Annotated in this window: 60 protein-coding genes (1 of these 60 running past the window's edge); 39 read left to right on the top strand and 21 right to left on the bottom strand. The window is 44.4% G+C overall.

Annotated elements, in window-relative coordinates:
* A protein-coding gene (gene ppc, locus DRW07_RS09345) for a phosphoenolpyruvate carboxylase (RefSeq protein ID WP_124027650.1) crosses the window boundary here: on the bottom strand, positions 1-263 show its beginning. Its footprint begins 2365 nt before the window's first position; 263 of the gene's 2628 nt are visible here — the first part of the coding sequence; the start codon lies at positions 261-263; its stop codon lies off the left edge, out of view.
* 205 nt (positions 264-468) lie between these two features.
* On the opposite strand from ppc, the gene DRW07_RS09340 reads away from it, so the two are divergent.
* The 16 genes from DRW07_RS09340 (at position 469) to DRW07_RS09265 (ending at position 15296) form a co-directional block, all read left to right on the top strand.
* On the top strand, positions 469-1089 hold the full coding sequence (locus tag DRW07_RS09340; protein WP_124027649.1) for a BamJ family beta-barrel-assembly machinery protein: 621 nt from the start codon (positions 469-471) through the stop codon (positions 1087-1089).
* 108 nt (positions 1090-1197) lie between these two features.
* Positions 1198-1635: a TRAP transporter small permease subunit gene (locus DRW07_RS09335; RefSeq protein ID WP_165870459.1), complete on the top strand. Its 438-nt coding sequence runs from the start codon at positions 1198-1200 to the stop codon at positions 1633-1635.
* Positions 1635-2990, top strand: a complete 1356-nt coding sequence (locus DRW07_RS09330; RefSeq protein ID WP_124027647.1) for a TRAP transporter large permease — start codon at positions 1635-1637, stop codon at positions 2988-2990. The genes DRW07_RS09335 and DRW07_RS09330 overlap by 1 nt, the downstream gene beginning before the upstream one ends.
* Positions 2991-3019: 29 nt before the next feature.
* A complete protein-coding gene (locus tag DRW07_RS09325; protein ID WP_124027646.1) occupies positions 3020-4120 on the top strand; it encodes a TRAP transporter substrate-binding protein in 1101 nt (366 codons plus the stop codon).
* A gap of 120 nt (positions 4121-4240) precedes the next feature.
* A complete protein-coding gene (fabV, locus tag DRW07_RS09320) occupies positions 4241-5416 on the top strand; it encodes an enoyl-ACP reductase FabV (protein ID WP_124027645.1) in 1176 nt (391 codons plus the stop codon).
* 261 nt (positions 5417-5677) lie between these two features.
* The gene (locus DRW07_RS09315) at positions 5678-7018 is read left to right on the top strand and encodes a Na(+)-translocating NADH-quinone reductase subunit A (RefSeq protein WP_124027644.1); all 1341 of its coding nucleotides are present in this window, start codon (positions 5678-5680) and stop codon (positions 7016-7018) included.
* A gap of 4 nt (positions 7019-7022) precedes the next feature.
* Positions 7023-8231, top strand: coding sequence for an NADH:ubiquinone reductase (Na(+)-transporting) subunit B (locus DRW07_RS09310; RefSeq protein WP_124027643.1), 1209 nt, complete (start codon positions 7023-7025; stop codon positions 8229-8231).
* Positions 8221-8982, top strand: a complete 762-nt coding sequence (locus tag DRW07_RS09305; RefSeq protein WP_124027642.1) for a Na(+)-translocating NADH-quinone reductase subunit C — start codon at positions 8221-8223, stop codon at positions 8980-8982. The genes DRW07_RS09310 and DRW07_RS09305 overlap by 11 nt, the downstream gene beginning before the upstream one ends.
* 9 nt (positions 8983-8991) lie before the next feature.
* Positions 8992-9624, top strand: a complete 633-nt coding sequence (locus tag DRW07_RS09300; RefSeq protein ID WP_124027641.1) for an NADH:ubiquinone reductase (Na(+)-transporting) subunit D — start codon at positions 8992-8994, stop codon at positions 9622-9624.
* A 6-nt stretch (positions 9625-9630) separates the two neighbouring features.
* Positions 9631-10242, top strand: a complete 612-nt coding sequence (gene nqrE / locus DRW07_RS09295) for an NADH:ubiquinone reductase (Na(+)-transporting) subunit E (RefSeq protein ID WP_124027640.1) — start codon at positions 9631-9633, stop codon at positions 10240-10242.
* Positions 10243-10263: 21 nt separating this feature from the next.
* Entirely contained in the window at positions 10264-11496 is a 1233-nt protein-coding gene (nqrF, locus tag DRW07_RS09290) for an NADH:ubiquinone reductase (Na(+)-transporting) subunit F (protein ID WP_124027639.1), read from the top strand.
* A gap of 57 nt (positions 11497-11553) precedes the next feature.
* Positions 11554-12564: an FAD:protein FMN transferase gene (locus DRW07_RS09285; RefSeq protein ID WP_240630559.1), complete on the top strand. Its 1011-nt coding sequence runs from the start codon at positions 11554-11556 to the stop codon at positions 12562-12564.
* An 11-nt stretch (positions 12565-12575) separates the two neighbouring features.
* Positions 12576-12809, top strand: coding sequence for a (Na+)-NQR maturation NqrM (gene nqrM / locus DRW07_RS09280; protein ID WP_124027638.1), 234 nt, complete (start codon positions 12576-12578; stop codon positions 12807-12809).
* 202 nt (positions 12810-13011) lie between these two features.
* Positions 13012-14127, top strand: a complete 1116-nt coding sequence (dinB, locus tag DRW07_RS09275; RefSeq protein WP_124028167.1) for a DNA polymerase IV — start codon at positions 13012-13014, stop codon at positions 14125-14127.
* Positions 14120-14347 carry a DUF1653 domain-containing protein gene (locus DRW07_RS09270; RefSeq protein ID WP_124027637.1) on the top strand — a complete coding sequence of 76 codons (228 nt, stop codon included), beginning with the start codon at positions 14120-14122 and terminating at the stop codon, positions 14345-14347. The genes dinB and DRW07_RS09270 overlap by 8 nt, the downstream gene beginning before the upstream one ends.
* Positions 14348-14429: 82 nt before the next feature.
* Positions 14430-15296: an MBL fold metallo-hydrolase gene (locus DRW07_RS09265; protein ID WP_240630558.1), complete on the top strand. Its 867-nt coding sequence runs from the start codon at positions 14430-14432 to the stop codon at positions 15294-15296.
* Between the two features lie 21 nt (positions 15297-15317).
* On the opposite strand, the gene DRW07_RS09260 is transcribed toward DRW07_RS09265, so the two are convergent.
* Positions 15318-16316, bottom strand: coding sequence for a serine/threonine dehydratase (locus DRW07_RS09260; protein WP_124027636.1), 999 nt, complete (start codon positions 16314-16316; stop codon positions 15318-15320).
* Between the two features lie 161 nt (positions 16317-16477).
* On the opposite strand from DRW07_RS09260, the gene DRW07_RS09255 reads away from it, so the two are divergent.
* The 3 genes from DRW07_RS09255 to DRW07_RS09245 are packed head-to-tail and all read left to right on the top strand — an operon-like array spanning position 16478 to position 18383.
* A complete protein-coding gene (locus DRW07_RS09255) occupies positions 16478-17104 on the top strand; it encodes an NAD(P)H-binding protein (protein WP_124027635.1) in 627 nt (208 codons plus the stop codon).
* A gap of 1 nt (position 17105) precedes the next feature.
* Positions 17106-17822: a tRNA1(Val) (adenine(37)-N6)-methyltransferase gene (locus DRW07_RS09250; RefSeq protein WP_124027634.1), complete on the top strand. Its 717-nt coding sequence runs from the start codon at positions 17106-17108 to the stop codon at positions 17820-17822.
* A gap of 45 nt (positions 17823-17867) precedes the next feature.
* Positions 17868-18383: a YgjV family protein gene (locus DRW07_RS09245; RefSeq protein ID WP_124027633.1), complete on the top strand. Its 516-nt coding sequence runs from the start codon at positions 17868-17870 to the stop codon at positions 18381-18383.
* A 31-nt stretch (positions 18384-18414) separates the two neighbouring features.
* On the opposite strand, the gene DRW07_RS09240 is transcribed toward DRW07_RS09245, so the two are convergent.
* The 4 genes from DRW07_RS09240 to DRW07_RS09225 all read right to left on the bottom strand — a co-directional run bounded on the left by DRW07_RS09240 (position 18415) and on the right by DRW07_RS09225 (position 22115).
* A complete protein-coding gene (locus tag DRW07_RS09240) occupies positions 18415-18816 on the bottom strand; it encodes an ExbD/TolR family protein (protein ID WP_124027632.1) in 402 nt (133 codons plus the stop codon).
* 81 nt (positions 18817-18897) lie between these two features.
* Positions 18898-19689, bottom strand: coding sequence for a CLCA_X family protein (locus DRW07_RS09235; RefSeq protein WP_124027631.1), 792 nt, complete (start codon positions 19687-19689; stop codon positions 18898-18900).
* Position 19690: 1 nt separating this feature from the next.
* On the bottom strand, positions 19691-20224 hold the full coding sequence (gene fldB / locus DRW07_RS09230) for a flavodoxin FldB (protein ID WP_124027630.1): 534 nt from the start codon (positions 20222-20224) through the stop codon (positions 19691-19693).
* Between the two features lie 13 nt (positions 20225-20237).
* Positions 20238-22115 carry a metallophosphoesterase family protein gene (locus DRW07_RS09225; protein ID WP_124027629.1) on the bottom strand — a complete coding sequence of 626 codons (1878 nt, stop codon included), beginning with the start codon at positions 22113-22115 and terminating at the stop codon, positions 20238-20240.
* A gap of 108 nt (positions 22116-22223) precedes the next feature.
* On the opposite strand from DRW07_RS09225, the gene DRW07_RS09220 reads away from it, so the two are divergent.
* Complete coding sequence (locus DRW07_RS09220) at positions 22224-23372, top strand: hypothetical protein (protein ID WP_124027628.1); 1149 nt, start codon at positions 22224-22226, stop codon at positions 23370-23372.
* Positions 23373-23404: 32 nt separating this feature from the next.
* Here DRW07_RS09220 and msrA read toward each other — a convergent pair whose 3' ends face one another.
* On the bottom strand, positions 23405-23944 hold the full coding sequence (msrA, locus tag DRW07_RS09215) for a peptide-methionine (S)-S-oxide reductase MsrA (protein WP_124027627.1): 540 nt from the start codon (positions 23942-23944) through the stop codon (positions 23405-23407).
* Positions 23945-24040: 96 nt separating this feature from the next.
* Between msrA and DRW07_RS09210 the strand changes: the two genes are divergently transcribed.
* The 3 genes from DRW07_RS09210 to DRW07_RS09200 all read left to right on the top strand — a co-directional run bounded on the left by DRW07_RS09210 (position 24041) and on the right by DRW07_RS09200 (position 26721).
* Positions 24041-24466, top strand: a complete 426-nt coding sequence (locus tag DRW07_RS09210; protein ID WP_124027626.1) for a thiol-disulfide oxidoreductase DCC family protein — start codon at positions 24041-24043, stop codon at positions 24464-24466.
* The gene (locus DRW07_RS09205; protein ID WP_124027625.1) at positions 24463-25185 is read left to right on the top strand and encodes an SDR family NAD(P)-dependent oxidoreductase; all 723 of its coding nucleotides are present in this window, start codon (positions 24463-24465) and stop codon (positions 25183-25185) included. The genes DRW07_RS09210 and DRW07_RS09205 overlap by 4 nt, the downstream gene beginning before the upstream one ends.
* A gap of 114 nt (positions 25186-25299) precedes the next feature.
* Entirely contained in the window at positions 25300-26721 is a 1422-nt protein-coding gene (locus tag DRW07_RS09200) for a sodium-dependent transporter (protein WP_124027624.1), read from the top strand.
* Here DRW07_RS09200 and DRW07_RS09195 read toward each other — a convergent pair.
* Positions 26710-27543, bottom strand: a complete 834-nt coding sequence (locus DRW07_RS09195; protein ID WP_124027623.1) for an NAD-dependent epimerase/dehydratase family protein — start codon at positions 27541-27543, stop codon at positions 26710-26712. The two genes, DRW07_RS09200 and DRW07_RS09195, sit on opposite strands and share 12 nt — an antisense overlap.
* The gene (locus DRW07_RS09190) at positions 27533-28333 is read right to left on the bottom strand and encodes a DUF2884 family protein (protein ID WP_124027622.1); all 801 of its coding nucleotides are present in this window, start codon (positions 28331-28333) and stop codon (positions 27533-27535) included. The genes DRW07_RS09195 and DRW07_RS09190 overlap by 11 nt, the downstream gene beginning before the upstream one ends.
* Before the next feature lie 256 nt (positions 28334-28589).
* Here DRW07_RS09190 and DRW07_RS09185 point away from each other — a divergent pair, with 256 nt between their 5' ends.
* Positions 28590-28781, top strand: coding sequence for a hypothetical protein (locus tag DRW07_RS09185; RefSeq protein WP_124027621.1), 192 nt, complete (start codon positions 28590-28592; stop codon positions 28779-28781).
* Here DRW07_RS09185 and DRW07_RS09180 read toward each other — a convergent pair.
* The 3 genes from DRW07_RS09180 to DRW07_RS09170 are packed head-to-tail and all read right to left on the bottom strand — an operon-like array spanning position 28759 to position 31818.
* Positions 28759-30054 (bottom strand): mechanosensitive ion channel family protein, encoded by a 1296-nt coding sequence (locus DRW07_RS09180; RefSeq protein ID WP_205665387.1) that lies wholly within the window; start codon positions 30052-30054, stop codon positions 28759-28761. The genes DRW07_RS09185 and DRW07_RS09180 overlap by 23 nt on opposite strands.
* Entirely contained in the window at positions 30023-30910 is an 888-nt protein-coding gene (locus tag DRW07_RS09175; RefSeq protein ID WP_124027620.1) for an acyltransferase, read from the bottom strand. Before DRW07_RS09175 ends, DRW07_RS09180 begins: the two co-directional genes overlap by 32 nt.
* Positions 30901-31818 (bottom strand): acyltransferase, encoded by a 918-nt coding sequence (locus DRW07_RS09170; protein ID WP_124027619.1) that lies wholly within the window; start codon positions 31816-31818, stop codon positions 30901-30903. The genes DRW07_RS09175 and DRW07_RS09170 overlap by 10 nt, the downstream gene beginning before the upstream one ends.
* A 212-nt stretch (positions 31819-32030) precedes the next feature.
* Here DRW07_RS09170 and dusA point away from each other — a divergent pair, with 212 nt between their 5' ends.
* The 9 genes from dusA (at position 32031) to DRW07_RS09130 (ending at position 40033) form a co-directional block, all read left to right on the top strand.
* On the top strand, positions 32031-32996 hold the full coding sequence (dusA, locus tag DRW07_RS09165) for a tRNA dihydrouridine(20/20a) synthase DusA (protein WP_240630598.1): 966 nt from the start codon (positions 32031-32033) through the stop codon (positions 32994-32996).
* 185 nt (positions 32997-33181) lie between these two features.
* Positions 33182-33442 (top strand): hypothetical protein, encoded by a 261-nt coding sequence (locus DRW07_RS09160; protein WP_124027617.1) that lies wholly within the window; start codon positions 33182-33184, stop codon positions 33440-33442.
* Complete coding sequence (locus DRW07_RS18320) at positions 33442-33615, top strand: hypothetical protein (protein ID WP_165870458.1); 174 nt, start codon at positions 33442-33444, stop codon at positions 33613-33615. Before DRW07_RS09160 ends, DRW07_RS18320 begins: the two co-directional genes overlap by 1 nt.
* Positions 33616-33635: 20 nt before the next feature.
* On the top strand, positions 33636-33839 hold the full coding sequence (locus DRW07_RS09155) for a PspC domain-containing protein (RefSeq protein WP_124027616.1): 204 nt from the start codon (positions 33636-33638) through the stop codon (positions 33837-33839).
* A 64-nt stretch (positions 33840-33903) separates the two neighbouring features.
* Positions 33904-34893, top strand: coding sequence for a DUF2333 family protein (locus DRW07_RS09150; RefSeq protein WP_124027615.1), 990 nt, complete (start codon positions 33904-33906; stop codon positions 34891-34893).
* Between the two features lie 6 nt (positions 34894-34899).
* A complete protein-coding gene (locus tag DRW07_RS09145) occupies positions 34900-35664 on the top strand; it encodes a TIGR04219 family outer membrane beta-barrel protein (protein ID WP_124027614.1) in 765 nt (254 codons plus the stop codon).
* Between the two features lie 112 nt (positions 35665-35776).
* The gene (locus tag DRW07_RS09140) at positions 35777-37573 is read left to right on the top strand and encodes an assimilatory sulfite reductase (NADPH) flavoprotein subunit (protein WP_124027613.1); all 1797 of its coding nucleotides are present in this window, start codon (positions 35777-35779) and stop codon (positions 37571-37573) included.
* Positions 37573-39285 carry an assimilatory sulfite reductase (NADPH) hemoprotein subunit gene (cysI, locus tag DRW07_RS09135; RefSeq protein ID WP_124027612.1) on the top strand — a complete coding sequence of 571 codons (1713 nt, stop codon included), beginning with the start codon at positions 37573-37575 and terminating at the stop codon, positions 39283-39285. Before DRW07_RS09140 ends, cysI begins: the two co-directional genes overlap by 1 nt.
* Positions 39278-40033, top strand: a complete 756-nt coding sequence (locus tag DRW07_RS09130) for a phosphoadenylyl-sulfate reductase (protein ID WP_124027611.1) — start codon at positions 39278-39280, stop codon at positions 40031-40033. Before cysI ends, DRW07_RS09130 begins: the two co-directional genes overlap by 8 nt.
* A 15-nt stretch (positions 40034-40048) precedes the next feature.
* Here the strand turns inward: DRW07_RS09130 and DRW07_RS09125 are convergent, their stop codons facing one another.
* Positions 40049-40945, bottom strand: a complete 897-nt coding sequence (locus tag DRW07_RS09125) for a TIGR03899 family protein (RefSeq protein WP_124027610.1) — start codon at positions 40943-40945, stop codon at positions 40049-40051.
* Between the two features lie 119 nt (positions 40946-41064).
* Here DRW07_RS09125 and DRW07_RS09120 point away from each other — a divergent pair, with 119 nt between their 5' ends.
* Entirely contained in the window at positions 41065-43290 is a 2226-nt protein-coding gene (locus tag DRW07_RS09120) for a bifunctional diguanylate cyclase/phosphodiesterase (protein WP_124027609.1), read from the top strand.
* On the opposite strand, the gene DRW07_RS09115 is transcribed toward DRW07_RS09120, so the two are convergent.
* A complete protein-coding gene (locus DRW07_RS09115; protein ID WP_124027608.1) occupies positions 43228-43848 on the bottom strand; it encodes a uracil-DNA glycosylase family protein in 621 nt (206 codons plus the stop codon). The genes DRW07_RS09120 and DRW07_RS09115 overlap by 63 nt on opposite strands.
* A 120-nt stretch (positions 43849-43968) precedes the next feature.
* Between DRW07_RS09115 and DRW07_RS09110 the strand changes: the two genes are divergently transcribed.
* Positions 43969-44289, top strand: coding sequence for a pyridine nucleotide transhydrogenase (locus DRW07_RS09110; protein ID WP_124027607.1), 321 nt, complete (start codon positions 43969-43971; stop codon positions 44287-44289).
* Between the two features lie 26 nt (positions 44290-44315).
* Here DRW07_RS09110 and DRW07_RS09105 read toward each other — a convergent pair whose 3' ends face one another.
* The gene (locus DRW07_RS09105; protein ID WP_124027606.1) at positions 44316-45443 is read right to left on the bottom strand and encodes an acyl-CoA desaturase; all 1128 of its coding nucleotides are present in this window, start codon (positions 45441-45443) and stop codon (positions 44316-44318) included.
* Positions 45444-45548: 105 nt separating this feature from the next.
* Here DRW07_RS09105 and fabR point away from each other — a divergent pair, with 105 nt between their 5' ends.
* Positions 45549-46145: an HTH-type transcriptional repressor FabR gene (gene fabR, locus DRW07_RS09100; RefSeq protein ID WP_124027605.1), complete on the top strand. Its 597-nt coding sequence runs from the start codon at positions 45549-45551 to the stop codon at positions 46143-46145.
* Between the two features lie 153 nt (positions 46146-46298).
* Here the strand turns inward: fabR and DRW07_RS09095 are convergent, their stop codons facing one another.
* Positions 46299-46553 (bottom strand): hypothetical protein, encoded by a 255-nt coding sequence (locus tag DRW07_RS09095; protein WP_124027604.1) that lies wholly within the window; start codon positions 46551-46553, stop codon positions 46299-46301.
* Between the two features lie 315 nt (positions 46554-46868).
* Between DRW07_RS09095 and DRW07_RS09090 the strand changes: the two genes are divergently transcribed.
* Positions 46869-48059 (top strand): hypothetical protein, encoded by a 1191-nt coding sequence (locus tag DRW07_RS09090; RefSeq protein ID WP_124027603.1) that lies wholly within the window; start codon positions 46869-46871, stop codon positions 48057-48059.
* 29 nt (positions 48060-48088) lie between these two features.
* Here DRW07_RS09090 and DRW07_RS09085 read toward each other — a convergent pair whose 3' ends face one another.
* On the bottom strand, positions 48089-50149 hold the full coding sequence (locus DRW07_RS09085) for a winged helix-turn-helix domain-containing protein (protein ID WP_124027602.1): 2061 nt from the start codon (positions 50147-50149) through the stop codon (positions 48089-48091).
* A 144-nt stretch (positions 50150-50293) separates the two neighbouring features.
* On the opposite strand from DRW07_RS09085, the gene DRW07_RS09080 reads away from it, so the two are divergent.
* Complete coding sequence (locus tag DRW07_RS09080) at positions 50294-52606, top strand: CocE/NonD family hydrolase (RefSeq protein ID WP_124027601.1); 2313 nt, start codon at positions 50294-50296, stop codon at positions 52604-52606.
* 131 nt (positions 52607-52737) lie between these two features.
* Here the strand turns inward: DRW07_RS09080 and DRW07_RS09075 are convergent, their stop codons facing one another.
* From DRW07_RS09075 to trmA, 3 genes are all read right to left on the bottom strand, one after another.
* Positions 52738-53499 carry a tetratricopeptide repeat protein gene (locus DRW07_RS09075; protein ID WP_124027600.1) on the bottom strand — a complete coding sequence of 254 codons (762 nt, stop codon included), beginning with the start codon at positions 53497-53499 and terminating at the stop codon, positions 52738-52740.
* A gap of 22 nt (positions 53500-53521) precedes the next feature.
* A complete protein-coding gene (locus DRW07_RS18315) occupies positions 53522-53950 on the bottom strand; it encodes a DUF4177 domain-containing protein (RefSeq protein WP_165870457.1) in 429 nt (142 codons plus the stop codon).
* A 317-nt stretch (positions 53951-54267) separates the two neighbouring features.
* On the bottom strand, positions 54268-55353 hold the full coding sequence (gene trmA, locus DRW07_RS09065; protein WP_124027599.1) for a tRNA (uridine(54)-C5)-methyltransferase TrmA: 1086 nt from the start codon (positions 55351-55353) through the stop codon (positions 54268-54270).
* Between the two features lie 119 nt (positions 55354-55472).
* Between trmA and DRW07_RS09060 the strand changes: the two genes are divergently transcribed.
* Positions 55473-56723: a DUF5610 domain-containing protein gene (locus DRW07_RS09060; protein WP_124027598.1), complete on the top strand. Its 1251-nt coding sequence runs from the start codon at positions 55473-55475 to the stop codon at positions 56721-56723.
* A gap of 1 nt (position 56724) precedes the next feature.
* Here the strand turns inward: DRW07_RS09060 and DRW07_RS09055 are convergent, their stop codons facing one another.
* Entirely contained in the window at positions 56725-57174 is a 450-nt protein-coding gene (locus DRW07_RS09055; RefSeq protein ID WP_124027597.1) for an RNA recognition motif domain-containing protein, read from the bottom strand.
* Between the last annotated feature and the right edge of the window lie 497 nt (positions 57175-57671).

The raw sequence follows: 57671 nt of genomic DNA, 5'->3' as shown, positions 1-57671 counted from the left end.
TGCTCAGCAATATTCCCCAGGTTTAAAAATTGGGCAAATGCACGTCCCACAGTTAATAACTCATTGTCCTCGAGTTCGCTAAACAGGCTTTGCAAGGCTTTGCTTGAATCCGCATCACCTTGAAAGGATTGCCGACCGGTTTTACGAATGGTTTCAATTCGTTCCAGCCAGGCGTCGCCTAATTCATTTTTTATTGTTTCGCCTAGCGTCCGGCCTAAATAACGTACGGTATCTTTTAATTCACCATCAAACTGGTAGGGCATAACGCTTCCTCTTTTGAAACTGATTTTGTCATTTTCTTTCAATATTGATGGCTTTTGCAAGTCCAATTAAGGTTGAAATGTTGCAAAATTACAATATTGTGCATTCTCCTCACCCGTTCAATTTCGCATACTACGCCCAACAGGTCCAAATAATGTGCTAACATCGCGCCTTTATTTAATACTCAATTTTAAAACGGGAGTTCAGGTGTCTGACAAGTTTTCTACAGTAGAAACACAAGCAAGCTACGGTATCGGTTACCAAATGGGTGAGCAGCTTAGATCTAATCCTTTCGAGGGTTTAGCCCTTGATGCAGTTGCTGAGGGGTTGAAAGATGCGTTTAATGGCGAAGCGTCTCAGGTAGACAACAACGCGCTCAGAGAGGCGTTCCAGACTATTCATGCGCGTATGCAGGAAGCCAAAACTGCCCAGTTTAAAGGTGACATTGAGGCTGGCGCGGCGTTTCTTAAAGAAAATGGTGCCCGTGACGAAGTCACTACCACAGATAGTGGGCTTCAGTATGAGATAATTACTGAAGGTGACGGCAATAGGCCCGGTCCTACCAGTACAGTTCGGACACATTATCATGGCACATTGATGAGTGGTGATGTATTTGACAGTTCGTACCAGCGCGGTGAGCCAGCAGAGTTCCCTGTGAATGGTGTGATTAAAGGCTGGACAGAGGCGTTACAACTTATGCCTGTAGGTTCAAAATGGCGCCTATATGTTCCGCATGAACTCGCCTATGGTGAGCAAGGTGCGGGTGGTGCAATCAAGCCTTATTCAACACTAATCTTTGACGTCGAGTTGCTTGATATTGTAGCGTAGGCGAAATTTTCAATAACAAGTGCATTTATGGTTGTTGCTACTACTGCAACCATTTGTGAGAAAGTCTGCTCAGTATCTGCAAAAATTGTGTGCTGGGCAGTGCTCACAATGGCTTTGACGACCTTTGTTGTCGTTGTTCTTCGCTATGGATTTAATCTTGGTTGGGTAGCCTTACAAGAGTCCATCCAATATCAACACGCGTTTGTATTTATGCTATTTGCTGCCCATGCATTGGGTCAAGATGAGCATGTCAGAGTGGACATTTTCTACCGGCACTGGTCAGGCAAACAGCAAGCCTGGGTTAATATCTTCGGCACTATCGCATTTCTATTCCCCGTGTGTATGTCTATCGTTTTTTACAGCTGGAGTTATGTCCTGGAGTCTTGGCGTTTACTGGAGGGGTCTAAAGAGGCGGGAGGCCTACCGTTAGTGTTTGTCATGAAGTCACTGATCCCTGCCTTTGCTGTGTTGATGATGTTGCAAGGTATTGCGATTGTCCTTCGCGCTATGCAGTCTCTCCTCAATACAACCGAAAGGGCGACCTGATGGAGTGGATGGCATTACTTTTATTTTTTTGCCTGTGCGGGTTTCTTTTGTTGGGATATCCCGTTGCCCTGACGCTAGCTGGCCTGTCGTTAATATTTGCCTTTATCGGGCACCTAGCCGGTGGATTCGATCTTGCTTATCTCGCTGCGCTACCAAGTCGTCTGAACGGCGTGTTAACTAACCAAACACTCATCGCTGTGCCATTGTTTGTATTTATGGGAGTGGTGCTGGAAAAGTCGCGCCTTGCCGAAGATTTATTGGAAACCATGGCGCAATGTTTCAGTCGTTTTCGGTCTGGTATGGCCCTCTCTGTTGTGCTGGTTGGCGCATTATTGGCGGCCAGTACGGGTATTGTGGGTGCAACTGTGGTGACGATGGGGCTGCTATCATTACCCACCATGCTTAAACGGGGCTATGATCCCGCTGTTGCCAGTGGCACTATTTGTGCGACTGGAACGTTAGGCCAAATAATTCCGCCCTCTATCGCGTTAGTGTTGTTGGGTGATGTCCTCTCGAGTGCTTATCAACAAGCACAGCTAAAAATGGGCATTTTTGCACCCGATACCGTCTCTGTAGGTGATCTGTTTGTCGGTGCATTCATACCGGGCCTTATTTTGGTTTTATTGTATGGTATTTATGTACTCGCGTTTGCACCCAAACCGCCACTTGATGCAAAGGCGTCAGAATCTGTTCCAGTGAGTAAGTTGGTCAAGGTGCTTCTGCCTCCATTGCTATTAATAGCGGTTGTACTTGGCTCTATTCTGGCGGGGTTTGCGACACCAACCGAAGCTGCAGGTGTTGGGGCTGTAGGTGCGCTGTTACTCGCTGCTACCAAAAAACAATTATCGTATGGACGCTTACGTGAAGCTGTTATGAGTACTGCGAGTGTGACCTCCATGATATTTCTCATTTTAATTGGTGCATCTGTCTTTACCCTGGTATTTAGGGGGTTTGGCGGAGATGACGCTATTCACAGTATACTGTCAGCGTTGCCCGGAGGCGTATTCGGCGCGATGTTTATCGTCATGTTGGTAGTTTTTGTACTCGGGTTTATCCTCGATTTCATAGAAATCACTTTTGTAGTGGTACCCCTGGTTGCCCCTGTATTGTTGATGATGGGCGTGGACCCTATCTGGTTGGGGATCATGCTGGCTATCAATTTACAAACCTCATTTTTGACCCCACCTTTTGGATTTGCATTGTTTTACCTGCGCGGTGTTGCGCCACCAAGTTTGCCTACTCAGGCTTTATATAAAGGCGTTATCCCGTTTATACTCATTCAGCTATTGGTGCTGGCATTACTTGGTTTCTGGCCTAGCTTGGCTACCTGGCTACCCATGGCAGTTTACGGTTGAGTTCACTCGATATAGAAGAAGGAAAGATCATGATGAAGTTACGCGTTGTGTTATTGGCAGTGACAGCCTTATTTTTGATGTCCTGCTCAGACAAGCAGGCGCCATCCAGCGCAACAACTGGCCCAGCGACGAAAACCGCGGCAGAGCCGATTAAATGGAAGTTGGTAACATCTTGGCCAAAGAACTTTCCTGGACTAGGGCAAACACCAGAAACCTTTGCCAACTATGTCAATGCCATGTCGGGAGGGCGTTTAACCGTGACAGTTTACGGTGCGGGTGAACTCGTTCCGGGTTTTGAAGTGTTTGATGCGGTCTCACAAGGTTCAGTACAAATGGGGCATTCGGGCGCTTATTACTGGAAAGGCAAAATGCCGGCAGCGCCCATATTTTCAGCTATTCCGTTTGGGATGAATGTGACTGAAATGAATGCCTGGTTGCATTATGGCGGAGGAATGGAATTGTGGCGGGAACTCTATGCACCTTTTGGTGTGATCCCATTCGCTGGTGGCAATACCGGGGTCCAGATGGCGGGGTGGTTTAAAAAAGAAATCACTGCGCTGGAGGATTTTGACGGGCTAAAAATGCGTATTCCCGGCCTGGGTGGAGAAGTGTTCAAAGAAGTTGGTGGCGTGCCTGTGACCCTGACAGGCGGTGAAATCTTCACGTCTCTGCAAACTGGCGCTATCGACGCTACTGAATGGGTAGGACCTTATAATGACTTGGCATTTGGCCTATTTAGAGCCGCTGACTTCTATTACCATAGCGGTTGGCACGAGCCAGGCACAGCCCTAGAATTTATTGTCAATAAAGAGGCCTTTGATAGCCTACCTGCAGATTTGCAGAGTATTGTAGAAGTGGCTACACGAGCGGCCAATCAGGACACGCTAGACGAATACACCGCACGCAATAATCAAGCCATGCAAACCCTCATCAAAGAACATGGGGTAGCCGTAAAAGCCTTGCCTGAAGATGTGATGCTTGCACTTAAAGCGGCCACGGAAAAAGTACTGACCGAAAAAGCCGCAGCCGACCCTCAGTTTGCCAAGATTTATGCCTCGTACAAGGCCTTTTATGACGGTGTTCGTGAGTACCATGAACTCTCAGAGAAAACGTATTACGACAATCGATAATGCTTGAACCGCGCCTGAGATAACCTGACCCTCAGGCGCACATCTCCAGCTGTTCGGAGTTGTCCTCATCAAATTGCGCTTTACAATGGCGCTCAACACTACTTTATGACGGAAATTAGTATGGTTATTAAGCCAAAAATTCGCGGATTTATTTGCACCAATGCTCACCCGAACGGGTGTGCGGCTCTGGTTGAACAGCAGATCAACTATGTGACTAAGCAGTCTTATTCAGAGGGTCCAAAAAATGTATTGGTACTGGGGTGTTCAACAGGTTACGGACTTGCGTCTCGAATAGTGTCAGCGTTTGGGTACGGGGCCAACACGTTGGGCGTATGTTTTGAGAAGCCTCCTACGGAAAGGAAAACGGCTACAGCGGGTTGGTACAACACAGCCGCTTTTCACAACGCTGCCAAAGCAAAAGGCCTGCAAGCGCACAGTATTAATGGCGATGCATTCAGTGATGAAATTAAAGCTGAAGTCATTGAGTATGCGAAGGCCAATATGGGTAAAATTGATTTGGTAATCTACAGCCTTGCCTCGCCTCGTCGCACAGATCCGGTAACCGGTGAAGTATACAAGTCTACGCTGAAACCAGTGGGCGATACTTATGTCACTAAAACCTACGATACAGATAAAGACCTAGTCCATAATGTTGAGCTTACACCTGCATCAGACGAAGAAATAGCGAATACCATCAAAGTCATGGGTGGAGAAGACTGGGAACGCTGGCTGTCAGCAATGTCAGACGCAGGGATACTTGCTGAAGGATGTAAGACCACCGCGTATACCTACATTGGTAAAGAATTAACCTGGCCAATTTATGGTCAAGCGACAATTGGTAAAGCCAAAGAAGATCTCGACCGAGCAGCTGCCGCCATCATTGATGATCACAAAGCCCTCTCCATTCAGGCAAATGTGTCTTCACTTAAAGCATTAGTTACACAGGCAAGCTCAGCTATACCTGTAATGCCGCTGTATATCTCATTGATTTACAAAATAATGAAGGATGAAGGCACCCATGAAGGGTGTATCGAGCAAATTTCAGGTTTGTTTAATGATTGCCTATATGGTGATGCACCAACGCTAGATGAATTTAACCGTTACCGCATGGACGGCAAAGAGACGAATGATCAGACACAGGCAAAGGTTAAGGCTGTGTGGGAGCGCGTATCTCAGGAAAACTTTCATGAGTTAAGTGATTATGCTGGGTACCATCAGGATTTTCTTAACCTGTTTGGCTTTGGCGTTGAAGGTGTTGACTATGAAGAGGATGTCGATCCTTTGAAGGCGTGGTAATGCCGTAGCTTTATTTTTCCATCACGCTACGCAAAAAATGAGGTTTATCCATTATTTGCGTAGCGAAAACCCCACTATTAGTGCTAAAATCCCGTAATTAAGTTGAACTGTTCTATCCTTGAACAATTCGTGCGCAATTACCAAGGCTTTCAAAGAAAAGTCGCCGTAACAACCAAAAGTTTTTTTTGTATAGGTTGCTTGGAATGGAATCTCAAGCGGTTATGCAAAGAGTATTTTCATTTATAGAGTAGTGCGATACGTATGATTAAAATCAAAAAAGGTCTCGACCTCCCTATCGCAGGCGCCCCAGAGCAGCGCATCGAAGACGGTGTTGCTGTTACCCGAGCGGCCTTGTTGGGTGAGGAATACGTTGGTATGCGTCCCACTATGCACATACAGGTTGGGGATAAAGTCAAAAAAGGCCAAGTGGTCTTTGAAGACAAGAAAAACCCAGGGGTGAAATTTACCTCGCCTGTTGCTGGTGAAGTGGTTGAAGTAAACCGTGGTGCAAAACGGGTATTACAGTCTGTGGTAGTACAGATTCAAGGTGATGAAAAAGAAACGTTTCAAACCTTCGATGCTGCTTCACTCAATGCCGACAATCGCGAAGCGTTGCAAACCGTCCTGGTAGACTCAGGCGCATGGACAGCACTTCGCACGCGTCCGTTCAGTAAAGTTCCCGCGGTAGGCTCTTCGCCTGTTGCCATCTTTGTGAATGCCATGGACACTAACCCGTTGAGTGCTGAACCTGCGCAAATCGTGCAAGAGCGCGAAGATGACTTCGTGTTAGGTTTGAGAGCACTCAAAGCACTGACCGACGGAAGCTTGTATGTATGTAGTGCACCTGGCGCTAACATTCCTACGGGTGATGTACCTGTTTCTTCGGAAACCTTCAGTGGTCCGCATCCCGCCGGTCTTGTCGGTACCCACATTCACTTCCTTGAGCCAGTTGGCCCAGGTAAAGTGGTATGGCACATCAATTACCAAGACGTGATGGCCATAGGAAGCTTATTGGCAACCGGTGAATTGGACAATCGTCGTGTTGTCGCCATTGGCGGCCCCGCAGCGACAAAACCTCGCTTGTTGCGCACTATATTGGGCGCAGACTTAACCGAGCTGACTGCGTCAGAAAAAACGGAAGGTGAGGTAAGGGTTGTTTCTGGCTCTGTATTACAAGGCACCCATGCGCATGGTGTTCACGGCTACCTTGGTCGTTATCATTTGCAAGTATCACTGTTAAAAGAAGGCCGTGAGAAGAAGTTGTTTGGCTGGTTAGCGCCAGGTTCTGACAAACATTCAGTAACGCGCGCATACTTGGGTCACCTTGCGGGTGGAAAACTATTTGACATGACAACAACCACCAATGGTTCAGACCGTTCAATGGTTCCCATTGGTAATTATGAACGCATTATGCCCCTAGATATCGAACCGACATTGTTCTTGCGCGATATCTTATCTGGCGACACCGATGGTGCTCAGGCAATGGGTTGTCTGGAGTTGGACGAAGAAGATTTGGCTTTGTGTACTTATGTTTGCCCTGGCAAATATAACTATGGCCCTGTTCTTCGTGATTGTCTTACGACCATAGAGAAAGAGGGTTAAGTCCATGGGATTAAAAGCTTATCTTGAAAAAATCGAACCTGATTTCGAGCCAGGCGGAAAACATGAAAAATGGTATGCACTGTACGAAGCAGTAGCCACTGTTTTTTACACGCCAGGTAAAGTGAATAAATCTGGTACACATGTTCGTGACAGCATCGACCTGAAACGCATTATGATCACTGTGTGGATGTGTACTTTCCCTGCCATGTTTTATGGTATGTACAATATCGGGTTTCAGGCACACGAAGCCATTTTAGCAGGCGCAGGCACATTACCTGATATGTGGCAAGCTGGTTTGTTTACCATGTTGGGCGGTGAACTGGGTGTTGATGGCGCTGGCTGGGGCACTATGATGCTCTACGGTGCGTGTTTCTGGTTGCCAATCTATGCAGTGACTTTTGCGGTCGGCGGTTTCTGGGAAGTATTATTCGCTTCTGTACGTAAGCACGAAGTTAACGAAGGTTTCTTTGTTACATCAGTGCTGTTTGCCTTAACTTTGCCCGCAACGATTCCTTTGTGGCAGGTAGCCTTGGGTATCACATTTGGTGTCGTTATTGCCAAAGAAGTGTTTGGTGGTACAGGCCGTAATTTCCTTAACCCAGCATTATCTGGTCGTGCATTCCTTTACTTTGCTTACCCTGCACAAATGTCTGGTGACCAAGTTTGGGTAGCTGCAGACGGTTATTCTGGCGCAACCTATTTGAGTCAGGCCGCTTCAGGCACGCTTGACTACAGCAACACAGCACTATGGTGGCAATCTTTCTTTGGCAACTTGCCAGGCTCAGCGGGTGAGGTGTCAACCTTAGCCATAGCCTTGGGTGGACTGGTTATTCTATACATGCGTATAGCGAGTTGGCGGATTGTTGCAGGTGTTGCTTTGGGGGTGGCTTTCTTTGCAACCTTACTAAATTTAATTGGCAGTGACACTAACCCCATGTTTGCTATGCCTTGGCATTGGCATATGGTTATTGGTGGCTTGGCCTTTGCCATGTTCTTTATGGCCACAGACCCGGTTTCTGCTTCATTCACGAACAAAGGAAAATGGGCCTACGGTATCTTTATTGGCTTTATGACCGTGCTTGTTCGAGTACTTAACCCTGCCTTCCCAGAAGGTGTGATGTTGGCCATTTTATTTGCCAACCTGTGGGCGCCCCTGTTTGATTATTTTGTGGCGCAAAGTAACGTGAAACGGAGGCTTGCTCGTGTCGGCTAAAAAAGAAACTTTTGGAAAAACAGTCGGCATCGTCGTTGCCGTTTGTCTTGCATGCTCAATTGTTGTTTCAGGCGCTGCAGTTGGCTTGCGTCAGTTACAACAAAGCAATGCTGCGGTAGATAAGAAAAGCAACATCCTGACCGCTGCTGGTTTATTGGAAGCGGGAATGTCGAAAGCAGAGATCGCTGAAACTTATGAGGCGCGTGTTGAAGAACGCTATGTAGATCTTGAGTCTGGACAATACGTTGAAAAAGAAGACGGTTACGACATGTATCGCGCAGCAAAAGACCCTTCTACGAGTTCACGAGTTGAGGGCAGTAACGTAGGCTTTACCCGCCGCCCTGACGTAGCTAGCGTATATGTAGTCAGAGACGACGCAGGCGATGTTAGCCGCATTATCCTGCCTGTACACGGCAGTGGATTGTGGGACTTAATGTACGGCTTTTTGGCGGTTGATGCTGACGGTAATACCATCCGCGAGCTGATTTATTATCAACACAAAGAAACGCCAGGGCTGGGTGCGGAAATTCTAAACCCTAGCTGGCAAGCATTGTGGGACGGTAAGAAACTATATAAAGACGGTGAAGTGGCTATTCAGGTTAAGAAGCAAGCCGGTACCGATAACCCCTATGCTGTTGATGCACTTTCAGGTGCAACCCTAACCAGTAACGGCGTGCAGAACACGTTGGTTTACTGGGCAGGACAGAACGGCTTTGGGAATTACCTCAAAAATCAATCTTGGCGTTCATAAGAGGCTCACATGGCAGATACTAAAGAAATGAAAAAAGCCCTGTTTGGGCCCATTATTGACAGCAATCCCATTGCCCTTCACGTATTGGGTATTTGTTCGGCGCTGGCAATTACTACCAAGTTAGAAACTGCGTTGGTAATGTCGTTGGCATTAACCACCGTATGTGCTTTTTCCAACTTGTTTATTTCAATCATACGAAACCACATTCCATCGAGTGTGCGTATTATTATTCAAATGACCATCATTGCGTCTTTGGTAATCGTTGTTGACCAGGTATTGAAGGCCTACTCTTACGAAATATCAAAGCAGCTTTCGGTGTTTGTTGGCTTGATAATTACCAACTGTATTGTCATGGGGCGTGCCGAGGCTTACGCAATGAAGAGTCCGCCTATGATGAGCTTGCTGGACGGTATTGGCAATGGATTAGGCTACTCATTCATTCTGATCGTCATTGGTACAATTAAAGAACTCTTCGGCTTTGGCACTATCCTTGGTATTGAGATATTGCCACTAGTACAAAATGGCGGGTGGTATACCGGTAACGGACTACTCATACTGCCGTTCAGTTCTTTCTTCCTGATAGCAGGTATGATTTGGTTCATCCGAACAATCCGCCCTGAACAAGTTGAGCCAAAGGAGTAAACATTCATGGTTGAGCATTATTTATCATTGATGGTCAGAACCATATTCGTTGAAAATATGGCTTTGTCATTGTTCTTGGGCATGTGTACGTTTCTTGCCGTTTCCAAGAAAGTAAAAACTTCTATGGGTTTGGGTGTTGCAGTTATTGTTGTACTGGGTATTTCAGTGCCTGTTAACCAGATCATTTTTACAAATATTCTAGCACCCGGTGCGTTGGCTTGGGCGGGCTTCCCTGAAGCTGATTTGAGCTTCTTGAGCTTTTTGACCTTTATCGGCGTAATCGCTGCACTTGTTCAGATACTCGAAATGAGTTTGGATAAGTTTTTCCCTGCGCTCTACAACGCGCTAGGTATTTTCTTGCCTTTGATCACGGTTAACTGCGCCATCTTTGGTGGTGTTGCTTTTGCTGTTCAACGCGAATATACCTTAGGTGAAAGCGTGGTTTATGGTATCGGAAGTGGTATCGGTTGGGCTATGGCAATTGTCCTTTTGGCGGCAGTACGCGAAAAACTCAAGTATGCAGATATGCCTGATGGCATCCGTGGTTTGGGTTCTGTATTTATGATTGCAGGTCTGATGGCGCTTGGGTTCCAGTCGTTCACTGGCATTCAGCTTTAATTCGGATTTAGGAGTTAAGCAATGAATCAGGTAGAAATATATTTAGGCGTTGGCATGTTCATTGCCATCGTCTTAGTGCTGGTTTTCGTGATTATGTTTGCAAAATCACGATTGGTGCCCAGCGGTGACGTAAAAATTATTGTTAATGGCGACCCAGAGAAAACTCTGACTGCATCGCCAGGTGGCAAGCTGTTGGGGGCGTTGGCGGATTCAGGTATTTTTGTATCCTCAGCCTGTGGTGGCGGTGGTTCTTGTGGACAGTGTCGCGTTGACGTGAAAACGGGTGGTGGCGAAATACTGCCGACAGAACTGGACCACATAACCAAGCGTGAAGCACGTGATGGATGTCGACTGGCTTGTCAGGTTGCTATTAAGCAAGACATGGATATCGAGCTTCCAGAAGAAGTCTTCGGTATTAAAAAGTGGGATTGTGAAGTTATTTCTAACAACAACGAAGCCACTTTCATTAAAGAGCTTAAGTTGGCTATTCCTGATGGCGAAAGTGTACCATTCCGCGCGGGCGGTTATATACAGATTGAGGCGCCACCTCATCATGTTAAGTACAAAGATTTCGATATTCCTGAAGAATATCGTGGCGACTGGGAGCGCTTTGGCTTCTTTGATATAGAGTCAAAAGTAGACGAAGAGACTATTCGCGCCTACTCAATGGCCAACTATCCTGAAGAAGAAGGCATTATTATGCTTAACGTGCGTATCGCTACGCCGCCGCCTAATAATCTAAGTTTGCCAGCGGGTAAAATGTCATCGTTTATTTGGAGCTTAAAAGAGGGCGATAAAGTTACTATTTCTGGACCATTTGGTGAATTCTTTGCCAAAGAAACTGATGCAGAAATGGTATTTGTGGGTGGTGGTGCAGGTATGGCGCCTATGCGTTCGCATATTTTTGACCAGCTTCGTCGTATTAAGACCGATCGTAAAATCACCTTTTGGTATGGTGCTCGCTCCTTGCGTGAAATGTTCTATGTAGAAGATTTCGATATGCTTCAAGAAGAAAACGAGAACTTTACCTGGCATGTGGCGCTTTCAGATCCACAGCCAGAAGATAACTGGGAAGGCTATACAGGTTTTATTCACCAAGTCTTGCTTGAAAATTATCTGAAGGATCACCCTGCACCAGAAGACTGCGAGTTTTATATGTGTGGGCCGCCTATGATGAATGCAGCAGTCATAAACATGCTGAAAGACCTAGGCGTGGAAGATGAAAACATTATGCTTGACGACTTTGGTGGTTAAGGCATAGTTGAATAAACAAAAAGGGGCATATAGCCCCTTTTTTTTGAGGAGTTAAAAGTGATTAGAATTGCCATCACGCTTTCAGTTGTGTTGTTTTTGTCAGCGTGTACACAGGCGCCGGTAACGCCTTTGCCTCACCTTTCCGGCAATACCATGGGAACCACTTACAATGTAAAGTTTTTCTCAGAAACTGAGCAGCCTATTGAGCAAATCCAGCAGCGAATTGAGCAACGTCTATTCGAAATAAACAAGCTTATGTCTACCTATGACCCTGAATCAGAACTGTCCCGCTTCAATCAGTCGCGTTTTACGACACCTATTGAAATGTCGGACGAAACGGTGTTGGTATTGAATGAAGCGCTACGATTAGGTGAGCTTAGTGGTGGTGTTCTTGATGTTACTGTCGGGCCTTTGGTAAATCTATGGGGCTTTGGCCCAACACAGCGCCCAGAGAAAACTCCTTCTGAAGAGGAGGTGCAAGCGATTCGTGCCTTTGTTGGATTAGATAAGTTGAGAATCACTGGCAATCAAGTGACTAAGTTGCACCCTATGTTGTATGTCGATTTGTCGACAATCGCAAAGGGGTATGGCGTCGATGAACTTGCAAACATCATGGCGTCCTATGGCATCGATAATTATCTAGTTGAGATTGGCGGTGAGATGCGGGTGAAAGGCCTAAAACCAAATGGTGAAGCATGGCGTATTGCCATAGAAAAGCCTGTTGTCAATGAACGGGCCATCCAGCGGGTAGTGTCTGTTGGTGATAACGCCCTGGCCACCTCAGGTGACTACCGAAATTATTATGAGGAAGATGGGGTAAGATTTTCACACCTTATTGATCCTACGACAGGTAAGCCAATTCAACACAATACGGTTTCGGTTACAGTTATTCATCCTTCATCTATGACTGCTGACGGACTGGCCACGGCTTTTAATGTAATGGGGTGGGAAAAAGCGGTACAATTAGCTGATGAACATAATCTTGCGGTGTTGATAATACGTAAAACCCCTGAAGGGTTTGAAGAGTTTGAATCATCGGCTTTCAAAGCAACCGTCACAACTTATTAGAAGAGTTTGATATGTCTACTTTCGTTATCGCTTTTGTCTTTTTTCTCATCATGGCAGTAGCCATGAGCGTAGGCTACTTGTTTCAACAGAAATCTATATCAGGCAGTTGCGGCGGCCTAGGCGCATTGGGTGTAGAAAAAGCCTGTGATTGCCCAGAGCCCTGTGATAGGAAAAAAGAGCGGATGGCTCGAGAGGCTGCGCGTGAAGAGAAACTCAACGAATGGAAGAAAAACCAAATTCTATAGCGCTTGCAGGAGGCAGTGTGAGGCTGCCTCCTACCTAATCGATAAAAGATACACAGTTCTATAACTTTACTCACCATTTATCTATCAAGTTATACAGTCACGCATCAATCCCCCTCGTAAAAATTAGCAATCTCGTGAATACCTGTGCTATGTTTACTGTTTTTATATACAGTTAAATCGTCTTTGGAAAATGAGTCGGATCATGGGTAGCAATGTCGATGTAGATGCGGCTATCGCACGTAAATTTATTCATATCGATATGGACTGCTTTTACGCAGCGGTTGAAATGCGTGATGATCCCAAGTTAAAAGATGTGCCAATTGCTATAGGAGGGAGCAGCAAACAACGAGGTGTGATCTCAACCTGTAACTATCCTGCGCGAAAGTTTGGCGTAAGATCAGCAATGGCAACGGCCTACGCGCTCCGCCTCTGTCCCGATTTGGTATTGGTGAAAGGAAGAATGGAGAAGTATATCGAGGAATCCCGTCGTATTCGGAAGATTTTTGAAGACTATACTGACATCATCGAACCGCTTTCCTTGGATGAAGCATATTTAGATGTTACGCATTGTTCGTTACACGAAAACAGTGCCACGCTGATTGCTAATGATATTAGACAACGTATTTACAAAGAAACCCAGCTTACTGCATCAGCCGGTGTAGCCCCGTGCAAGTTTGTGGCAAAGATTGCCAGTGACGAGAACAAGCCCAATGGGATTTGTGTTATCTCACCGGCGAATCTCGACGCATTTGTCCGGCAACTCGATTTAAAGAAGATCCCAGGCGTTGGCAAGGTCACATTACAGAAACTTCATCGAATGGGTTTGTATACCTGCCAAGATGTCAGAAACTTTCCCAAAGAACGTTTTATTCGGTCATTTGGAAAGTTTGGTAAAGTCTTGTGGGAGCGATCGCATGGTGTTGATAATCGCGAACTGACGGTTTCCAGAGAGCGGAAGTCTATCGGCGTTGAGCGAACACTGAATGAAGACATTACGACCTATGAACAATGTGATAGCGTACTCAGTGGTCTCATTAACAAATTGCAGTCACGGTGTGATAACCACTTTTCACGCAATGAAAAGCCTACGAGTAGAATAGTCTCTCATGCGGTGAAATTAAAATTTTCCGATTTTCAACTCACCACGGTTGAACATCGAAGAGCGGTCTTTGACCGCGGGTTTTTCTCACAGCTTCTCGTTGAGGCGTTTGAGCGGGCAAAAGGGCGTTCAATTAGACTCCTGGGTGTAAGTGTGGGTTTAGCACCACTAGAACCTTTACAACAATTAGCATTACCATTGGAAGACAATAATGATTGAACCCGGTGTATATAGACACTACAAAGGTAACCTTTACCAAGTCCAAGATATCGCCAAACACAGTGAAACTGAAGAATGGATGGTGATTTATACGCCGTTATATGGCGAAGAGAAAGACCGTCACCTTTGGGTAAGACCTTTGGCAATGTTTCTAGAAAGTGTGGAAGTCGAAGGAGAATCATGTCCCCGATTTAGACTGATAGGAAATGAAAGCAAATAGAAAGCAGTGAACAAAAAGCGAACCATTGTCGTACCATAGCTTAACTGTATTCTAATTTAACTATCCAATGGCGGTATTAATAATGAATAAAATGATAAAAACCGTTTTATCCAGCTTGCTTGTTGCATCTGCAATCTCGTCGAGTGCTTCGGCACAAGGGCGTTTCGATGATGTGGAAATTGAATCCACACATCTCAGAGGCACTGTCCACGCTTTGGTAGGTGCCGGAGGAAACATAGGGGTGTCAGCCGGCAGCGATGGCGTGTTAATCGTTGACGACCAGTTTGCCCCTTTAGCCGAAAAAATTGCAACAGCGTTGGGTCAATTGGGAAGCGATAAACCGAGATACGTGATTAATACTCACTATCACGGTGATCACGTAGGGTCTAATGCTTTTTTTGCTGAACAGAAAGACGCCACTATCCTTTCTCATCATAATGTGCGTATTCGTCTGGCTAATGGAGAGGACGTCAACCCTAAATCGCTACCCGTGATCACTTATGACGGTGGCGTAAAACTGCACTTTAACGAAGAAACCATTCATGTTTTTCATTTGCCCAATGCACATACCGATGGTGACAGTGCCGTTTGGTTTGAAAACGCTGATGTATTGCACACTGGTGACCTGTTTTTTAATGGAATGTTTCCATTCATTGACCTCAATGGTGGCGGGTCAGTTGACGGGTATATGGCTGCTGTACAAGCACTAATAGATAAAATTAGTGACCAGACTGTGATTATTGCCGGTCACGGCAAAATAGCAAATAAGGGCGATTTTCAGACTTTCTTGGCGATGATAAAGGAAACCAATGCTTTTGTTGATGGCCTCAAAGCAGAAGGGAAAACTGTAGACCAGATTGTTGAGCAAGGGCTACCTAAAAAATGGCAGCAGTGGAGTTGGAACTTCATCAATGAGGTGAGATGGATCAACACACTTTACGACAGCTGATCCGCTTCCCCAAAAACTTCATTAAATGGCCAAATCCAACGTGGGAAACTGTGATAGAAAGTCAGTTTCCCACACTTTAGCCATGCTGGCCTGGCTAATATTTCCGCCAGAAATTACGACTAGGGCTGTGCTGTTTGTAGGGGCTGTCCTTGCCCATTTTAGCACTGCCTGCATAGTCATTGCACACGTCGGTTCTATGTGAAGCTTTAGCGTGTGTTGTAACCATTGTGTCCAATAGGCAATTTGTTTTTCTGTTACTTCTACAATGCCATCTAGCTGTTGCAGGTAGGGAAAAGTGTGCTCACCAACTGCCGGTGTAGCTGCGCCATCAGCTAAGGTATCAGGAGCGGTGGGTAATGTTTGAATACTGCCCTTTCTGATGGACTCAGCAGCATCATTTGCCGAGAGTGGTTCTGCCGCGAATACTTTTGCTTGAGGGAGTTTCTCGCGTGTCACAATGAACGTGCCTGAGGTAAGACCACCCCCACCACAGGGCGTAAAAACGGCATCGGGTTTTTCAGCTAACTGCCCAATGGCCTCAAGCATCACAGTGCCCTGTCCCGCGATTATATGTGGATGATTGAAAGGCGGCACCCACAACGTATTGTCTGAATTGGCCGCTTCTTGTGTCAATTTGTCAGCCTCTGGCCTTGTCTCGCAGACAACGAGTTTTGCGCCATAAGCACGGGTTGCTGCAGCCTTAATCGGTGAAATTGACTTGCCGGCGAATATTGTTGCTGCCAAGCCCAGCTCCCTTGCAATGAAAGCAACGGCCTGGGCGTGATTACCTGAGCTACTGGCGACAACGTGCTTGATGCTGTCGTTTTTTCGCAGCGCTTGAACAATAAGGTTAGTTGCTCCCCGAAGTTTAAATGAGCCAGTAGTTTGAAAGCACTCGCACTTAAAAAAAATCTGCTGACCTAAACAGTGATTTAGCAATGTTGATGAATAAAGAGGAGTTTTTTTGATGTAAGGGGCTATTCGCTCAGCTGCACTTACAATGTCTACATAGAGTGTCACGCAAACCTCCAAAAATGTATAGTGTTGAGGGTAAACACTATACCGAGCTTTACGTGGTAATGCTTTGCCAAAAACAAACAGATTGAACTCAGTATTACGGGCAAGCGTACTACTCTGGCATAATCATCCGGTGCGGCAGACAAACTAGTGAGAAAAGAAGTATGGCGGGAAAAACAGCACTCGTCCTAGGTGCAACAGGCTTGGTTGGTAAGGCCTTGGTCAATCAACTATTAAGACAGGAAGACTACAATAGTGTGACCTGTTTGGTTAGAAGGCCATTGTCGCTATCTGATTTTCCCGACCCATTGCAAAAACTCAAACCTGTGGTTATCGACTTTGACCACTTTCAGGATTACCAGGGGTACTTTTCCGTTGACCATGTGTTTTGTTGCCTCGGCACTACGATAAAGCAGGCGGGCAGTAAAGCCGCATTTAGACGTGTTGATTTTGAATTTGTTCACATTGCGGCGCAGCTGGCCAGAGCACAACGAGCGGAAGGCTTTGTGTGGATCTCTTCTGTAGGCGCAGACGCAAAAAGCCAAAACTTCTACCTGAAAGTCAAAGGGGAACTCGAAAACGCTATAATGCGCATGCCTCAGCTGGCACATGCCGCTGCGGTGAGGCCGTCATTATTGCTGGGCGAAAGACACGAATCCAGATACTTAGAAGGTATTGGACAGAAATTAGCTCCCCTTTATTCGCCTCTATTGTGCGGTCCCTTAGCAAAATATAAACCTGTCACAGCAGAACAGGTCGCTTCACAGATGATTGCATTACAGCCAGAATAAGATGTTTAGATGTAAGCAATTCACCATTGACGACGCATTGTGCGCTATGAAAGTGACTACTGATAGCTTGATATTTGGGAGTTGGGTTAATCTTGAATACGCGTCACATGTTTTAGACGTAGGATGTGGAAGTGGTATTTTGACGCTCATGGCACTGCAAAAAACGAGTAAGGCGGCCAAGGTTGATGCCATTGATATCGATAAGGGAGCCGTCTCGCAGTGTAATGCGAATATTGCTAATAGCCCTTGGCGTGAAAGAGCCAAAGCACAACACGTTGACTTTTTAACCTTATCGTCAGGCTCCGTATACTCACATATTGTGTCCAATCCACCTTATTTCCCATCTGCCACAGATGCAGAGTCAGGGCACGCTATGCATGCGCAGCGCAAACTGGCTCGCCAACAAACCGCGTTCACGCCACAACGTTTTTTCGAAAAAGCAGCACAATGTGGTAGTAATGATACACACGTCAGTATTGTGTTTCCCTATGCTCAGTATGCGCACTGCATTGAAGCTGCTAAAAAATATGGTATGTCTTTACACAGACTACGTCATGTAAGAAGCGTGGAAGAAAAACAGCCTTATTTGAGTATGATGACGTTTGGTAAATGCACCCGTTTAACGCAGATTGAACCTATACTGACTATCTATAATCATCAACACCAGTATACGGATGACTTCAGAACACTCTGCCGCGCATTCTATTTGCGCTTTTAATTTGGACAAGTATACTTGCCCGCCGTTGTTTTGGAGTAGTAGTACATGACACTTATTGCAGAAGCATTTGGTGCGCTTGCCGTAGTGATCAATTTTATTGGCTATCGGCAAAATGATATTAACCGTTACAGGGTTGTATCGGCTATTGCATTGGCCTGTGTCAGTGCGCACTTTTTTCTGCTGGGCGCAATGGCGGCGGGAATCGGCTGCATGATAGCAAGCATCAGGAATATTGTGGCAATACGGTATCGGAGCAATACCATTTTGGTGTTTTTCGTTTTTGCCAACCTGGCTTTTTTCTTTTATGAATGGTTTGGATTAGGAAATGGATGGATCATTATTCTGGCCTATTCGTCAGCCCTTGTTTTCACTGTTGGTTCTATTGTTCTGCAGAATGCCACGAAAATTCGGCAGTGGTTTATATTGGCAGAACTGTTAGGCTTGGCGTATGCGCTTTTGGTTGGCAGTATTTTTGGCAGTGTTTTTAATATCAGTAATTTAGCCAGTATCTTTATTAAGTTGAGGCAAGAGTCTCGAAACACGCATAAAAAAAGCCGGTAATAACCGGCTTTTTCAATTCATAACTTTACTGTTAGGATTTAACCAGAACCGAAACCTTTTCAATGCCAGCTTCTTTCACTTGGTTCATTACCTCAACAACAGTACCATGTTCAGTATCTTCGTGAGCCTGAATAGCGGCAGAATCAGTGGGGTTTTCTGCAAGGAAAGTTTGCGTGTTTGCAACAACGCGACGAATATCAACTTCCCTTCCACCCATCTTAATAATGCCGTTTTGGTCAATTTGAATTGATAACGACTTTGATGGTTGGTTTGTATTCTGATTGTCCTTAGGACGATTGACCTCTAAACCTCTCTCTTTTACGAATGAGGTGGTTACGATAAAGAAGATCAACATGATGAATACAATATCCAACATGGGGGTCATATCGACCTGCGCTTCGTCTTCTGCGCTAGTATGTTTTTTTCTCTTCATCCGACTACTTCGTTTGTTTCTTAATTTAGCTCTACAGTATACCGACTGTAACAAAAAATTATAGACTTTATTGCAAGATTTTTAACCTTGTTTGTCAATGGCTAAGCCGAGTTGATAAAAGTACCGAGAAAAGAAACCGTGTATTACTTGCCGTTGTTCAGGGGAGGGATATAAGCCCAACTTGGCATCCATAGACTGCTTGGTGCCCTGAACCAGAAACGTGTTTTTTACTGGGCTATCCTGAACAAAAGCTTCAAATGCTCGCGCACAAACCTCTTGTGGTAACGCATAGTAGTAGATATTTAAACTTTTATCTGCGTCTCGACTTCTTACAAAAAGATCGCTGACTTCATCACTCCCTGGTTTTAGAAAAATATGCTGATAGCAATCTTCCAGCATCTGGTTGAGCGGGTGAGGTTTGATTTGATTGTTTTGCAACCAAAGTTCTGAGGCAAATTTGTCGCCTTGAGCGCCTTGGAACAAGCGCGTGGCTATGTAATGGTCAAAACCGTGAAACCATTCATGAGACAACGCGCCTGCACCGGCATTTTTAGCGAGTGAGAGGGTTTTGGTCGCCGCATTGTAATGTGCTGCACTGTGTTTTTGACCGCCTTTGCCAAAGTTTATAGACAGGGTACCATTCAGCGATATGACTTTTTCAGGCACCTGAAGTATGGTCATAAGATCGCAAAACGCGTCAAAAAATAGATTCGCTGCTATTTGTTGTTCCTGTTTGGTTACCCAGTTGCCTATACTCGCCGTTTTAAAACCAAAAATTTTTACGATATCGCCAAAAGTCACATCAGCGCCGTCTCTGTGGCTGGGTCCATTGCGATAGAACTCTCGATGCAATCGAGACGATGTGTGACTCAAGTTACGCAAGCTCAGTCAACAACTGCTCGCACCATTGGGCTATACGACTATCCGTTTGCTCGTATTGGTTTTCATCATCGAGCGATAGACCGACAAAGTGGGTTCCGTCTTCTGTTAACGCTTTCGAGGCAGTAAATTCGTAGCCTTCGATTGGCCAGTAACCGATAATCTGGCATCCACTAGGCTTGATGGCATCATGCAGCATGCCCAGTGCGTCCTGAAACCAGTCTGCATAGCCCAGTTGGTCTCCCAATCCAAAGAGTGCGACGGTTTTGCCCGCTAAAGGCAGAGAGTGGGTTTCTTCCCAGTGGCTTTCCCAGTCTTCCTGGAGTTCTCCAAAGTCCCAGGTGGAAATACCGAATATCACAACGTCATAATGCGCTGTTTTATGTAAGCTGTCGGTTTCGATATTGTGTAGGTGTACAACTTCATCATCGAACAATGCATTTAGGCGGGCCTGTATTTTCTCCGCCGCCATTTCTGTATAGCAAGTCGTTGATCCGTAAAATAGACCAATAGAGAAGGTGTCACTCATAGCACTAATCAAATTACTCGTCGTTTTGGGACTCGAATTCTATCGTATTCCCGTCAGCCTTCAATAGGCGGCAGTCTACCTTGTCATTGTCAGGCGAAATAAAAAGCTGACCGAGTGCACAAGTGTTTACAAGCGTTCGACCTTTTACGCCTTTAGGGTGACGTGTTTTTATTTTCATCGTACGCCGTTTAGTAAACCAGTTTAATGGTGAGCGGCTGGCATACAGTACCTGATTGAGTCTATCAAAAAAGTTAATCAGCTTATCAGGGAAGACATTTTTGATGCCGCTACAGGTGAATTGGACAATTCGGGGACTGTTGCGACGAAATTTCAGGCTAACATCATAAACAAAACTGTAATGCACATCACCAGACAAAATGATGAACAAAGGCGGCGTTTTAATGTGCCTAAAGATATTGAGGATCACACTTGCTGTGCCTTTATGTGCCATCCAGTTTTCCGCGTCAACAGTAAGAGCGTGGCCCAACGCGGTAAAAATGCGCTGGATGGCTTCTATCAACTTTACGCCATAAATCGGTGCGGCAGAGACAACAATAACTTTGTCGTGCCCGATAATGCCGTGCTGAAATTCGCACAATGCTTCCCAATCCATTAGCCCTGAAGGCTTATTCCCGTTTGACTCAGAACGCCATCGCTGTGTGCGAGTGTCAAGCACATATAAGGTCGGCGAAGTGTCCAATTGATAATGCCACTGGTCCCATTCAAGAAGCTGATCTATCAGATTGTCCAAATTCGGCATGCCAGGCTTGAGCACATCACTGGCCGTGTGGTGAATATCGTCAAACCTGTCAGGTGTATTACCCCAGCCCTGACAGAGCCAGTATGCCACTAATGCATTGCCAATAATTCGCTTGGACAAAGGATGCCCGTATACAATTTCTTCCCAATTACGGGTTAAGTTCCAGTCGTCAGTGATATCGTGATCATCAAATATCATGTAAACAGGGATATGCGCCAAGACACGCTGTATCGCGGATAAGCCGGATACAAATGCTTCGATTGCTTGTTGTTCCTTGTGATAAATAGCTTTGTACTGGTCGTCAATTTTTTCGGACGTAAACGTTACCAACTTCCAGCATAATGGAGACCAGACCAACAGATACATTGCAAGCATTTCATTTAAGCCGATAAGGTGGTTCTTGGCATGAACAGACGTGAATATGGGTTTTTTCTTCGCACCGAAAAACGTATCGAGCAGAGTTTCATTGCTGTCTATTTTGGGTAGTAATTCGTCACGTCGGTAATAGCTGGCATGATGCGAAAACAGCGCTTCTGAACTTTCTATAACACTGCCATCCAGTGATTCAGTGAATAACCCAAGACGCTGACAGATCTGATGGATCGCCTGCAACATGGGGCCAGCTACATCGTCGGTATAGACTTGATCGCCCGTCATTAATAGCAAGTCTGGTCGCACGTCTTTGTTAGACAAAGACGTTTCTATCACCTTGTCCAGATTAGTAAGTGCATCTTCACCCTCATAATGCGGCTTACGACATGAACCATGTACCACGTTGGTAAGCGTTGGGCGGTAATAAAAATGCAAATCTCGCTGAGCGTAATGAAGATGCGTATGTTCATGAGTGAGAGAAACTGCGTCACCCTGTTTATTCTTCTCCATTACGTCATACGTATATTCAGTATCCGGTGTGAGAGCCTTCTCGGGTGAATACGTCAATAGATAAATAAAGGCATGCTCACCTATTTGCTGTTTTCGCTGTGTGCAACTGCCTTTTATGCTGCAAGAGAGATGCAAATCTTCATCGCTTGTCGTCACCAGCCATACCGTAAAAGCGTGTGCGTTGACAGAACGCAAAATAGGACCTGCGAGCAGTTTAGGAAGTGGAAGAGGGTCATGGTCGTACAACATGGATCTACTATATAAATGCTTGACACATTTAGCAATTAATTAGGTTAAGTCATTTAACCTTCACGGAAGTACGTTTACACTATCAATAAGCTATGTAAGGTATTTTTTATGTATAAGTCATCCTTTTGGGCATTTTTCATTCTATGTTTTTTCGCATCTGCTGCGTGCTCTGATCAACCTGTACAATCTGCTGAGGTTGTGGCGCAACCTGAACAAAAAGCCAATCTGCTTGTAGGGAAATGGATCCGCGAGAGTGACGGCACGGTTATGCCCGACCCACAAACATCTGGATTGGCGCACTGGCGAGGCCAGTTGCTCTCTTTATCAGATGGCAGTGCAACAGAATCTCAACGCAGAAGGATCCACTTTATTGATCCGGATTCGGCCTACCTAGCACCTAAAACAAATACGATAAAAATGGCATCACGGGTACGTAGAAGTTGCTTCGCCCAGTATTTATCTGATCAGCCTGATCTGGAAGCATTGGTGGTCGACCCAGACGATGATACTGTCATGTACATGGTTACGGAAGATGCAACGCGCACAGGCGCTTTGTCCAGTCGTTGCCAGCAGCGTTTTGCGCAAACAGGTTCAACCGCTTATCCCACGCTGTTAGTTAGATTAAAAGTCAATGAGAACAGCGATGTGACGATGACACATGTACGTCCGGTCCAATTTCCCATTGAAGCTGAGGTGGGAGATTTTCCTAATGACGGGATTGAAGGGCTGGCCATGTCTGCTGACAGAGTGCTGTTTCTCGGGCTTGAAAAGGATAAAGCTGGAAAGGCGCGTATCTTCTCTACGGCCATAACAGCAGATTTTTGGGATGACTCTGATTTTATCGCGGTGAAGGACGCCAATTTGCGTCTTCCTCTCCTGAATGGTGAAAACCATCCTATCAATGGCCTGACCTGGTACGCACCGCATAGTGAGAGCCCAGGTTTTATCTTGGCGGCGGCCAGAAATGACGATGAACTTTGGGTCATCGACGTCTCTGGGAAAAGAGAGCCTAAACGCATCATGCTTAACTTCGCCGCGGAAATAAGCGAACCCTCTTTAGACTGCGGCGACCATGAAATAATGGACAATGCTTCTATTGAAGGCCTTGCGGTTATTGGGTCCCAATTGTGGCTGGTCAATGACCCATGGAAGCGGCACTACAAGAAAAATACACAGTGCAAAACAAACGCTCCTCACTACGCGACAATGTCACCGCTCTTGTTCAGTATGCCGCTTGAAAGTGACTGGTTTGAATAAGACCAGTCACCAGAACTCCACTCAGTGCAGGACTACGCTTTAAGCCTTGAGGCGAAATTCTTTTTGAATTTGGCCAGTTTTGGTGCCACTACCATGGCGCAATACTGATTCTGCGGATTGTTATTGAAATAGTCTTGGTGGTAAGCCTCTGCTTCATAATAATTCTGTAGCGGTGTTACTTCTGTGACTATTGGGTCGGGCCAAACCTCATCGGCCGTCATTTCTTTAATGATTTTCTCTGCTTCCGCTTTTTGTTGATCGTCGTGATAAAACACGCCGCTGCGATACTGGGTACCAATGTCATTTCCCTGGCGATTTAATTGTGTTGGGTCGTGAAGGGCAAAAAAGATCTCCAATACATCTCTGTAACTAAGCTTACTGGTGTCAAACTTAACCCTGACCACTTCGGCATAGCCTGTGTCACCTTTGCACACGGCTTCATAACTCGGACTGGGAGCATTTCCGTTGGCGTAGCCACTTCGGGCAGATTCAACGCCATCAACTTTATTAAACGCAGACTCAATACACCAAAAACATCCGCCCCCCAATGTGGCTTCCTGAATAGTATTCATAACCTTTTCTCCCACTTTTGTTTAGGTCATATACGTTGTGGCAGTGTGGATTGTTCTCAAGTCATCCAAGAAAATAATTGTTGCGTATAGAAAGGTATGATTTGCACAAAAGAAACAAAGATTTTGCCGAGTATCGATGAATTAACCATTTTTTACGATAGCTTTTGCCCGCTGTGCATGGCTGAAATGCGGCACTTAAAAAAACGTGATAAGCATCGTCGGTTGCGCTTTGAAGACATCAACGACGAGCAATTTGGGAACCGGTATCCCAATATGGACAAGGACGCACTCAATGCTCGTATTCACGGTCTAACGGGAGCAGGAGATGTTATCACCGGGCTGGACGTGACCTATCACGCATGGCGCTTGGTAGGTGTTGGCTGGCTTTATGCTCCCCTGCGCTGGCCATTGATTAAACCCGTTGCAGATTCGGTTTATCGTTGGTTTGCGCGCAACCGATACAGCATTTCTTATGTCCTCACTGGCAAAAAGCGTTGTGACAGATGCAGGGAAAGTTTATGACAGAGAATACAATTTTAGTGATTGGTGCCAGTGGGGGGATCGGTAAAGCTGTGGTTGAGGCCTTCTCAACAGCATACCCTGACTCACAGGTCTATGCGCTCTCTCGTTCCGATACTGAATTTGCGCAGAAAAATGTGAAAAGCATCAAACTGGACACTGGCAGTGAACATGCTGTCGCGCATTGGTGTCAGGCTAATCGGGAGATGAGTTTTCGCTATGTCGTTGGTTGTGTTGGCGTACTGCATTCCGAAGAAAGTGCGCTATCCCCCGAAAAACGGTTAGAAGACATTTCTACTGAGGGCTTGTCGCAGTACTTTACCGTAAACACTATCGTGCCGGCTATTTGGATAAAACACTTGGTGAATTGTGTAAGTAAATCAGCGAGCACAGTGTGCTTTTTAAGTGCCAGGGTTGGCAGTATCACTGACAATAAGCTAGGCGGCTGGTACGGGTACCGCGCATCGAAGTCAGCATTAAATATGATAATGAAAACTGCCTCTGTCGAGTATCGCAGGCGGACCAAACACACGGGCTTTGTTTGCTATCACCCAGGTACAGTAGATACTGCATTGTCTAAGCCTTTTCAGGCTAACGTTAAGCCTGAAAAGCTATTTTCCTCTGCATTCACTGCTGAACGGCTTGTTGATATTTTGGCTAAAGTAGACACTGACAATGGACCTTACTACCTAGATTGGGACGGCAAACCCATACAATGGTAAAGACAAGCAATTCCGTCACTGTTACACTTCCTTAACAATTATAAGTAGCACCACAATACAGGCCTAAGAGGCCGGTAGCTAATGGTGTATAACAACACATTATGGGGAACGGATATGAGCGGCAATAGAGAGCAGTTTGGCTCGCGCATTGGATTTATTTTGGCAGCTGCGGGCTCGGCAGTTGGAATAGGGAACCTGGTTGGTTTTCCTGTGGGAGCGGCTAAAAATGGCGGGGGAGCCTTTCTCGTTATGTATGCCATTTTTGTCTTTGCGATTTGTTTGCCGGTAATGCTTGCCGAGATGTCTGTGGGGCGCCATGCCAGGAAAGACCCCTTAGGCGCCTATAAGTCTATTGCTGGCAATGGAACGCCTTGGGCAATAGCAGGGTGGTTATCAATTATTACTCCTTTCATGATTGCTGTATTTTATCTCGTCATTACGGTGTGGATCTTTGGCTACCTATTTGAATCTGTCACAGGCAATCTCGCTGCACTTGCCGATCCAAATACCTTTGGTGAGTTCATTAATTCAACGTCCGTGTTTGTTTACATGGCAGTGGTACTTGGGATCGTTTACCTGATTTTGCAAGGTGGGGTGAAAGAAGGAATTGAAAGGGCAGCAAAATTGTTAATGCCCGCCTTGTTTGTGATGTTAGTGCTCTTGGTGATATTCGTACTTACACGCGACAATGCCATGGCTGGGGTCGCTTTTTACCTTATCCCGGACTTTTCTAAAATTAATGCCAGTGTTGTAAATGGCGCCTTGTCTCAGGCGTTTTTCTCTCTGTCTCTGGGCATGGGGATTATGATCACCTATGGTAGTTACATTAATAGTCGGGCTAATATACCTGGCTCTGCAAAGCTAGTAGCACTAACCGATACCGCAGTTGCATTCACTGCGGGCTTAATGATTTTACCCGCGATATTCTCTTTCAATCCTGACACAGACCCAGCGCAATTGAGTGAATCGTCTATCAGTATGATATTTACCTCCTTGCCAAAAATCTTTTTGGCCTTGCAGGCTAGCATTGGCTACGTTGGGGCGAGCTTCGTTGCTAGCGTGTTTTTCCTGTTAGTCTTTTTTGCTGCCATTACCTCCTTAGTGTCTATTTTTGAAGTACCTGTTGCTGCATTAATGGACGAGCGAGATATGAGTCGTAGAAAAGCCTTACTTCTCCTCGGTGTACTACTGGTTTTGCTGGGTGTTGTCTGTGCAGCGTCTTTTGGGATGAGTGCGTTTTTTACTGAATTTGCTGCCTATGCAGGCTCGCCTAAGTCGTTTTTTGACATTGTGTATGACATTTTCTACGACACCATTTTACCGCTGAACGGGCTATTGATTTGTATATTTGTTATCTACAGGTGGAAAAAAGCTAATTTTCATTCTGCGCTATCTGAGGGGGCTGAAGACTACGGAAGAGGGTGGTTTGCCAAGTACGTTGATTTGTCAGTGGGTACCTTTATTCCTGCTATTCTTCTTGTCATATTCATTAATACTGTGGCGCTCAAATATTTTGGTGTCGCCTTAATTGGTTAATGGGATCATGTCGTAAGGACTTGGATAAGCCAGTGTCATACCCAAAGCACGCAGGGTGGCACTGGCATTAATTTTTTTTCCTGTATCTTCAAACACATCATCATCACCCTCAAAGGTAGGTAATGGTAGCCCCATCCTCTGCGCAGCTTCAGTATAATAAGCTTTCCGCTGAGGGTGGTCGCTCGCACAAAGATGCATCGCCTGGTTTTGTGGCCCCTGCTTTATCAACCTCAACAATGCAACCACAACATCTTCACTGTGAACCAGATTGACAACGCGATTAGGTGCTGTTAACTGCTTTCCAGCCAAACTTGTGGCGGGATGACGCGCTGGCCCAACGAGCCCTGCAAGACGAAGAATAGTATGGTTGTGAGGGAAGCTTTCCGTGACTGTATGTTCGAGCGCTACATGCGTATGTGCAGACGCGGTGTTCGGCGCCAACGGTGAGTGCTCAAATATTTCTTGATTTGCTTTATCGCCGTAAACCGCAGAAGTACTTATAAATATAATGTGTGCGGGCTGCCTGGCAGAGAATTGTGCGATCAGCATTCGTATTCCCGCTTCAAACATTGTGGTATCTGGGTTGCGCCTGCCCGGAGGAATAGAGAGCACGATAGTGGTGTCGTGATTCACTGGCACTTTGCTAAAAGGAAAGGGCTGACCCAATTCAAAAAATGCGCTTTGAACACCTTGATCGCTAAGCCGTTGAAGTTTTTGTGTGTCTCTGCTCGTCGCAAGCACCTTGACACCAAGAGAATGAAGGGGGTGAATAAGCTGTGTATTCAACCATCCACACCCACAAAGTAATACGCTATTCGGCATTTTCCCTACTGAACTTGATGATATCGAGTTCGGTTAGTTCTTCATGACTATATTTTAGCGCATTTTCCGCTGCATCGGCATCTTGCATAATATTGCATAGATCTTTTGCTTTGAATTCCAATGCTTCTGCCCTGAGTTCTACTTTTTCTTCAATCGTAGTGTCGAGGTTTTCTAATCGTGCAAGCGTGCCTTCGCTTTCATCACCGCCCATCAGCATTTGCGAGCCAAGGGAAATCATTAACTTGCCTACAGCCTTAGCTACCAGGCTCTCAACGCGCTCTTCAAACTGATTTTCCCAGGCATTACCCGCCCAGCCATTGTATTGAATATCACTCCCGTCAAGCACGAAGCCGCCATCAGCGTCGAAAAATTTGTTATCTAGTTGTGTTCTTATGTCAGCGAACAAATAATCCAGGTCCTGAACTAATGAATCATCTTCGCCTAGTAACTCGGTAAATACCTCGCCCATCGCTTCACTGGCTATTTCCAGACCATCAATAGCAATATCTATAGCCAATGGCACAGCTTGCTGGACCGCACCGTAATAGGCTTTTGCATGCGCTTGTTCTTCTGACGAGAGGTTAAGCTGCTTGCCGTTAACAAACACTTGGTGGCCTGCATTAAACGTAATACTTTTGCCAGAGTCTGTATTAATAGTTAAGACTTCATCTTTATACTGCATATTGCCGTTGAGGTTTACATCACAGCTATTTTCAATATTGACATGCGCCGTTGATGCGGCCGAAAAAAGTACTGCAGAGGTGGCAAGGGCTATATGACTTAGTTTCATGTTTATTACCTATCCATTGATGTCTTTGAATAAGATAAGCAGATAGAGTGCCAACTTTAACTTATTGAATAATATAGTAAATTTATTTGCAGAGAGAGTGGGCTTGTTCAGAATACGATTACTGAGTGAAAACCACTATATTTTGAGTATTTTGATTAGTATCAAAGACATGGTCAGGTTTTAGCGGATCCGGATAGGCGAAGCAAAAATTTTGAGGCATAATGCAGCCTTTAATTATTCGGTGAGACCTCAGCATATGAATGAATGGGTAAATGCATTGGTTTTTGGCGCTGCGTTAGTCGCTTTTGTATTGGGATTAAGCAGCATCATTATGGGCTTTATGGTAGGGGCAAATAGCGAAAACCCCATGGCTGAAAGGATCGAATATGGCTATTTCGGAGTAAGTGGCCTCGTGGTTGCGCTGCTTATGGTGTATGTCCTGGCCTAACAGTTTGTAAATACGCGTCTCGTTGGAAGGCGCGTAATTCAAATACGGGTAACATGGCCATGAGGTGGTCAAACATATCCGATTGGATTTTCTCGTATTCCACCCAGCGTTTTTCAGCACTAAAACAGTAAATCTCCAGAGGCACCCCCATCTCCGTGGGCTTCAGCTGACGAACCATCATAGTCATGTCTTTATTTAGTTTAGGGTGTTGTTGAAGATACGCCTCAATATAAGCTCTGAATGTGCCAATATTAGAGAGCTGACGGCTGTTTAGTAAGTCTTGCTCATCAATAGCATTGTCTTTGTGGTACTTGGCTAAGTCTTCTTTTTTTAGCTCGATATACTTTGAAATAAACCTCACTTTCGAAAACTTTTCTAGCATTATCGCATCACACAGCTTTACGCTGTGAATGTCGATAAGCAAAGGGCGTTTTATACGTCGGCCACCAGAGTCGCTCATTCCACGCCAGTTTTTCACCGATTCATTCGTTAACGCAAAGGTCGGTAAGGTAGAGATGGTTTTATCCCAGTTTTGAACTTTTACGTTGGTAAGGCCTATTTCCAGTATTTCACCGTCAACCTGAAATTTAGGAATTTCAATCCAGTCGCCGGTATTGAACATTCTGTTTGCCGCTATTTGAATGCCTGCAACGAAACCCAAAATGGTATCTCTAAATATGAGCAATAGGACGGCAGCAACTGCAGTGAGTCCTGATAAAAGGAGGATAGGGCTCTTATCAATAATAATTGATATACTCAGCAACAAGGTCACAATGGAAAACGTGAGCTTAGCAATTTGTAAAAAGCCGGTTATTGATGCCCGTTTTGCCATTCTGGAGCGAGCGTATAAATCTTCAACTGTATTGAGGATTGCAAACACCACCCACAGACCAACTATCAACATGTACAACTGCGATACTTTCAATAAAACAGCGTATAAAAAGTGGGCAGGATCGATAAGTGCAAAGGTGCCGATACTAATTACTAGCGCGGGAATAAGATGTCCAACTCGTTTAAAAAAACCACGCTGTTGAAGTGAGTCATCCCAATTGTTTTTTGATCGCAGAATCCATGAAGTAAGATGATTGGACAACACTAGCCTCACGACCACGAGAGACGTCACTGACGCAAGGGCAATTGCCCCTACTACGATTGTCATGTAGAGCGGGCTATCTGTATTTGCTGTAATACCAAGGCTCTGGGAAAACTGACCGAGTAGTTCCTTTACAGCTTCACTGCCACTAGTGGTTGACCATAGCGCGAATTCTTTCATTCTTAGCAATCCAAATATCATTTAACCAGTTTTGAAACAAAGACCGATAGCCTTCATCGTTGAAATAGTCACCCCCCACATGATCGGGAATGGGTAGTTGAGTGACATCGACAATAATTTTTTTCATATTCCCACTTAGCATATCCATCATTGGATGCTGAGCATTCTCAGGGTAGGCGAGTGATACATCTAATATATGCGTAAACAAATTGGACATTGCCGCTAAGGTGAATGCAATGCCGCCAGCTTTAGGAGGTAAAAGGTGGGAAAATGGACTGTTTTTTTGCTTATGCTTTTGTGTTGTGAAGCGTGTTCCCTCCACAAAATTGATAATCGTTGTGGGCGTATCTTTGTATTTCTCGCACGAACGACGCGTGGTTTCTATGTCTTTGCCTCTCAAGTGAGGATGTTTTTCCAAATACGCTTTGGAAAACCGGCGCATAAATGGCATATCCAGTGCCCATGCCGCAATTCCAACAAAAGGTAGCCAAATCAGTTCCCGTTTGAGGAAAAATTTAGGCGCGGGAATACGGTTTGCTGAAAATTCAATTAACAAAATTATATCGAGATAGCTCAAATGGTTGGCGATGAGTAAATACCACTGTTCTTCTGACAGCTCATCGGAGATACGATAATCAATATCGAGATCGTTAAACACTTTTATAAGCCGAACACTGATAATGCCAAATGCAAACATTGCACTATTCATTAAGAAAAGAAGGTGTTTCCGAATAAGTGCGATGGGGATCAGCAGCTTTATTAACCCGAGAAAAAATACAATAAGCGCCCACAACGCGAGATTAATGATTTGTAGGCTGGTATGTACAACAAAAATGAGCGCGCTTTTTACTTGCACAACGACTGCCCTTCTTTTAGTGACTGCAAGTGTTCATCCTTTTTGTGCCATAACGCATTCAACCAGCTTTGAAAGCGAGTTCGTTGTGCAACGTCTTCAAAATAGTGCTCGCTAAATATACCTTCATCAAACAATGTCTGTATAGAAAAAGTGTCTACGTGAACCTCTATTTGTCTGACATTTCCGCATACAAAGTCCCAATAACTGGGAACACCATCGGGATAATGAATGGTCACATCTACCAGCTTGTTAAGTTGATCGCCCATTGCAGATAAAACAAAAGCGATACCACCGGCTTTAGGTTTTAAAAGATGGGAAAAGGGTGATTTTTGCCTGCGTTGCTTTTCTTCTGTAATACGGGTGCCTTCAACAAAATTCATGACGCTGACGGGTTTGGTCGCAAATTTCTGACAGGCCTTGCGTGTGGTTTCCATGTCTTTACCTTTCATGTGAGGGTGCTTAGCTAAGAAGCTTTTGCTGTATCTACGCATAAAGGGGAAGTCCAATGCCCACCATGCTAAACCCAAGATGGGTACCCATATAAGTTCCTGCTTAAGGAAAAATTTCAAAAACGGAATGTTGCCTACAAAAATTCGTTGTAATACCAGGATGTCTACCCAAGATTGGTGGTTAGAAATAACCAGATACCAGTCTTTCTCTGAAAGGTCTTCCAGACCGCTTACATTTATTCGGGTTCCTCCTGTGAGGCGTTGGTTGACATTGTTGCAACGGATCCAATTAGACGCGCAGGCATCAAGAGGATAAGACAACCACTTTTGCCACGTTGCAATCGGCAGTAATTTCAACAGTGAAAGGATAATAATGGGGATAAACCAAAAAACAGTATTAATAAAATATCCAATAACAGAAATGACCCCGATGGTATTGGCTGAGAATGTTCTTATCATTTTTTTCCATCCAAACTGCATTGGGGGCTAGTGTAAACCAAATCGGTAAAAATCAAAGTCAGTGAGTTCAAATACCGCAAGAAAAAGAGAACAGTTAAATGAAGCGTACAGACAGAAGTGGTAAAATAACCAAGATATGCACCACTTACTGTAATAGGCTCACATTGAACGCTTCTGTAGGATCAATAAATCGCACTTTTTCTGTCGCGCCAATGCTGGATTGGACAGATAAACACTGTCGTTACTTTTTAAGGCTCATGTCAAAGCATGCCTTACTGTATACAGAAATGGTGACCACGGGCGCAATTATTTATGGCAAGGGCGATTACCTTTCATTTAACGAGGCAGAGCACCCAGTGGCACTTCAGCTCGGGGGGAGTGATCCTGCTGACATGACCCGTTGCGCTGTGCGAGCGCAGGAATATGGCTACGACGAGGTGAATATTAATGTTGGCTGCCCGTCAGACCGTGTTAAAAATGGTATGTTTGGTGCGTGCCTTATGGCACAGCCCCAAACAGTTGCAGCATGCGTTAAAGCTATGCAGGCGTCTGTAGACATTCCCGTTACCGTGAAATGCCGAATTGGCATAGACGACATGGATGAAGATGCTGACTTCGAAAATTTCATCAATATTGTGGCGTCTTCTGGGTGTCATACCTTTATTGTGCATGCCAGAAAGGCGTGGCTTCAAGGTCTGAGTCCTAAAGAGAACAGAGAGGTCCCGCCGTTAAATTATGAAAGAGTGTACCGGATTAAGCGCGCTTTTCCTGAGCTTTCTATTAGCATCAATGGAGGGGTAAAGACGTTTGACCAAGCAAAAATGCATTTGGAGCAGGTAGACGGTGTAATGGTAGGTCGAGAGGTCTATGCCAATCCCTATATGATGGCATCTGTAGACAAGACACTCTTCAACGTGTCATCAACCACATTAAGTCGGGACCAGATTGTTCTGGCTATGCAGGACTATATTACGCAAGTGGCTGATACTGGGTTTAGACCATGGCATGCAGCCAGACATATGCTTGGTCTATATCAGGGCCAACCCGGTGGAAAGATGTGGCGTCGCTATTTGAGTCAGAATGGCACAGGAAAACAGGCTCAACCCGATGTGCTGATACGTGGTTTGGAGGTTGTACAGCAAGCCAGGGAAGACATGAAAGTACGCGGGTTGGCATAAAAGGCATTTTTTTAGCATTATTCGCCATCAATTGGTTTTTCTACAATTTCTCACGCTAATTATTTCTAGACTTAAAATTTATTATTCAATTAAAACAGCAAGTTACCCTTGTTTGTCGTGTTGGCACTGTTTTCGCAATCTCTGAGTATATGAAGGAATTCATCTACATTTACTTGGAGCTTGCTATGAAAATGACAAAAACTCTCGCTATTGCCTTGATTGCTGGTGGCTTATCAATCTCTTCACAAGCAAGTGCAAGCAATCTGGATAACTTAATTACGCGATTCGTTTCGACCGCAGTGAGTCAAACCGTTGAAGATTTAAATCACAGTGCAAAGCAAAGTATAGCCAATACACTGCACAGCTTAGGTACGGAAAACGTCAAAGCGAAAGTCGAAATTAAAGACATCAAAAAAACGGACAATACACAAAAGGACGACAAGTAATGAACGCTATCTCTCTGTTGTTGGTAATGGGTTTACCTGTAGTTTTTTTTGCAATGTCGGCGGTTGCTGTAGCGTTTACAGCAAAGTGGCTGAACACAGAGGGTAACCAGCTCAGTCAACATAGAGCGAGTATGTACCCACGTCATTCATGGGCAACGGCACAATTTAAATAGGCGATAGTAGGAGCGTATTTATGAATAATCAATTTGGCCGTCCGGGCCGCCTTTATCGGGACCTTAACAGAGCTATGATTAGCGGTGTCTGTGCGGGTGTGGCACGTCAAATAAGTGTGGACCCTCTCTGGGTTAGGGGTGCCGCTGTTGCTGGGGTTATATTTGCCCCAATGGTAGTGCTGCCAGGTTATGCACTTGCGGTAGTTTTAGTGCCTAAAGCCTGATTGACCTTTTACTTGGTTATTGTGGTACGATGAGTCTATCAATCACACAGGAAAAGGTGGTTCAATGAATTTTCAGATTACGAAGCGAACAATCGCCAGCATAGTGCTGGCGATTTTGGTCTTGGGGTGGCTAGTTGGTTGGTACTGGAGTCGAGAGCCAGATACCTTTGATGTTGTTGAAAATGCCCATAAGCACAGCAGTAACAGCACACAGTTAGTCGCTGGACAGGTTGTCACGTCGACATTAATTGAGGTGACTGACACCTTACTGAATAAACCAGGCGGCTATTTGGCAAACGATGTAATGCCACCAAGTGTCTTTTTAGACAATATGCCTAGCTGGGAATTTGGTGCCTTGGAAATGGTGCGCGATTTGGCGCTGGCAATGCGCAAAGATTTTAGTCGTTCACAGTCTCAGTCTGTGGAAAATGCATTGCTAATAAAGGCACAACCTAAATTAAATATTGATCACAAAGCCTGGCTACTCCCCTCTGCAGAAGGGGAATATGGGGAAGCCATTGACATGTTGCAATCGTTCAATAGTCAATTGGGTATTACAGGCGCGTCAGGTAGTCAATTTCACACACGCGCAGATAATTTACGTGATTGGCTGAAGCAGGTCGAAAAGCGCATGGGAAGTTTGTCGCAAAAGTTGAGTGCAAGCGTGGGAGCCAGGCGAGAAAACACCGATTTGGCGGGAGATGCTGTTGCATCTCAATCAACACCAACGCCCTCCACTTTCTACACCAGAACGAGCTGGTGGAAGTTAGACGACAACTTCTATGAAGCGCGCGGTGCAACGTGGGCACTATTACATTTTTTAAAAGCTGTCGAAGTTGATTTTGCCGATGTGCTACAAAAGAAAAATGCGCAAGCAAGCTTACGACAAATCATCAGAGAGTTAGAAGCGACGCAAGAAACGGTATGGAGTCCGATCATTCTAAATGGCGATGGTTTTGGCATTGTGGCTAACCATTCTTTGGTCATGGCAAATTACATTTCTCGTGCGAATGCGGCACTTATAGAATTAACTGAATTATTGAGCCAAGGATAACGACAAATGAAAATGCATTATGCCATTGCACTTTCCGGATTGCTGTGCAGTTTTTCAGCGACAGCTGATACTGTATTCGGCATTTATTTAGGTGCCCAAGGCTGGAACACCGATGCGACAGGGCGCTTTGCTGACGAAGGCGATGCGGGTAGTTTGCAGTCCGATTTTAATTTTGGTGATGAAACCAAGGGATCGGCGTACATTGCCATTGAGCATTTCGTGCCGCTGGTTCCAAACATCAAACTTCAGCATTCTCAAATGGTGTCTGAAGGCGACACCTTGCTGAGCAGCTCGTTCACCTTCGGTGGGCAGGCATATAATGCGCAAACCACAGTATTTACTCAAACAGACATTAGCAGCACTGATATTATTCTTTACTATGAGTTGTTTGATAATGATCTTATCAGCTTTGATCTTGGCGTGAATGCCAAGGTCATTGACGGTGATTTTTTAGTGCGAAGCCAAAGCTCAGGTTCGCAAAGTCAGGAAGCGTTGTCCGGTGTCGTACCCATGGCATATTCAAGGCTGGAATTTGGTTTACCTTTTTCCGGATTAGGCGCGTATGCGGAAGGCAGCTTTTTGAGCGTAGGTAGCCACACATTAAGTGACTATCAGGTTGCGGTAACGTACTCATTCATTGAGAGTCTCGCCATCGATATGACATTGCAGGCTGGATTCCGCGACGTCACAGCGGAACTGGATGATCTTGATGGCATCACCACTGACTTATCATTTGATGGCGCATTTTTAGGCCTAGAAGTGCACTTCTGATTATTCTTTCACTTTTTTTAAGCACATAGCGGAATAAAAAAGTTTGTTTAATTCTTTCCGCTTCTAAGCGAAAACCATTAGTCTATCGCCATTAAAGTAGGACTGATGAGTTATGTCGAGTATTTTACCTAACGCAGGGGGCGTAATAGCGCCCCAGCAACTTAACGCTATCACCCAAGCTATAGCTGGGTTAGACGCCAACCAACTGACGTGGGTCAGTGGTTATCTTGCCGGTTTGGCTGCTTCAGGCAACGTATCTGCAGGCACCCCTGCCGTTTCTGCGAGTAGCGATGCTAGCCTTACGATCATGTTTGGTTCACAAACAGGCAATGCAAAAAGCATTGCTGAAGGCATGTTTTCTCAGGCCCAAGCCCAAGGTATTAACAGCAAACTGGTCAGTATGGCTGATTACAAACCTCGCCAAATTAAGAATGAGTCACATCTTGCAATAGTGGTGAGTACCCATGGAGAAGGTGACGCTCCTGATGATGCTGCTGAGTTGCATGAGTTTCTCGGCAGCAAGAAAGCTCCCAAGCTATCAAATACACGCTATGCAGTTTTGGGGTTAGGCGACACAAGCTATGAGTTCTTCTGTCAAACGGCCAAAGATTTCGATGCCCGCATTAGCGCATTGGGTGGTCAGTCAATCACTGACAGGGTCGACTGTGATGTGGACTATGAGGCGGCAGCCAAATCCTGGGTTGATAAGGTATTAACCAAGGTTAAAGATGACCTCGCTGCGGGTGGAACAAGCACTGTTAGTGCACCTGTCATGCCTGGTGTTGCTCCTGTTGCGCAGTTCAACAAAAAATCACCGTTCCAGGCTACTCTGGCTACCGTACAAAAAATTACCGGCAGAGACTCTGTCAAAGACATTCAACATATTGAAATTAGCCTTGAAGGCAGTGGGATTCAGTACCAACCAGGTGACGCCTTGGGTGTTTGGTTCAAAAATGACCCAGTCATTGTTGAAGAAATGCTAACGCTAACAAAGGCAGACGGCGACACCTTGATCAACGTGGGCAGCGAAGAATTAGCGTTGCGAGAAGCGTTAATTTCACGTTTTGAGCTGACTTTGAGCTATCCAGGGTTTGTCAAAGCTTATCAGTCCGTGGCAAAGCAACCTGAACTGCAAAGAATTGTTGATGACACAGCGTCGTTGCGGGCCTTTCTTGCCGACAGACAAATTATCGATGTCGTTCGCGCCTTTCCAGCACAAATAAATGCTGTGGAACTCGCAGCTGCCCTACGTCCAATAACGCCCCGTTTATATTCTATTGCATCGAGTCAGGCTGAAGTTGAAGACGAAGTTCACCTTACTATAGGACATGTGGACTATGAAGCGTTTGGCGTGCGCCATCAGGGCGGGGCATCAGGCTTCTTATGTTCGAGGCTGGAAGAAGGTGAACAAGTAGACGTTTATATTGAGCCAAATAACAATTTCCGTCTGCCTGAAAACTCGGATACCCCCATAATTATGGTTGGACCGGGTACGGGGATCGCGCCTTTCAGGGCTTTTATGCAAGAGCGTGAAGCTCAGGAAGCAGGTGGTAAAAATTGGTTGTTTTTTGGTAACCCTAACTTTACCCAGGACTTTTTGTATCAGACTGAATGGCAAGGGTATAAAAAGTCGGGATTACTCACTCGCCTCTCACTAGCCTTTTCTCGGGATCAAGCTGAGAAAATTTATGTACAACATCGCTTGCTAGAGCAAGGTGAAGACGTATACAGCTGGTTAGAGCAGGGGGCGCATTTTTACGTGTGTGGCGATGCAAATCATATGGCAAAAGACGTAGAACAAGCCTTGATAAGTATTGTGGAAAAACACGGTAAAAAATCACCAGAAGATGCAAAGAAATACATAGTCGAACTTCGCAAAGCGAAACGTTATCAGAAGGATGTTTACTAATGAGCAGCGACAACAAAACGTTAATTGTTGAAGGCAAACTGTCTGATAACGAACGCATAAAAACCGAGAGTCGTCATTTACGCGGTACCATAGCCGAAGATTTAAAAGACGATATCACAGGCGGATTTACTGCTGACAATTTTCAATTGATCAGATTTCACGGAATGTATCAGCAGGATGACCGAGACATCAGGGCAGAGCGCACCAAACAAAAGCTCGAACCGTTACACAATGTTATGCTTCGCGCAAGATTGCCTGGCGGAGTAATCACTCCTGATCAGTGGTTGTCAATTGATAAGTTTGCTGAAGAGCATTCTCTGTACGGCAGTATTAGACTAACTACCCGACAGACCTTTCAGTTTCATGGTGTCTTAAAGCCACACATAAAACTGATGCATCAGACGCTGAATAAAGTGGGTATCGACTCAATTGCAACAGCGGGTGACGTAAACCGAAACGTATTGTGCACCTCAAATCCTGTTGAATCAGAAGTTCATCAGGAAGCGTGGGAGTGGGCAAAGAAAATAAGTGAACACTTACTTCCAAAAACTCGCGCCTATGCTGAAATATGGTTGGACGGTGAGAAAATAGAAACCACTGACAAGGAACCTATTCTAGGGGATACCTATTTACCGCGTAAATTTAAAACCACTGTTGTGATACCTCCTCAGAATGACGTTGATGTACACGCCAACGACTTAAATTTTGTGGCAATCGCTGAATCAGGAAAGCTGATTGGCTTTAATGTGTTAGTTGGTGGTGGTTTGGCCATGACACACGGCGATCACTCAACGTTTCCAAGAAAAGCTGATGACTTCGGATTTATCCCTTTAAGTCATGTACTTCAAGTTGCTGAAGCTGTAGTAACTACACAGCGTGACTGGGGTAACCGCGTTAATCGGAAAAACGCAAAAACGAAATACACGCTTGAGCGTGTTGGTGTGGAAACATTTAAGCAAGAAGTTGAACGCAGGGCCGGTATTCAGTTTGCAGAAAGTCGTGCATACACGTTCACGAGCCGTGGCGATCGCTTTGGCTGGGTAGAAGGCATTGATGGGAAATTTCACCTTACTGTATTTATTGAAAATGGTCGTATTTTAGACTTCCCCGGCAAGACACTAAAAACGGGTTGTCGGGAAATAGCCAAGGTGCATAAAGGTGACTTTAGGTTAACTGCCAACCAGAATTTGATTATTGCCGGCGTGCCGGCTGAACAAAAAGAACAGATTGAAAAGTTAGCAATAGAGCATGGCCTTATTCAAGGTGCAGTGTCTAAACAGCGCTTAGATTCCATGGCTTGCGTTTCGCTTCCTACTTGTCCACTTGCCATGGCTGAAGCTGAGCGTTATTTGCCTGGAGCAGTAGACGAAATAGAGTCACTGCTTGAAAAACACAACCTAAGTGACGAGAGCATTATTTATCGCGTAACAGGTTGCCCGAACGGTTGTGGACGCGCAATGTTAGCTGAAGTCGGACTGGTTGGAAAAGGCCCCGGAAAATACAACTTGCACCTGGGGGGAAATCGCGAAGGCACCCGGATCCCCCGCATGTACCGAGAAAACATAAGCCACGAAGAAATAATGGCTATCTTGGATGATTTGATTGGTCTGTGGGCAAAAGACAGGCAGGAATACGAAGGTTTTGGTGACTTCGTCATTCGCACCGGCGTAATTAAACCAGTCATAAATTCTGCTAAGGATTTTTATGAATGATACCGTATTGGAGGCACCATTTGTCGATGGTGTGCTCTCACTTGAAATCAGCAGTGAAAAGTTGGCTGAAATCAATCAGTATCTTGAGACACTAACTGCTCAGGAAAGGGTTAAGTGGGCATTTGAATACTTACCTGGAAACCACATAGTGTCTTCGAGTTTTGGTGCTCAGTCGGCAGTTATGCTGAAAATGCTTACCGAATCCAAACACGATATTCCTGTGGTGTTGACCGATACGGGTTACCTGTTTCCAGAAACCTATCAGTTTATCGATGAGTTATCGTCATTGCTTAACTTGAACCTGAAAGTCTATGCTTCTGCTATTTCTGCTGCTTGGCAGGAGGCCCGGCACGGAAAGCGCTGGGAGCAGGGGCTTTCCGGTATCGAAGAGTACAATAAGGAAAATAAAGTAGAGCCTATGCAACGGGCACTGAAAGAGTTAGAAGCAGGCACGTGGTTTGCTGGCTTAAGACGCAGTCAGTCGGACTCGAGGCAGACTCTGCCTGTACTGCAAAAAGTGGGCGGCCAATTTAAGCTCTACCCGATTATTGATTGGACAAATAAAGATCTGCATTACTACCTCAAAGAGCATAACCTGCCCTATCACCCCCTGTGGGAAAAAGGATATGTGTCCATTGGCGATTGGCACACAACAAAAGCGCTTAGTGAAGGAATGGAAGAACAGGACACGCGTTTCTTTGGATTAAAAAGAGAATGCGGCCTGCATGAGTTTGGAGATGGTATTTAGACTGTCTTCAGCGCATTACTCTCCGTTAATAATAAAGACGCGGCTTAGCACGTTTTTCATGTCTTCTAAATATTCTGCATGTTCATGTCTTTTCGCTAACATCGATAGCTCCGCACCCACAGTCGTAAACTTATAGTAGGCTAATGCAACACCACTGCGTTTCGCTTTGATGTTGACGTTTTTGTCACCGCATCGAAAAGTGACCGACTTGTTTAACGGAAATTCGGCGCTTTCGATTTCATTGGACACTATTAGCCCTAGGTCGATAAGCGTGAGTAGTGAAGGGTACGACAAGCCATAGTTTGCAAGGTTGACTGGAAGGCTTCTTTTGGTAATAAACCAGTTGCTCAATGTTTTCCGCTGATGATAATCGGTAATAATCCTCGGGATGGGATCGCCCATTCGCTTACTGGATAACCTACAAGCTGTAGTAAATATTTTCGCGTCCTTTTGTGTGAGCCTGCGTAATGTTTCTAGCGTTTTCAGCGAAAAACTGCCAGGACGACTTATCTCCACTGCAAAAATTTTGCCCCAAAGCTCTTGCATATCCGGAGAGTAAATATTTTCAGCGAGGTCGGCAAACGCATACAGCCAGTCAGGGTCAATCGCTTCTGCTGTGGCATCTGCAATGACGACATCTAAGGCCAAATCCAAAATGGCGGAAAGGTTCATCAATTTTTGCTCTTCCCGTCGTCTATTGCGATTTGCAATAGCTTTAGCTTTATCTGTCGTGCTTGCAAACGTCATATGCGATGGTACGCCAAGTTTCGCGGATAATTGATGTATTTTTGTTTTTGCCGTAGTAGTAGGTGCAGCGCTTGCAGTGGGCTCTGACTTTTCTGTAGCCGACTTTTTTTGTACATCAGCGGGATGTGTTGTGGAAACTCTGGGAGATGAAGCATCTATTTTCATTTGTGAAGTCTTCTTTGAAGCGCTACGCTACTATCATATCGGCGTCGTTATTAGAAAATTGGCAATTTTTTCAGTCTAATGTACGATAGAAATATAGGTTTTTACAGAGTTGTTAAACAGTGCCTTCTGATTATGAAAATGATGAACTCGTTTTTCTGGACGAAGAAAGTCATACTGAGCTAGAACGCGACCACGACCAAGTCTGGAAAATACTCGTTGTTGATGACGACGAAGAAATCCATACTGTGACCCGACTTGCTCTTTCAGATTTAATCCTCCATAACAAACCTTTGGAGTTTCATCACGCCTATTCCGGGGCTGAAGCCCGCGCATGTATTGAGGAGCATGGCAGAGATCTGGCAATGATTTTGTTGGATGTGGTTATGGAATCAGATGACGCTGGCTTCCAAGTCGTTAAGTACTTGCGTGATGAAGCTAAGCTTATGGAACCCAGAATCATTCTGAGAACCGGTCAACCTGGGTTTGCACCAGAAGAAGATGTAATCAAGAATTACGATATTAACGACTACAAAACTAAAACTGAGCTCACGCGAAGTAAGTTGTTAACCAGTGTTATTTCTTCGCTTCGCTCTTACCAGCAAATTATGACCATCAACCAAAGTCGGTTGGGTCTGCAGAAAATTATCTCATCTTCAGCCAACCTGCTTGAAGAGCACTCCATCAAAGGGTTTTGTGAGGGCATTGTTACTCAGATAAGCTCTCTTATTGGCTTGGATGCAGAAGGCTTAGTGTGTGCGAAAGCCGGTACAGTGTTGGACAAAAGTGATGATGGTGTATACATACTTGGCGCGGCTGGCGCTTATGCCTCTTTTATCAACGAACCTATTAATCACCTCAGCAATGTTGAAATTAGAGACGCCATAAACCGCTGTCTGAAGATAAAGACCCATTTATTTGAGTCAACATACACCGTACTTTATCTAAATGGCTCGGGGTATGAGGCCGCGGTATTTTTGAGTACTACTCACGAAATGAACGAAATGGACAAAGGGCTCCTTGAAGTGTTCTTGTCCAGTATCTCTGTGGGTTACGAGAATGTGTATCTTTTCCATGAGTTGCGTAATGCGGCATTTAAGGACTGGCTCACGCGTTTGCCCAACAGAACACAATTTATCAATGTGCTTAACAACATGGTCCCGGAAGCGGGCCAAAAGAACAGCGTAGCGCTAGTCGACATCAATCACTTCTCAGATATTAATGATGGCTTGGGTCAGGAGCTAGGTAATGAGTTACTGAAATCAGTCGCTGACAGATTGAGAACATGCTTTCCTGAGAGTATAGAAGTGGCTCGTATTGGCGCCGATGTATATGGAATTGCTGGTAATACTGAACAGGTCAATGAAGCGCGCATCAATGATGTCTTTCAGGACGCCTTTAAAGCGGGCGATTACACCTTACCTATCAATGTAAAAATAGGATTGTGTGAGCACAGTGGTGAGGCATTGAAAGGGACGACTTTGCTTAAACGTGCCAATATCGCCCTTAATCTTGCTAAACGCAGTCTTAGTGACAATTTCGCGTTTTTTGCGCCAGAAGTAGAAGAAGAGACGGCGGGCAGAATAAATCTAATCAGAAAACTACGGACCGACTTCACCGACCGCAAGCTTGAATTGTGGTTTCAACCACAAGTTGATCTAGCAACTGAAAGAGTGGTGGGTATGGAGGGGCTACTGCGGTGGCCTGACGGCAGTGGAGGATACATTCCTCCCGGCGTTTTTGTTCCTTTGGCTGAATATTCAGGGCTTATTGTTGATATTGGCCAATGGGTATTGGAAGAGTCTTGTCGAAGGCTCGCTGAATTAGATAAGCAAGGTTATGCCGATTTGCGTATAGCCGTGAACGTTTCCATCCCACAATTTAGAGATAAATTATTTGTGGAAAAAGTGTTGCGAGCACTTGAGACAAATGATTGTGAGCCAGAAAGGCTAGAGCTAGAAATTACAGAATCTGTGGTTATGGACGAACCGCAAATTGTCATTGATGCATTAACTCGACTTAAATCTCACGGAGTCGCCATTGCCATTGATGACTTTGGAACGGGTTTTAGCTCTATGAGTTATCTTCAGAAGTTTCCTCTTGACAGGTTAAAGGTTGATCGGTCTTTTGTCAGCGATATCAGACCTGGGCAAAGTGCCTTCATTGCAGAAACCATAGTCACATTGGGCGCTAAACTTGGTTTAAGTACCATTGCAGAAGGGGTTGAAACCAGAGAGCAAGCAAATTACATGATAAAGCTGGGTTGCGACGAGGCGCAGGGGTATCTATTTGCTAAGCCTATGCCGTTTGACGCACTCATTAGCTTCCTCTCCAACTACCAAAAGTGATTGTGCAACTGCTCTTTGGATATCTGGGAGCACCTCAGACGTAAACCATGAGTTTTTAGCCAGCCAGCGATTATTTCTACCAGAAGGGTGGGGCATTACCCAGGTGTTGCGGTGGCGAAGAGGTTGCTCCTTTATTGCTTGCGTCAACGTTGAACTTTCATTAGCGTAATAACGCTGCGCAAACCTTCCCACTATCACAGTACAAAGTGGATTGATTCTCGACAGAACTTTATTATGCCAGGTTTGCGCGCACACCTTCATAGGTGGCGCATCGGCGTTATTTTTATAACCAGGAAAGCAAAACCCCATAGGTAGGAGTGCAACGTGTCGAGGGTAATAAAACGTATCTTCATCAATACATAACCACGAACGAAGCCTAGCGCCACTGGCATCATTCCATGGCTTATTTGTTTCATGGGCTTTCAATCCGGGGGCTTGTCCGACAATCAACAAGCGGCTCTGTGAATGTAAAGCTAAAATTGGTCGAGGATCGAAAGGTAATTCGGCGGAACACAAGGTGCAGCGGCTTATGTCCAACATTAATGACTCAATTTCCATACTTTTATTCGTGCTCTCAAGATATTTGTAATATAACTGTAATAATAATATGTTTGACGATTGTTGAGTGGTAACGTATGCTATCTTATACAGGTTTACTGTATTAACGGAGTACCAGACATGCGTAAAGTAGTATCAGCAATTATGCTAACAGCAATTTGTGGTGTCGCGCATGCGGAGTCTGATAAAAATCAGCTTTTCGAGTGTATGGACACAAAAACTTTCGAAATGAACAGTCAATGTGTCGCTGACAACATCAGCAACAACGTGGCCTTCCGCGAAGTGCAAACTAAAATTACTCAGCGTGCTGACGACAGCAGCGACTATGTAATGGCGACAATGAAATTCTATCCTGAGCAAATGCGAATAGAGATAGTCGCCCACAAAGATGCTGCGTATTCAAACGTAACACAAAAGCCAAATACCTTGGCGAAAAGATAAAAAAAGCCGGTCAACGACCGGCTTTTTTATGCCATTGCGGGCGACATGGTTACTATGGCCTGCCACTTCTCACGTTGAAGCTTAAAAGCTAGCTTAACTTCTTTCAGTTTATAATCCATCTCCAGCCTCTCAATACCCTGTTTTAGCTCCTCGCTCCTTTGTTTGAAGCACTCTCTTCTTGCTGCATAATACTCAACAAGTTTTTTACTCATTGCTTCATATTCTGCATGTAACTTTTCGAGCAAGGCCTCTGCATTGGGGTATTTAGTAAATTCTTTTTGAGCACGAAGAAGTTGCATTTGTAATTTTGCTTTTTCTATTCTTTCTTCAGGACAACGGCGCAGATTTTTGGTTAAACCAACCCGTGACAGACCGTAAATCAGCCACTTTGTTGGATCGTATTGCCACCATTGAATGCCGTTTCTATAGTCATATTCAAAAATATGGTGGTAGTTGTGGTAGCCTTCACCAAATGTGAAAAACGCCAGCACGCCATTATCACGGGCTGTATTTTTATCTGTATAGGGTTGCGAACCCCAGTAGTGAGCCAGAGAGTTAATGAAAAAGGTTACGTGATGAACAGCCGCTAAGCGGAATACGCCAGCCAACAGCATCATGCTTAACACATCCCCGTTAAGCCAACCTAGTATACCTGTAAGACCAAAGTTAGCGGCAAGTACTATGGGTAAATAGTAATTATGCTGCCACATAACAATTTTATCTTTCTTTAAATCTTTACAATTTTCGTACGCTTTATAAGGGTTGCTGTTGTATTCTCTGACCATCCACCCAATGTGTGAGTACCACAGCCCTTTTTTGGCTGAATACGGGTCTTTTTCCTCGTGGTCAACGTGCTTGTGATGCTCTCTATGATCGGAACACCAGTGAAGGATACTGTTTTGCAGTGTCATTGCACCGCCGATTGCTAGGGTTAGTCTGACTACTGGGTGCGCTTCAAAGGCTTTGTGAGCCCATAAACGATGGTATCCGGCGGTGATAGACATACCAGTAAAAAAGAACAGAGCGACAGTGACGGCAATCTCAACCGCGTCAAAGCCATAGGAGACCGCCCACATAGGGGTTGCGATTAAAGCAATAAGCCCTGTGATGATAAATACGGCAACATTGGTTTTGATAATTGGAGGTTTAGACATAGTATTACGATTCAGCTTACAACTGTACGCTAATTTAGCGTCTTCTCTTGACATAGGCAAGATAATTGCGCTGAATAGCACAATTATTTACGGAGTGAACTAGCTATGAGTAGGCAGGAACAAAAGCAAAAAACCAGGCAGAATATTATAAATGCTGCGTTCGCATTGCTTGATGAAAACAGAAGTTTGTCTGCGATTAGTCTTCGTGAGGTAGCTAGGGAAGCGGGGATTGCCCCAACGTCTTTCTATCGTCATTTCAAAGATATCGATGAACTAGGTTTAACATTAGTGGATGAGGCTGGACTGGCTTTGAGGCAATTGATGCGTCAGGCTAGGCGTCGAATTGCCACAGGCGGCGGCGTTATTAATACCTCAGTCGACACATTCATGGAGTTTATTGGCGCTAATAAAAACGTGTTTAGGGTGCTTCTTCGCGAGCATACAGGGACATCAGCCGCTTATAGACTTGCGGTGTTTAGAGAGATTCAGCATTTTATTGATGAGCTGACGGACTACATCGTTGAACAACAAAGCATACCCAGGCAGGTTGCTCATCTTCAAGCTGAAGCCATGGTGAAACTCGTGTTTAGTGCTGGTGCCGACGCATTAGAAGCTGACAAAGAAACCAGAAATTCGATTGCTGAGAGAGTTAAAAGTCACCTGCGCTTTGTGCAAGCTGGAGCACAAGTTATGGAAAGGTAGCTAAGGATTGACGCACCAATCTTTAATACTGCATTGCTTCTTCGACACCACTTATTGCCCCGGATGACCATAACTTAAAGCCAATTCTGTTGAGTTGAGTCAGAGTCAAAAGATCATCTAAATCGTTTAGGTTAAAGCCTCTGTCTATTTAGATTAATTTAGATGTCCGGAATCAACATGACCAACACCAACACTCAGTGTCGAGTTTTCGCTTAAATCAAATTTGAGTCCGGCTACTACTTTGTAACCCGTCGACCAGTCGGATAACGCTTGCTGATTTTGTTCGAACCGCGAGTACACTTTCCCTAACCCTACAGTGATGAAAGGGGTTACTGTGTCAGCATACCCCGTGTAAGAAAGCGTGTTATCAGCCCAAATACCTAAGCTCAGTGCATTCGCAGATACCAAGTTAAAATCGTTCTTTGGTGCCGTGATTTGCTATGTATCGGTACTGTCTTTGGTCTATCTAAATTTGACTGTCTGGGGGCAGTCGTCTTTCCATCTAAGACAACAATCCTCGATATGGTTGTAAGTCTTAACTGAGATTAACTAGACCCTTCGGTTTTTATTTTATGGTTGTGTTGATTTTTGAAGTGCAGGATAGAGCGTGCTTGTGAGCTTTTAGCACTAGATTGATAGAAAGGTTTTTTCTTGTGTTATTCAGACATGAACGCACTAGTGAAGCCTCCATATTAAGAATATTCAGTATTAAGAGAGGGAAACATGACACCAAAAACACTTTGGTTCGTGATGATGTGTATATGTGGTGGCTTTTTTTGCACAGCAGTAGGTGCTGATACACAGATGGCCAAAAAAGAAGAATTATACCGAGATATGGTTTTCCGCTCGTCACCCTATGCAGCGTTGCAGGGGCGTCACCCCGTGACAAAAGAAAATATTGGGTATGGGCAATATTATCGTTTTATCAGAAATGATAAAGGCCAAGTCGTTCGCATTGAGCGCTGGTTCAGAAAAGCCATCACCAGAGGCGGGTATGCCCGTTTTGGCGCGATAGCGAGTGCCGCAAGTGTTACCTTTGATTATAACGACAATCAAATGATTAGACGCTACTGGGATGAAAACAACCAACCCATGGAAAACTATTGGGGTGTGACCGAGGAAATCTTTACCTTAGATGAGCTTGGCCATAAAAAAACGCTAACCTATAGAGACAAGAATGGTGATCGCGTGGCCGATTCGAGAGGTGTCTGGATCACCAAATGGGATGTTAGCCAAGATGGTAAAACGGTGATTGAAGACCGCTTTAATAAAGATGGAAACCCTGAAAAACTGAATGAATTTCTAGACTTTGGTCGTATCAAAATGTTGTTTGATGAGCATGGCTTACGCTTGGAGACATGGAATATTGATGCTCAAGGGAAACTGCTGAATAGCCCGCAACGCCAGGTGGCCATCGTGAAGACTTTTTGGGATGAGTCCACTTTAGATGAAAAGAAAATTGCTTGGTATGATGCTGAAGAAAAGCTAAAAAACTTAGCTCCCTATGAAAAACGCCCTGGCATCTATGGTTTCAGTAGTGAAGTCTACGAGCATGATAGTAACGGCTATACAGTGGGTATGATTCAATTTGATTCAGAAGGTCGAATTGTCACATTGCCTGGCGATGGCTCGGTTTTTTCTCGGAACATCTATGATGCTGAAGGGTTTGTTCTTGATATTCGGTTTTTTAATGACAAGGGGAAGCCAACACTGAATGGAAATGGCGTCGCGCGTATTGAAGTTATCCGTGATGACACGGGTCGTACATTACAGAATAGGTTCTATGATCTAATGGGTGCGTTAACCAACAGGAAAAACGATGGGGTTGCTGTGTTCAAGCTCACTTACACGGAAGGTCAGCCAAGTATTGAGCGTCTAGATAAAGACGGCAATGAAATAAGCTCCCAAAATTAAAAATTTTGTTGCAACACAGAGGCTAGTCTTTAAAAGAGGCTAGCCTGTTTGGCCTCTATCGCTTGAGAGTAGGTTTGATATAGGTCACTGTCGTTACCACTTGATGAGCGCTTGCCCAGTAATACCAGGTTTTTATTAATAGAAAAATGACCCACTCTGGTGGGCAAGGTAGCGACAGCCTTATTCATTTCTACATCAAAAACTTCCACTTGCTCAGAATGCCAGTTGTAAAAAGCAATGTGCTTACCGTGTTTTTTGACATTAAACTGGCGACCAAAGGAAGGGCTAATTTTTTGCTCTGATATCACAATTGGCTTTTTTTCCAGTCCCATAAACATCTGGCCTTCTTGATCAAACCAGAGCCAGTCATCCTCGGATTGACTGTAGCGCACCGCTTTCCATTTGGGGTCCAGAAGATGCTTTGTATTGTCGATAAAATCTAGTTCTACAACTTGCCATTGGTTGCCCAATTTGGTACTCAAGGCAACGGTTTCTGGCGTCTTAAATGAAAGGTTTCGATATTCCTTTTGAGGTAGATCCAAGACGGATGTTTCGCCATTTGCAATGTTAATAATATGTACTGCGTTTAAAGTTAAACCTGCTATTTTTTTTTCGTCTGGAGACCATGCTAAATCAACGTAATGACGGTCATCGGCAAATTCTGTAATTTTTGTTTTTCTTTTTGTTTCATGATCAACCAGCCATAACTCTTCACTCCCGGAAGCTGGGCTGATGTATGCTATTTGCTTACCACTTGGAGAGAAAACCGCGAGTTTTTCGTCAGAAGAACCATTCAATATTGACGTCGATTCTCGGTTGTCGAGGTTGTATTCAGTAATATTTAAATTGTGTTTGAATGCAGTAAATACATAATCTCTACCATTGCTATGTCGTTCAGGGCGATGAAGAAGTAGCGGGCTGCTAAAGAGGAGTGTTTTATTACTGCCATCAATATCGAACTGCACAATATCGCGAGCAGGGTGTTCACCCATCATCACGACATGCTCACCATCATGTGACCAAATACCGCAGCAAATGTAACTGTTTAGCTGGAACAAGAGTTCAAGTTTTTGCGTGTTTAAGTCAAGTTGATAGAAGCCTTCCCATTGCTTTTCATTGGGTGATGATATGAGTAACTTGTTTTCTGAGGGGTGGACATCAAATTGGCTATTTCCGCCCAAATGAATATCGGGCTGAGGAAGCCATGTTATTTTGCCAGAATCAAGATCTATTGAGTACAGTGAATAGGGTTCCCCTTTTCCTGGCGATTCCGCAAAAACTAATACGTTATCATCATGGGTAAACTTAATAACGCCAAAACTGCCTGGATTACAAGTGTGAATGAGTTTTGGTTCTGACATAGTTAACCCGTCAAACCGTCTTATAAAATATTCACAACGCTCTTGTGTTGCGGCTAAGTATACGAGTTTATCTCCAGCATTATTCCAGCTTCCCGGGCCTACACCAACATTGTCTCCGTGTGTTACTTCAACTTGCTCGCCTGAGTATATGTTTTTGACAAAAAGTCGAAGAGTGCTCCCATCATAATTCATATATGACAGTCTAATGCCATCTGGTGCAAAACTGGGGAATGACTCACTGCCTTTATCTGTTGTGACTGCTTTAGCTGAGGTTATTACCTTAGATTCAGGTTTGTACAAAAACACGGCACTCACAAGCAAACTAATAAGAACTGTGATGGCCAAGTATAGATAGTGCTTTGTAGTGAAAGCTAACTTGCTGCGCTTTGGGCTGCTAACAATGTAAGGCTCTTCGTCTTCAATTTTTGTTGTGTCTGCAATAAGGCGATAGCCGCGTTTGGGTACTGTGACGATAAAACTTGGGTTTCTTGCGTCGTCTTGGAGAGCTTTTCTTGTTTTTGTGATGAGTTTGCTAACGGTATTGTCGCTTACGTAGCGTCCTTGCCACACGTCATTAAGCAAGGTTTCCTTGCTGATCACTTGATTGTGATGATGACAAAAATAGGCCAGGAGTTCACTCATCATAGGCTCAAGTCGAACAGTTTCGCCATGGCGATATAACGTTTGTTTTTGTTCGCAAAACTCAATGCCATTTATTTGCCAGCGCATATATCTCCAATTTTATGCTGTACAGCCCTTTAATAACGCGCTGTCACAAAAAGTCATAACTCTTCAGAGTTTAGTCAGGACGCTAAGTAGGTGTCTCGGTACTGTGTGAACACTTTAACGCACAATGCAACCACGGACACGCCAATGACTGAATTTAAATTATATAAGGTAATAATCATTGTTTTGATGATTTTACTTAACTTGATACAAAAAACCTATGCAGATGATACTGAGAAGTTTGCCTTGCCCAAAGCAATCGCCAATGCAGATTTAAGCAATGAAAATGCATTGGACAATATACTCAATTCTGAAAGCTTCAAACAAGAATTAGCATTATTTGCTGCATCGCTCACGCTCAAAGACGTTGAAGAGCAAAACATGTTTAACAAGGTCGCTTTACTGTCGTTAAGAAATGACGGTGCTGCAATCGAAAAGCTAATTGACAGTCAAAGCAACACAAAAGAATTTGCTCACTATCAATTCTTCCATCAAACGAAGGACGCATTGGGCAGCAAAGCAAAATCTAAAACAGCACTGATAAATGAAGCTAGTCGCCTTATACAAAAACGTTTTTCTGGATTTGACGATGAAGAGTTTGTGCAGATGTCACTGGCACTAGGTTGGTCATTATCAAATGCTAAATCTTATGCTCATAATATCTACAAACAGCTTAAGGACAGGGCGACGCTATCTAAAGAAGAAATGATAGTTGTTGCTGTTAATACGCACCTTTTTCATGTACTTGAAATTATCATACCTATCTCAGCAGAGACGATTAACGCAGAACAAGAGCGCCGCTTTATCGTACAACCAGATGTATTGGTTAAGTTGGATGGTGGTATTGAGTTGTCAACGACAATAGTGCGAAGTAGGGGGCAAGCAGCACCAAACACAACGGCTTTACAATTTACTATTTATGCTGATGAAGCGGCGCATATAAAGACTGCCATGCACGCAGCCGCTCACGGATTTATTGGAATGGTCGCCAACTCACGCGGGAAACGCTCAAGTAAAAACAAAATCGTACCTTGGGAACACGAAGGGAAGGATGCCGCTCAACTCATTGACTGGATTACTGAGCAGGTATGGAGTGATGGAAAAGTTGTTATGTACGGCGGTAGTTATAATGGGTTCACGCAATGGGCTACAGCCAAACATATGCCTAAAGGCTTAAAAGCCATTGCCCCCTATGCTGCGGCAAATATAATCACTGGACTTCCTTATGAAAATAATATCGCGCTAACAGATAATTTTGAATGGCCACTTTTTGTCACCAACAATAAAACTCTAGACAATACTATTTACCGTGATTGGCAGAGAACGCAGGGGATTGTCGACGAATTATATACCAGTGGACGTCCGATTACTGACATCGACAAAATAGCAAATACGCCAAGCCCATGGTTACAAAAATGGTTAGCGCACCCAGAAGATGACGAGTATTACCAAAGTATGGTGCCTCATGAAGAGGAATATGGACGCATCAATATTCCTGTTCTGTCAATTACCGGCTACTTTGAAGGCGGGCAAATATCAGCACTTCATTATTTTCATGAGCACTACAAGTACAATGAGGCAGCTGATCATTCTTTACTAATTGGGCCATATAACCATTGGTCTGCCCAAAACAAACCGCGTTCGCATCACAGCAATTATGAACTCGATCCTGTTGCATTAGAAAAGGATACTGAAGAAGTGGTGTTTGAGTGGTTCAATTACGTTTTACACGGAAAGAAGCGACCAAAGTTAGTTCAGGCGAAAGTCAACTATCAAGTCATGGGTGCCAATGAATGGCGGTATGCAGATTCCATTGAAACTTTAAACCAGCATAATCAGACGTTCTATATTCAATCTACAAAGCCTAACTCTCAACAAAACTATGTGTTGGGCACTACTGCATCAAAGGATAGCGACGAATATATTGAACAAACCATTGATCTGGCTGACAGGACAGAACAGCGCAACAGTGCGCCTTGGCCTGTTATTCAGAGCAGTATTAACAAGCAAAGCGGTATTCAGATAGAAACACCCGTATTCGAGCAGGATATGGAGCTAACAGGTGCAATAACGGGCTTTTTCGATATATCAATTAACAAAAAAGACGTCGATTTAGGGTTTAACTATTACGAAGTCACCGCAGACGGGGAAGTTTTCCACTTAAACACATATCGTAGTCGAGCGAGTTATGCTGATGATATTTCTAAGAGGCGCTTACTTACGCCAAATCAAAAGCGAAGGGTGCCTATTGTCAATGCGCGTTTTACATCTAAGTTAATTCGAGCTGGAAGTAAAATTGTTCTGGTATTGAACGTGAACAAAAATGTCGCTGCACAAGTTAATCTCGGAACGGGAAAAACGGTAAATCATGAACATATTTCAGATGCAGGTGAGCCGCTAGCACTAAAGTGGTATTTATCGTCACGCATTAATCTGCCGTTAAAGGCTTGGCAAAAATAGAAGAGTTAGACACTTCATAGTTTTGGAATTACATAAACTATGAAGTGTTTTATTTTGCGGAAAACGTGACATCGAACAGAGGCAAAAATACCTAAACTTTCAATTCAGTCGCCATAGGGCGTTGACTGACATTAACTACTGCGTTTTCTTAATACCACAAAGATAATAAGAGCAAGTACACCTATAACCAAAGCAATACCAGGAAGTAACCATTCTTTGATGGCAAGCGTTTGCACTAAATTATTGGCTTGTTTGTGCCTCGGCTCGAAGTGTAGCGCTTGGTCCAGCATTTTTTTTGCACCATCAATATTTTCTTGCGCTATGTATATTTTAGCCATGTTGGTATAGGCACTTCCGGCGACATTAAAATCCCAGTTGTTATACCACCAGTGACTGCCTGGCGCGTGACTACCTCTTTTGGGTCTGCCGCTCATCATTTGCCCGCCTTCTGCAGCAGCAGGTAAATAAACACCTGAACGAGAAGAAATGACATTCAACAGTGTTGCAGAGCGTTCCTTTTTTGTGAGCGTATTATTATCATCAATATCGAGTTCCAATAACGTCTTGTGGAAATCAATGTCAGAGGAATGAACGCCATACAATGCACTTAACATACTCTTGCGAATAGAGTGAACAAGAAATCTGCGACTGTTCTCACCCCAATCAACGGCAATTGCGCCATGTTTAATGATTAACAGGCTTGCAAACTCTCTTTTATTATAGAATTTTTCAACTTTAGCCAAACGCCCCGATATAAAACCGGCTTGTTCCGGACTCGGGTATTGATGCCAATATTCAGTGGGGTACCGGTCTTCTCCCTCTGAATTGGCATATGAAAAACTTGGAAATCCAAGCTCAATGAGAAGCAGGATAAAAAACAACATCCATTTCATTTCAACGCTCACTTCTACAACCTTATTGGTGGGCCACTTCTCTCTCTAAAAGCACCTGCATTTGTCCAGCGCCACCATGTACACTACTTCCATGATTGACAGTATGTACTCTCCACCCTGCTTCTGCGAAAGTATTGAGTATTGTGTCTACTTCATATGACGCATCGTGTTTTGTCTTTTTTCCCCAGCCTGAAATCCAAGAAACGTCATTTTTTAATACTACAGTTTTGTATTCGAAGTGTTTGGTATGGACAGGTTCCACGTAATCCAAAGTAGACAAGTCTATCGAAAAAACAGACGCCAAGGCTTTCTTTGATTGAAGCGATATAACGCCTTCCTTCTCGATACGTTGTACCGTTCTCAAATTTAGCCCAGCAGAAACAGCCAGCTCTTCTTGCGACCAACCATGGTCGCGCCGTAGTTGTATAATTTGTTCCGAATCTACTTTCATGAAGGCGCCTTTTTCTGGTTATTAACATACAATGCTATAGCTAATGGTAAACCAATAGCCAAGGCAGCAACATAACTCTTTATTGATGTACCCACAGAAAGGGTAAATCCCAAGAGAAATAAACAGCTCCAAATGATATTTTTATGTTTTGAGTCGAGTGCAAATTCGCTATGGTTCATAATGATTTCCTACTTTTTAACAAGAATTTGCAATTTGATTTATTTCTTTAACCACAGCTACGGCATTGATACGACAGTATTACGACAGCATATCTTTCCACTTACTTATCAATAAGTAAGCGCACTTATTTCTTTAATTTATCTTCTCTTGGTAAGCAACACACCCGCTTCAATGTGATGGGTAAATGGAAATTGGTCAAACAATGCAGACCGCTCAATGCGATGAGTTTGTGTCAATGTGGCCAGGTTCTCCCTCAACGTATCGGGGTTGCAAGAGATATAGATAATGTTGTCGTACGCTTGCACATAGGACAATGTCGCTGCATCTAAGCCCGCTCTTGGTGGATCCACAAGCACCGTTGTAAAGTTATAGCTATCTAAATTGATATGGCCTAATCGGGTATAGGTTCGATTGCCCGCTAATGCATCTACAAACTCTTCTGCAGATAATCGGGCAATGATGACATTGTCGATAGCATTTTTTTGGATACTAAATTGCGCCGCTTTTACAGACGGTTTGGCGATTTCTGTTCCCACGACATTGTCAAAGTATTCGGCTAGTGGGAGACTAAAATTGCCCGCGCCGCAGTAAAATTCAAGCAGATCGCCACCCAAGTTTTGACTGCAATGCCCAGCCCATTCAATCATGTTAATGTTGACCGCAGCATTAGGTTGCGTAAAGCTATTTTCAATATGCATAAAAGAATAGCTACGGCCCGCTATGGGTAAGCTCTCTACTATATAGTCCCTGTCTAAAACAATTTTTTGTTTTCTCGCTCTGCCGATTAGTGACACTTGAAACTCTTGTCTCAATTCACTTTGCAGTTTTTCAGCCGCGCTTGTCCACTCATCATCCAATGGTTTGTGATAGAGCATGCTGATGACTAACTCTCCGCACATACCAGACAAATAATCAATTTGAAAAAGTTTGCGACGCATAACCGGTAACGATTTGACCTTACTTATCACTGTCTGCATGGCTTTATTAATGGCTTCACAAGCCGGTTCAAACTGATCGACTCGGTAGGGCTTTTTCGATACTTGGTCAAACATAATGTGATAGAGGTCATCACCATCATGCCAAACACGAAACTCTGCACGCATCCGATAGTGTTTATCCGGTGATTCAAATACTTCCAGTGCAGGGGCATTAAACTGCGCTAACATTGAAGTAAGTCGAGTGACTTTTTCTTCAAGTTGTTCTTGGTAGTTGGGGTTACTCATAGTGTATCCAGATAAACGTTAGGTGTGTTTCGACGCGCATTTTAGGCGTAGGCAACACAAAATTAAACCTATTCATGTTTCTGCCGATAACGTAGTTGAGGAATGAGAGGGTTTTAATTATGAACATTGGTAGCATCAAGGCTTTTCTTGGTGGAGAAGAGGCTGTTCGTCCCGATACCAAGATAAAAGAGCAACTGCAAGCGGAAGGGCTGAAGCAAGCGAGGCAATTCCAACAAACAAGTGTTGTGGAAACATTCAGTTCACAGTACAGCATTGCCTACAAGGCGCTGGGTGATTCACTCAAACAAAACGTTGAAGTTAACGGTAAAAGGGACACAAAAGATACACAAGAGGCACCAGAGAAAAGTGAATCTTCAGGGTTCGACTTTGAAGCAATAGCAGACAATGTCATGCGCTTCGTTGGTGGCGTTATTCAGGGAGCAGCGTCAGGCGGTGCAAGTGATGAAAAATTGAATACGCTATTCTCCCAGGCTCGAGAGGGCGTGAGTCGTGGTATTGGTATGGCTCGACGCGACTTGTCTGCTTTTATGAGTCCTGATTTGTCTTCGGGCATCGATAGCGCAGAAAAATCGATTTTTGGTCGCATTGATAGACTTGAGACATCTATTTTTGCTCCGCAGGCAACAAATACTATTGCCGCTGCTGAGTTTGAGTCTTTCAAAGGTTCAGAGCTGCTTATACGCACGAGAGATGGAGATGAGGTTACTCTTCGCTTTCAACAACAACGCTCAGTCAACTATGCGCAGAGCACGAGTGTCAGTGTGGCTAATGAACCTGTGGGTCAGGGCCAGGCGGGTAATTATACAAGTAGTACTAGCAGTCAGTTCGGTTTCTTTGAGCGACTGGGTATTTCGTTGCAGGTCAACGGTGATATAGACGAAAAAGAACTGAACGCGATACAAGAGCTTGTAGAGCGTATTGCCAAAGTCGCCGATGAGTTTTTTAATGGCGACGTGGAGAAGGCATTTAAAGATTCTTTGGCTCTAGGCTATGACAAAGATGAACTGGTAGGTTATTCGCTGCAGTTAACAAAGGCTAAAAGTGCATCTGTGTTAAGTGCCTATGAAGATGTCAAACAGTACAATGAGCAGCAAACCAATGAGCCAGCACGAGAAATAAAGCCGGTATTGAGTTATGTTGATGATGTGTTGAGGACAATGGATCAGGCAAGCCGAGTGCTTGCTGGTATGAATGACTACAATAATATAGTGACCGACATCGTTAATAGAATGGACGAGGAAGTAAAAACACCGGATCTGGTGTCAGCCATTAACAGGTTCAATCAATTCAACAAAGAAATTGTCGATGCAGCGTCAACCGTATCGGAGAAAACAAAGGGTGGCCAATAGGCTACCCTTCAACTTTATCTTTGGCGGGTCTTACCTTCAACGTCCTGTCCTGAAAGACAGTATCATTGAGTTTGTCTATCACGGCATTAACGTCATTAGACACGACCTCTATGAATCCATACCCTTTGCGTTTTCCTGTCCTTTTGTCTTTCATTAAGCGAACAGACTGAACAAAAACATGGCTACCAAAGAAGCTTTTTACTGCGTCTTCGTTGGCCCGATACGGTAAGTTACCCACATATAAGGTTGTGGTTTCCTTATTTTCTTGTTGCTGGTCAGTTGCTTTCTCTTTCACTCCGCTTGTTGTAATGAAGGTTATTACCAAGCAGGAAATGAAAACATATATCGCAATGTGTAAAGGAGTGGGGGTTAGCACATTTGGAAAAAGTAGTGATGCACCAATGGCACTAACAGTACTTAAAACTAGCCCGAATATTAGTTGATTGCTCATACAGCCTACCTTGTATTTTTTTTATTAATGAAATGGCAGCTCATATAGTGTACTGACTAATCATGAAATGAACAATCTTAACCTTTATGTTTAAAAAAAGGGTGTTGAAACTGGTGAAAATAGCCGCTTTTACATGAAATGACGGTCAAAGTAGAAAAAAATTAAAAAACTTGTTGCCTTGTGAAAAAGATTACGTACAATGCGCGCCACGTTGAACGAGGGCTTAAGCGAAAAGCTGCAAGCGCTATTCAGTAAAAACCAAGCGCCAATTTTTAATAATTAAATTTAAAGAAAAGCCTTGACACTGCCAACGAAACGCGTAGAATGCGCGTCCCGCTTGGGGAGGAAAGCTCACCAAGCCGTTATGCAAAGCATAACATTTGTTCTTTAAAAATTAGATACAAGACAATCTGTGTGGGCACTCGTTAAGAGTGTCACAACGACAATTTATTTAGCTTTACTTTATTAACTTAAAGTCAAGTATTTCGATTTTAATT

Source organism: Paralteromonas sediminis, assembly GCF_003820355.1.
Lineage (GTDB): Bacteria > Pseudomonadota > Gammaproteobacteria > Enterobacterales > Alteromonadaceae > Alteromonas_F > Alteromonas_F sediminis.
This window is presented reverse-complemented; position numbering and strand designations above follow the sequence as displayed.

Coding starts and splice junctions, on each gene's coding strand:
- DRW07_RS09335 (WP_165870459.1), top strand. CDS start 1,198: ATGGCTTTGACGACCTTTGTTGTCGTTGTTCTTCGCTATGGATTTAAT.
- DRW07_RS09330 (WP_124027647.1), top strand. CDS start 1,635: ATGGAGTGGATGGCATTACTTTTATTTTTTTGCCTGTGCGGGTTTCTT.
- DRW07_RS09325 (WP_124027646.1), top strand. CDS start 3,020: ATGATGAAGTTACGCGTTGTGTTATTGGCAGTGACAGCCTTATTTTTG.
- fabV (WP_124027645.1), top strand. CDS start 4,241: ATGGTTATTAAGCCAAAAATTCGCGGATTTATTTGCACCAATGCTCAC.
- DRW07_RS09315 (WP_124027644.1), top strand. CDS start 5,678: ATGATTAAAATCAAAAAAGGTCTCGACCTCCCTATCGCAGGCGCCCCA.
- DRW07_RS09310 (WP_124027643.1), top strand. CDS start 7,023: ATGGGATTAAAAGCTTATCTTGAAAAAATCGAACCTGATTTCGAGCCA.
- DRW07_RS09300 (WP_124027641.1), top strand. CDS start 8,992: ATGGCAGATACTAAAGAAATGAAAAAAGCCCTGTTTGGGCCCATTATT.
- nqrE (WP_124027640.1), top strand. CDS start 9,631: ATGGTTGAGCATTATTTATCATTGATGGTCAGAACCATATTCGTTGAA.
- nqrF (WP_124027639.1), top strand. CDS start 10,264: ATGAATCAGGTAGAAATATATTTAGGCGTTGGCATGTTCATTGCCATC.
- nqrM (WP_124027638.1), top strand. CDS start 12,576: ATGTCTACTTTCGTTATCGCTTTTGTCTTTTTTCTCATCATGGCAGTA.
- dinB (WP_124028167.1), top strand. CDS start 13,012: ATGGGTAGCAATGTCGATGTAGATGCGGCTATCGCACGTAAATTTATT.
- DRW07_RS09270 (WP_124027637.1), top strand. CDS start 14,120: ATGATTGAACCCGGTGTATATAGACACTACAAAGGTAACCTTTACCAA.
- DRW07_RS09265 (WP_240630558.1), top strand. CDS start 14,430: ATGAATAAAATGATAAAAACCGTTTTATCCAGCTTGCTTGTTGCATCT.
- DRW07_RS09255 (WP_124027635.1), top strand. CDS start 16,478: ATGGCGGGAAAAACAGCACTCGTCCTAGGTGCAACAGGCTTGGTTGGT.
- DRW07_RS09250 (WP_124027634.1), top strand. CDS start 17,106: ATGTTTAGATGTAAGCAATTCACCATTGACGACGCATTGTGCGCTATG.
- DRW07_RS09245 (WP_124027633.1), top strand. CDS start 17,868: ATGACACTTATTGCAGAAGCATTTGGTGCGCTTGCCGTAGTGATCAAT.
- DRW07_RS09240 (WP_124027632.1), bottom strand. CDS start 18,816: ATGAAGAGAAAAAAACATACTAGCGCAGAAGACGAAGCGCAGGTCGAT.
- fldB (WP_124027630.1), bottom strand. CDS start 20,224: ATGAGTGACACCTTCTCTATTGGTCTATTTTACGGATCAACGACTTGC.
- DRW07_RS09225 (WP_124027629.1), bottom strand. CDS start 22,115: ATGTTGTACGACCATGACCCTCTTCCACTTCCTAAACTGCTCGCAGGT.
- DRW07_RS09220 (WP_124027628.1), top strand. CDS start 22,224: ATGTATAAGTCATCCTTTTGGGCATTTTTCATTCTATGTTTTTTCGCA.
- msrA (WP_124027627.1), bottom strand. CDS start 23,944: ATGAATACTATTCAGGAAGCCACATTGGGGGGCGGATGTTTTTGGTGT.
- DRW07_RS09210 (WP_124027626.1), top strand. CDS start 24,041: ATGATTTGCACAAAAGAAACAAAGATTTTGCCGAGTATCGATGAATTA.
- DRW07_RS09205 (WP_124027625.1), top strand. CDS start 24,463: ATGACAGAGAATACAATTTTAGTGATTGGTGCCAGTGGGGGGATCGGT.
- DRW07_RS09200 (WP_124027624.1), top strand. CDS start 25,300: ATGAGCGGCAATAGAGAGCAGTTTGGCTCGCGCATTGGATTTATTTTG.
- DRW07_RS09195 (WP_124027623.1), bottom strand. CDS start 27,543: ATGCCGAATAGCGTATTACTTTGTGGGTGTGGATGGTTGAATACACAG.
- DRW07_RS09190 (WP_124027622.1), bottom strand. CDS start 28,333: ATGAAACTAAGTCATATAGCCCTTGCCACCTCTGCAGTACTTTTTTCG.
- DRW07_RS09185 (WP_124027621.1), top strand. CDS start 28,590: ATGAATGAATGGGTAAATGCATTGGTTTTTGGCGCTGCGTTAGTCGCT.
- DRW07_RS09180 (WP_205665387.1), bottom strand. CDS start 30,054: ATGAAAGAATTCGCGCTATGGTCAACCACTAGTGGCAGTGAAGCTGTA.
- DRW07_RS09170 (WP_124027619.1), bottom strand. CDS start 31,818: ATGATAAGAACATTCTCAGCCAATACCATCGGGGTCATTTCTGTTATT.
- dusA (WP_240630598.1), top strand. CDS start 32,031: ATGCTGGATTGGACAGATAAACACTGTCGTTACTTTTTAAGGCTCATG.
- DRW07_RS09160 (WP_124027617.1), top strand. CDS start 33,182: ATGAAAATGACAAAAACTCTCGCTATTGCCTTGATTGCTGGTGGCTTA.
- DRW07_RS18320 (WP_165870458.1), top strand. CDS start 33,442: ATGAACGCTATCTCTCTGTTGTTGGTAATGGGTTTACCTGTAGTTTTT.
- DRW07_RS09155 (WP_124027616.1), top strand. CDS start 33,636: ATGAATAATCAATTTGGCCGTCCGGGCCGCCTTTATCGGGACCTTAAC.
- DRW07_RS09150 (WP_124027615.1), top strand. CDS start 33,904: ATGAATTTTCAGATTACGAAGCGAACAATCGCCAGCATAGTGCTGGCG.
- DRW07_RS09145 (WP_124027614.1), top strand. CDS start 34,900: ATGAAAATGCATTATGCCATTGCACTTTCCGGATTGCTGTGCAGTTTT.
- DRW07_RS09140 (WP_124027613.1), top strand. CDS start 35,777: ATGTCGAGTATTTTACCTAACGCAGGGGGCGTAATAGCGCCCCAGCAA.
- cysI (WP_124027612.1), top strand. CDS start 37,573: ATGAGCAGCGACAACAAAACGTTAATTGTTGAAGGCAAACTGTCTGAT.
- DRW07_RS09130 (WP_124027611.1), top strand. CDS start 39,278: ATGAATGATACCGTATTGGAGGCACCATTTGTCGATGGTGTGCTCTCA.
- DRW07_RS09125 (WP_124027610.1), bottom strand. CDS start 40,945: ATGAAAATAGATGCTTCATCTCCCAGAGTTTCCACAACACATCCCGCT.
- DRW07_RS09115 (WP_124027608.1), bottom strand. CDS start 43,848: ATGGAAATTGAGTCATTAATGTTGGACATAAGCCGCTGCACCTTGTGT.
- DRW07_RS09110 (WP_124027607.1), top strand. CDS start 43,969: ATGCGTAAAGTAGTATCAGCAATTATGCTAACAGCAATTTGTGGTGTC.
- DRW07_RS09105 (WP_124027606.1), bottom strand. CDS start 45,443: ATGTCTAAACCTCCAATTATCAAAACCAATGTTGCCGTATTTATCATC.
- fabR (WP_124027605.1), top strand. CDS start 45,549: ATGAGTAGGCAGGAACAAAAGCAAAAAACCAGGCAGAATATTATAAAT.
- DRW07_RS09090 (WP_124027603.1), top strand. CDS start 46,869: ATGACACCAAAAACACTTTGGTTCGTGATGATGTGTATATGTGGTGGC.
- DRW07_RS09085 (WP_124027602.1), bottom strand. CDS start 50,149: ATGCGCTGGCAAATAAATGGCATTGAGTTTTGCGAACAAAAACAAACG.
- DRW07_RS09080 (WP_124027601.1), top strand. CDS start 50,294: ATGACTGAATTTAAATTATATAAGGTAATAATCATTGTTTTGATGATT.
- DRW07_RS09075 (WP_124027600.1), bottom strand. CDS start 53,499: ATGAAATGGATGTTGTTTTTTATCCTGCTTCTCATTGAGCTTGGATTT.
- DRW07_RS18315 (WP_165870457.1), bottom strand. CDS start 53,950: ATGAAAGTAGATTCGGAACAAATTATACAACTACGGCGCGACCATGGT.
- trmA (WP_124027599.1), bottom strand. CDS start 55,353: ATGAGTAACCCCAACTACCAAGAACAACTTGAAGAAAAAGTCACTCGA.
- DRW07_RS09060 (WP_124027598.1), top strand. CDS start 55,473: ATGAACATTGGTAGCATCAAGGCTTTTCTTGGTGGAGAAGAGGCTGTT.
- DRW07_RS09055 (WP_124027597.1), bottom strand. CDS start 57,174: ATGAGCAATCAACTAATATTCGGGCTAGTTTTAAGTACTGTTAGTGCC.